We start from the raw sequence: 55,098 nt of genomic DNA, 5'->3' as shown, positions 1-55,098 counted from the left end.
CGTCGGGCCGGTAGTGCTTGGTGATCTGCGCGGAGGATTTCTTGATGCCGATCGCGGGGCCGAGATCGATCCGTAGCTTGATCGCCGGCTTGCGGGCCTCGGGATAGGGCTCGGCGGCCACGATCGTGCCGATGCGGATATCGACCTTGTCGAAATCGGCAAAGCCGATCTCGGGCTTGCGCTCGGTCTCCTGGCTCATGGTCGCGATCCGCTTCTTCAAACAGCGCCAGGCAGGCGCGTCAGGCGTTGCCCTGGGTCTCGAACAGAGTGCCCGACAGCGCGTCGCGCGCCGAAACCCCCGACCAGACGACGAACTGGAAGGCCTGGAAATAGCACTCGCAGGCCTCGAGCGCGCTCGCCAGCAGCATCTCGACCTGCTGCGCGGTCGGCTCGGCACCGCCGGCCAGCAGCAGCGCCTGGCGGAACATGATCGCCCCCTCCTGCTCCCACAGATCGAAATGGCCGATCAGCATCTGTTCGTTGATCAGCGCCAACAGCCGCATGACCTCCATCACCCGGGCATCGGTGACCTTGATGTCGAAGGCGCAGGCCAGATGCAGCGCCTCGTATTCCTCCATCCACGAAAAGGAGATGTGATAGTCGGTCCAGTTGCCGGCGACCGAAATCGCGATCTCGTCGTCTCCGGCGCGTTCGAAGGCCCAGTCATTCGCGTGCGCGACCTGCTCGATGACATCGACGGGATGCGCGGTACGCGCGATGTCGAGTTCCAGAAGGCTCATCAAAAATTCCCTGTGATTGTGGGCGCGCCCCCGCGCGCTCCGCCTAAAATGCCTACGCGCGACAAACCGAACTGCCAGGTTACGAAATGCCGGCCAAATGGCTCCTGGCCGGAACACCCCCTCCCCGGCGCATGACCCAAAAACGAATCATGCAGTAAATTCAGTGTATTGATGCAGAGTCCGAGTTCCAGCGCTTTTTTCCCGCATGCGGCACCGGCATGTGGATAGATTATTTGCCGGCTGCGGCCCGCACCGCGTAAGGGATTCTGCGTGAAGCTTTTTTCGCGACAGGGGGCTGTGGACAAGCGCCCGAAAAAAATCCCGACCTAGGAGTCGGAGCCGGTCTTTTTGGGCGTTTTCTTGCCGGACTGGGCCAAGCTGGCCTCGATCTCGGCCAGCCGCGCGGCAAGCGCCTTGTTTTCCGCCCGCGCCTTGATCGCCATCTCGCGAACCGCCTCGAACTCCTCGCGCTGGACCACGTCCATCGAGTTCAAGATACGTTCGGCCTGAGCGCGGAACGCCGTTTCGACCTCATTGCGCACGCCCTGCGCGGCCCCGGCCGCATCGGTGAGCAACTTGGCGAAATCGTCGAGAATGCGGTTCGGTCCGTTGCTCATGGGCGCTGCCTCGCAAACTTCGGCGCGCCGGCCCGAAAGCTGGCCGCCGACACGCGCAAACCGCAATTAGGGGCCCCGCGAAGCGATTGCAAGGGCGTTGGTCCAATCGGCGCGCGCATGCGTCGACTTGACCTTGCCGCGGCGCGCGCCCATTTTCGCGCCGACTCGCCCCGTTAAAGCGGATTTCGCCGTGCCAGACCTGCTGATCCTGCCTCTCGCGGCGCTGCCCTTTCCGCAGATCGATCCGGTATTGATCGAAATCGGTCCGCTGGCGATCCGCTGGTACGGGCTGGGCTACGTCATCGGCATCCTGTTTGCCTGGTGGTACGGCAAGCGCCTCATCGCCAATCAGCGTCTTTGGGGCTCCGACGGGCCGCCGATGCGGGCCGCGGATCTCGATGATTTCGTGGTCTGGGCGGCGGCCGGCGTCGTCCTCGGCGGGCGCATCGGTTATATTCTCTTCTACGATTTCGCCCGCTATCTCGACAATCCGCTGGCGATCCTGGCCGTCTGGCAGGGCGGCATGTCGTTTCACGGCGGGTTTTTGGGCACCACGCTGGCGATGATCCTGTTCGCGCGCTCGCGCGGCATCGCCCCATGGCGGCTTTTCGACGTGATCTCGGCCGGCGTCCCGGTGGGGCTCGGCCTGGTCAGGGTCACCAATTTCATCAATTCCGAATTGTGGGGCCGCACCAGCGACGTCCCCTGGGCCTTCGTGTTTCCCAATGGCGGGCCGGAGCCGCGCCATCCGAGCCAGCTCTACGAGGCCGCGCTCGAGGGGCTGATCCTGTTTTTTGTCCTGCGCGTGCTCACCCACCGTTTCGGCGCGCTGCGCGCGCCGGGCCGGGTCGCCGGCGCTTTCGTCGCGGGCTACGGCGTCTCGCGCATCATCGTCGAATTCTTCCGCGAGCCGGACGCCCATATCGGCTATCTCGCCGGCGGCTGGCTGACCATGGGCATGGTCTTGTCCGTACCGATGGTGCTGGTGGGGCTTTGGGTCTTTGCCCGCGCGCGGCCGCGGGTGCCCGATAAAGAGGCGGCATGAACCGGCTGGCCGAAACCATCGCCGGACTGATCCGTCAGACCGGACCGATCAGCGTGTCCGACTATATGGCGCTGTGCCTGTTCGATCCCGAGCACGGTTATTACACGAGCCGCGAACCGTTCGGCGCCAAGGGCGACTTCATCACCGCCCCGGAGATCAGCCAGATGTTCGGCGAACTCGTTGCGGTCTGGCTCTATTCGGCCTGGTGCGCGAGCGGCATGGACAAGCCCGCCACCTTCGCCGAGATCGGCCCCGGTCGCGGCACGCTTGCCGCCGACATCGCCCGCACGCTGGGCAAGCTCGATCCGCAATGCGCCACCGCCTGCGACCTAGCCCTGATCGAGGCGAGCCCCAGGCTGGCGCAGGTGCAGCAGCAGGCGCTGGCCGAGGCCGGCATGCAAACAGCCTGGCCGGCTTCCGTCGAAGCCTTGCCCGACCGGCCGGTGTTCTTCATCGGCAACGAGATTTTCGACGCGATCCCGACACGCCAGTTCGTCAAGTCGGGCAATGCCTGGCGCGAACGCGTCGTCTCGCTCGACGAGAGCGGCGGCTTTCGCTTCGCGGCCGGGGTCGACACGCTCGACGAAGCGCTTTTGCCGCACGGGGCCGACAGGGCCGCCGACGGCGTCGTGTTCGAGATCGCGCCGGCGCGCACCGCCCTGCTCGACACCGTCGCCGACCGGATCGCCCGCCATGGCGGGGCGGCGCTGTTTTTCGATTACGGCCATCTGGAACCGGGCCTCGGCGACACGCTGCAGGCCGTGCGCGGCCACGCCCCCCATGACGTCTTCGACACGCCGGGCGAGGCCGACCTGACCAGCCATGTCGACTTCGCCGCGCTGGCAGCCGCCGCGCGGGCGCACGGCCTGGCGGCCCACACGATGACGCAGGGCGCCTTCCTCCGCGCCATGGGTCTTGGCGAACGGGCCGGGCAGCTTGGCGCAAGCGGCAACGCGGCGCTGCGCGACACGCTCGCCGATCAGGTCGAGAGGCTCGCCGGCGCCGAGCAGATGGGCGAACTGTTTAAGGTGTTGGCGCTGTTGCCCCACCACCTGGAGGTGTATCCGTTCCCGGACGGCGGATTGACTTGACCATGTCCCTGCCCCACGATCCGCGCCGCCGCGGCAACCAATGGCAAGATGCACGATGCTGAACGAATCGAGGCCGGAGCCTCTGCGATCCCCGGCGCTTGACGGGCTCGAAGGAGTCCGCCACGGTTTTTTCACGCGCGCGGGCGGCGCCTCGAAAGGGCTCTATCGGGGTCTGAATGTCGGGCTCGGCTCGCAGGACGACCGCCAGACCGTGCTCGAAAACCGTAGCCGGGTGACGGCGTGGCTTGGCGTGCCGGCCGCGAATCTGTGCACGCCGCATCAAATCCACTCGCCCGACATCGTGGTTGCCGACGCATCGTTCGGCGCGCAGCGGCCGCGCGCCGACGGCGTGGTCACGGCCCGGCCGGGCCTGGCGATCGGCATCCTGACGGCCGATTGCGGCCCCGTGCTTTTCGCCGACCGCGACGCCGGCGTGATCGGCGCCGCCCATGCCGGCTGGCAGGGCGCGTTGAACGGCGTGCTGGAAGCCACGATTGCGGCGATGGTGGAGCTTGGCGCGCGCGCCGAACGCATCGTCGCGGTGCTGGGGCCGGCGATCAGCCAGGCCAATTACGAGGTCGGTCCCGAATTCGTTGCGCGTTTCGCGCTTGCCGATCCGGCCAACGCCCGGTATTTCACCGCGTCCGCGCGTCCCGATCATGCCATGTTCGATCTCAACGCCTACACGCTCGACCGGATCGGCATGACCGGCGCACAGGCATCGCAGCTGACACGCTGCACCTATGCGGAGGAGGATCTTTTCTTCTCCTACCGCCGCACCACGCATCGCCAAGAAGCCGATTACGGCCGCCAGATCTCGGCAATCGTCCTGGAGGAGAAGTGATGGCATTGCATTTCGAGCGCTCGGAGTTCGACGCGCGCAAAGACCGCCTGTTGATCGAGATGGCCGATCGCAAGCTCGACGCCATGCTGCTCTTCGCTCAGGAGAGCATGTACTGGCTGACCGGCTACGACACGTTCGGCTTCTGCTTCTTCCAGTGCCTGGTGGTGAAGGCGGACGGGCAGATGGTGCTTCTGACCCGCTCGGCCGATTTGCGCCAGGCGCGCCACACCTCGATCCTCGAGGATGTGCGCGTGTGGACGGATCGCGACGGCGCCGACCCGACCGTCGATCTGCGCAACCTGTTGAACGACCTCGACCTGCTGGGGTGCCAGATCGGTGTCGAATACGACACGCACGGCCTGACCGCCTTCGAGGGCCGGCGGCTGGACGAGCAATTGCGCACATTCGGCAAGATCTCGGACGCGTCCGGCCTTGTCGGCCGCCTGCGCCTGTTCAAGAGCCCGGCCGAGATCGTCAAGGCGACCAAGGCCGCCCAGCTTGCCGACGACGCTCTCGACGCGGCCCTGCCGCTGATCAAGCAGGGCGGCGACGAAGGCAAGATCCTGGCCGCCATGCAGGGCGCGATCTTTGCCGGCGGCGGCGACTACCCGGCCAACGAGTTCATCATCGGTTCGGGACCGGACGCGCTTTTGTGCCGCTACAAGGCCGGCCGGCGCAAGCTGCGCAAGAACGACCAGCTCACCCTGGAATGGGCCGGCGTTTTCCATCATTACCACGCCGCGATGATGCGCACGGTCGTGCTCGGCAAGGTCTCCAAGCGCCAGCAGGAATTGTTCGAGGCCGCGCGCGCGGCCATGACCGCCGTCGAGGAAGCGATGGTCCCCGGCAAGACTTTCGGCGACGTGTTCGACGCGCATGCGCGGGTGATGGAAAGCCACGGCCTGACCCGCCACAGGCTCAATGCCTGCGGCTATTCGCTCGGTGCGCGCTTCACGCCGTCGTGGATGGACAAACCGATGTTCTACGCCGCCAATCCCGAACCGATCGCCCCCGACATGACGCTGTTTGCCCACATGATCATCATGGATTCCGACACCGAAACCGCGATGACCCTGGGCCGGACCTATCTGACCACCGACGGCGCGCCCAGCTCGCTGTCACGCCACGATCTCGACTTGATCGTGCGTTGAATGCGGCCTGTGGCCGGCCGCTTTCGCTGTTCAATCGAACCGCGAAAGCCGTTAGACTTGCAACGAAGCCAACAGCACGGGGAGAGCCGGGGAAATGCGCCAGACGACGCCGCGCGTTGGATGCAGCCTGCTTCTGTGCGCCGTCCTGGCCGCCTGCAACAGCACCGAGGCAACGCTCGACCCGGCCTCGGTCGGGACGGACAAGCGCGCCAGCACGGTGAGCGCGCTCGCCCCGCAGGAGACGGCCAACGGTGTCGCCGCGCCGGGCGCGGCCGGCGCCATCCCGCCGCAGACCGCCAATCTGACGCAGGCCGACGTGCGGCTGCAATTCGCCCCGGTTGTCGGGGCGACCGTTCAGGCGGCGACGCCGCTGGCGCAGCGTATTTCCGCGCGGGCCAGCCAGCGCGGCCTGGCGATCACCGCCGGCGGCGCCAACCCGCCCACCCATCTGGTAAAGGGCTATTTCTCCGCCATCACCGAAGGGCGCGAAACCATGGTCATCTTCGTGTGGGACGTGCTCGATCCGGCCGGCAACCGCCTGCATCGCATCCAGGGTCAGGAAACGGTCGGCTCGGTGGCGCCCGATCCCTGGTCGGCCGTTCCGGCGGCGACGATGGAAACCATCGCAGAGCGCACGATCGACGAATTGTCGGGCTGGCTTTCGAGCCGCAGCGGGTAGCCTCGTTCCGGCGCGCGCACCGCGCATGGAAACCCTTTCTTTGGATTAGCCCGAGAATCCTGCCGCGCGCGCTTGCAATAGCGCGGCTGATCGCTAAAAGCCGCCTACATACCTTGCCGACCGCCGGGGACGCTGCATGAAACTTTTCGCGGGCAATTCCAATCGGGTGCTGGCCGAGGCCGTCGCCCGGTACCTGAACACGCCGCTGGGAAAAGCAAGCGTCAGGCGCTTCGCGGATCAGGAAATCTTCGTCGAGATTCAGGAAAACGTGCGCGGCGAGGATGTCTTCGCGCTGCAATCGACCTCCTATCCGGCCAACGATCACCTGATGGAAATGCTGATCATGATCGATGCGTTCCGCCGCTCCTCGGCGCGACGCATAACGGCAGTAATTCCCTATTTCGGCTATGCCAGGCAGGACCGTCGCGCGTCGGGCCGCACGCCGATCTCAGCCAAGCTGGTCGCCAATCTCATCACCCAGGCCGGTGCCGACAGGGTGCTGACCCTCGACCTGCATGCCGGCCAGATCCAGGGTTTTTTCGACATTCCGACCGACAACCTGTTCGCCGTGCCGGTGCTGGCGCGTGACGTGAAGGCGCATTACGACCTTGCCAACGTCATGGTGGTGTCGCCCGATGTCGGCGGCGTGGTGCGCGCCCGGGCACTGGCCAAGCGCATCGACGCGCCGCTTGCCATCGTCGACAAGCGCCGCGAGCGGCCCGGCGAATCGGAAGTGATGAACGTGATCGGCGACGTGCGCGGCAAGGACTGCCTGCTGATCGACGACATCGTCGATTCGGGCGGCACCTTGTGCAACGCCGCCGACGCGCTGTTGGGCAACGGCGCCACCAGCGTCACCGCCTACATCACCCATGGCGTGCTTTCGGGCGGGGCGGTGGCGCGCATCGCCGGCTCCAGGCTCAAGGAGCTGGTGATTACCGATTCGATCCAGCCCACCTCCGGCGTCCAGGCGGCGCACAATGTCCGCGTCGTGACGATCGCCGACCTGATCGGCGAAGCGATCTCGCGCACGGCCAGCGAGGAATCGGTCTCCAGCCTGTTCGACTGAACAAGCTCATGCGCTAACCGGCAACAAGCCGAACCGCCATCCCCGCCAGCGCGGCCAATCCCAGAACGACGACCATGTTGGCCTTGAGCCCGATCAGCGCCAGGGCAGCGGCAAGCGCGATCGCGGCCGCCATGGGGTCGAAACTCGCCGGATCGGGCACCGGCCATTCGAACGGACCGAACCGCGCCTGCCCGACCGTGGCGAACACCACGTGCAGCGAAAACCACAGCGCGAGATTGGCGATGACGCCGACCACGGCGGCCGTCACCGCCTCGAGCGCCCGTGCCAGCCAACGCACGGCGCGGACCCTTTCCACATAGGGCGCACCGGCGAATATCCACAAGAAGCACGGCACGAAGGTGAACCACAGCGTTACCAGCGCACCGCCGAGCCCGCCCACCAGCGGCTCCACCCCCGCAAGCCGCGCCCCGCCGAGAAAACCGACGAAGACCAGCACCAGGATCAACGGTCCCGGCGTGGTTTCGGCCAGGCCGAGACCGGTCAGCATTTCGTCCGGCCGCAGCCAGCCATGCACCTCGACCGCCTGCTGGGCGACATAGGCAAGCACGGCATAGGCGCCGCCGAACGTGACCGTGGCCATCTTGGAAAAGAAACCGGCCTCCTGGGCATAGACATGCCCACCGCCGGCCACGGCCGCGATCGCAAGCAGCGGGCCGAACCAGATCGCCAGCCAGGTGACGGTCGTGACGAGGAAGCGGCGCGCGCTCGGCCGCGCCCAGTCCGGAACGGAAGCGGCCGGCGCCGGCGAAACTGCCATGCCGTGGCCGCCGCCCCGGTCGCCGAGCCGATGCAGGAGCACCCCGGCCACCGCGGCAAGGGCGATGATCAGCGGGAACGGGATCTTCAAGAATGCGATCCCGACGAAGGCGGCGAGCGCGATCAGCGCCATAAGCGGCCCCTTGACGGCGCGTCTCGACACTTTGATCAGCGCTTCCAAAACCACGGCGAGCACCGCCGCCTTGAGGCCGAACAGCAATCCCTGGACGAGCGGCACGTCGCCGGCGACCAAATAGGCCGCCGACAAGCCGGTGATGACCAGCGCACCGGGCAGAACGAACAACAGCCCGGCGATCAGCCCGCCGCGCACCCCGTGCCCAAGCCAGCCGGCATAGGTGGCAAGCTGCATGGCCTCCGGCCCCGGCAGCAGCATGCAATAGTTGAGCGCGTGCAGGAACCGCGCCTCGTCGAGCCATTTCTTCTCCTCGACCAGGATGCGATGCATCAGCGCGATCTGGCCTGCCGGCCCGCCGAAGGACAACAGGCCGATGCGCGCGAAGGTCGCGGCCGCCTCCGGCAAAGACGGCGCATCGGCCGGGCTTTTCGCGGTCTGCGTGGTCATGCCGAGGTCGCCGGCCGATGGCGAGGTTCGGCACCGGCATGGCGACACCGGCCGCCAAGCGCATCGTAGGGGATCATGCTCTTTTCCACTCGCGAATGCTCATCGCCCTCGAGCGCCGAAAGGCCGGACGGCAGGGGCGCCCCGCACAATGGCCGCGGGGTGTGACAGAGCCAAGTCATCGATCGGGAAAATCCGCAACCGGAACGAGCGGCACGCCAGCCCCGCCGGGCGGATGAGGTGCCGGGCTGCGGTCCGAAACACGTCAGAAGACCGGCTCCACATCCCGGAACGCCTCGCGCACCGCATCCACCATGCCGTCGACCACCGCCCCGTTGGAGCGCGGATTGCGGTAAAGCACAACGCGCGACGTATCGATGTCGCCGAACCCCTCGGCGGGAGCGAGTTCGCGGCATCCCTGCGGAATGTTGCTGCGCGAGATCGGCGCGATGGCCAGCCCGGAGGCGACGGCGAGTTTCAGCCCGCCGCTGGTGTCGCTGCGATAGGCGATGCGATAGTCGCACCGCTGTTGCTGGAGCGAGCGCATGGCGAATTCGGTGCACCAGCCGGTCGTCTCGTAAAGCGCGATCGGCAGCGGCCGTTCCAGATGCTGGTTGTGTTCGTCCGACGTCACCCACACCGTCGGATCGATGCGCAACGTCTCGCCGCTCGGATTGTCCTCCCATTCGAAAACGATGGCGAGATCGAGCTGATTGGTCTTGAGCGCGGTCAGATGACGCACGGACGGTCCGTAGTGGGCGGTGATGTCGACCTTCGGGTGGAAGCGCGCAAAATTTCCAAGTGCCTGCGACAGCACCGAATATCCGTACTCTTCCGGGACGCCGATACGCACCCGCCCGCTCAGCGACGGTGCGCGGAACGAGGCCTCGGTCTCCTCCAGCAAGGCGACGACACGGCGCGCATAGGACAGAAGCTGCTCGCCCTTGCGGGTCATCGTGACACCGCGCGAGCCGCGTTCGAACAATTGCTCGCCGAGCGTGTCTTCGAGCCGTTTGACCTGCATGCTCACCGCCGACTGGGTGCGGCCGATACGGTCGGCCGCGTAAGTGAAATTGCCGGCCTCGGCCACGGCCACGAATGTGCGCAACTGATCGCTGTCGAGTTGAATCGGCCCGCCTCCCCCATCAGATTTTCTAATGCCAGACATCACTGCAATTCGTTTGAAACATGTCAAGGCTGGACCTATCTCATGGACAATCCAATGCATGAGGTGGTCGCCATGGCCCTCGCACTCGACTTTCAGACAGGAACCGGCTGGTTCGCCCGGCTGAGGAAAACCGCGGCCGCCCCGGCCAAGCCCGAGCTCGACGCGCCCACGCGCGATCTTTTGGCAAAACGCGACGATCGGCTGCTGCGCGATATCGGCATCAGCCGCGCCGCGCTGCAGGGCCGCGACGCGGTCGTGTTCGAGGATCTGGCACGGCAGCGCCGGCTCTGGCAGCTTTGAGACCCGTCCGACAGAAGCCGGTACCGGCGCTCGGACAGGATCAAGCCGCGGCGTAAGCCGAAGGCTCGAGCCGGCCCGACGCAGAGCCGGCGGGGTCCCGCCCCAGGACAGTTTCAGGAGACCTCACTCTCCTCACTCCCGCCGGTCTTCGGACCGGCGTTTTTTTTGTCCGCTCACGGATCGTAGTCGGCATCGGCCACCGGCTCCTGCCAGGCCACCGTCTCGCCATCGAGCGCTTCCTGCATGGCGATATGCGTCATGCCGGTACGCGGAGAGGCGCCATGCCAATGCCGCTCGCCGGGCGGAATCCACAACGTGTCGCCGGGCCGCAGCTCCACCATCGGGCCGCCCTGGCTCTGCGCGCGCCCGAACCCCGACACGACGTAGAGCGTCTGGCCGAGCGGATGGGTGTGCCAGTTGGTGCGCGCCCCGGGCTCGAAATGCACGACAAGCGCGCGCAGGCGCGCGGGCGCGTCCGCCTCCACGATCGGATCCTGCCACACCGTGCCGGTGAACCAGTCGCCGGGGGCGCGTCGTGACGGCCGCGTGCCGCCGGAAAAATGTTTCATCGCCGCTCTCTTTCTCATCGCGTTCGGTTCCGTCGGATTTGGACCCTCAAGCACGGTGCGCGTCAAGCCGCGCCGTCTCCGCGAGGGCCCGGCCGGTCGAGACCGCGCCGGACGACGTCCTGCGACGGCTGCGGGCTTCTTGCCTTTTCCGGCATGTTCGCCTATAGCACCGCCACCCGCGTAGACACCCTTGGAGGCAACGCGGCGGAAGGCCGCCCGACTGGCGGCTTTCGACGTTTACGGGACTGGCCCAGCCAGCCGTGAACGCTCCAGCAACGCGAAAGGAAAAGCCATGAGCGAGAGCTACGAGCTCACGGCCGAGGCGCGCGAACGGGTCGGTAAGGGGTCCGCCCGCGAAATTCGGCGCAACGGTAAAATTCCCGCCGTCATCTACGGCGAAAAGCAGCCCCCGCTGCCCATCATCCTGCCCTATAAGGACGTGCATCTGCGCATCACCGCCGGCGGGTTCATGACCACGCTGGTCACGATCAATGTCGACGGCAAGAAGATCCAGGTCCTGCCAAAAGACTACCAGCTCGACCCGGTGCGCGATTTCACCATGCATGTCGACTTCCTGCGCGTCGGCAAGGGCACGATCGTCACCGTCAACATTCCCGTTCACTTCGAGAACGAGGACGAGTGCCCGGGCATCCGCCGCGGCGGCGTGCTCAACATCGTGCGGCACGACATCGAGTTCACCTGCCCGGCGAACGCGATCCCCGACGCCATCACCGTCGACCTGACCGGCCTCGATCTCGGCGATTCGGTCCACATTTCGGCCGTCGCCCTGCCGGACGGCGTTAAGCCGACGATCACCGATCGCGATTTCACCATCGCCACGATCGCGGCTCCGGCCGGCCTGAAGTCGGAAGAGGACGCCGAAGCGCCCGAGGCGCCGGAGACCGAGATCGTCGGCGAAGAGAGCACCGACGGCGAAGGCGAGAACGAGGCGGAATAGGCCCGGCCTGCCGGGAGTGTGCGAGCAGTGCTGATCTTTGCTGGTCTCGGCAATCCCGGCCCGAAATACGAGAACCAACGGCACAATGTCGGGTTCATGGCGGCGGACGCGATCGCCCGCCGCCATTCCTTTTCGCCCTGGTCGAAGAAGTTCAAGGCCGAGATCGCCGAGGGCCGGCTGGCCGGCGAAAAGGTGCTGCTGGTCAAGCCGCAGACCTTCATGAACCTGTCGGGACAGGCGATCGGCGACGCGCTGCGCTTCTACAAGCTTTCGACCGCCGATCTGGTCGTGTTTTACGACGAGCTCGATCTCGCCCCCGGCAAGGTCAGGATCAAGACCGGCGGCGGCTCCGGCGGCCATAATGGCATCAAGTCGATCGACGCCCATTGCGGCAAGGACTACCGGCGCGTGCGCATCGGCATCGGCCACCCCGGCGACAAGGCGCTGGTCCACAATCACGTGCTCGGCGATTTCGCAAAGGCCGACCGGACCTGGCTCGAGCCGCTGCTCGACGCCACCGCCGACAGCGCCGTCCTGCTCGCCAAGGGCGACGACAACGGCTTCATGAACAAGCTGAGCCTGGCGGTGCCCGGCGCGGCGAAACCGGGCCGCCCGGCGGCCGCGACGGACACCAAGCCCCCGGCCAAGGGCCAAAGCCATATCCGCCAGGCCCGTCCCCAGGCCCCGTCTGTGCCGGTGCCCGAAAGCGGGCCAATGGCGGCGATGCTGAAAAAACTGCTCGGAAAATAGACCGGCCGGCGCGCAGCCGGCGCAGGGGCGGTTCCGCCCCGCCGGCGGATGGCGGCGCGCCAGGCGGAAAGACCTTGACGATCATCAATCCTTTCGCCCATACGCCGGGGCGATTTCTTGCATAGGACCTCTGCATCATGGGTTTCAAATGCGGCATTGTCGGCCTGCCCAACGTGGGCAAGTCGACGCTTTTCAACGCCCTGACCAAGACCGCGGCCGCGCAGGCGGCGAACTATCCGTTCTGCACGATCGAGCCGAACACCGGCGAGGTTGCGGTGCCCGATCCGCGCATGGCCCCGATCGCCCGCGTGGCCGGTTCCAAGGAACTGATCCCGACCCGGATCTCCTTCGTCGACATTGCCGGCCTGGTGCGCGGCGCGTCGAAGGGCGAAGGGCTCGGCAACCAGTTTCTGGCCAATATTCGCGAGGTCGACGCCATCGTCCACGTGCTGCGCTGCTTCGAGGATGACGACATCACCCATGTCGAGGGCCGTATCGATCCCGTCGCCGATGCCGAGACGGTCGAAACGGAACTGATGCTTGCCGACCTGGACAGCCTGGAGCGGCGTATCGTCCAGACCCGCAAACGCGCCACCGGCAAGGAAAAGGAGGCCGTCGCGGCCTTGCCGATGATGGAAAAGGCGCTTGCGCTCTTGCAGGACGGCAAGCCGGCGCGGCTGCTCTTGTCGGGCATCGCGGCGGAGGATCTGCGCAATCTGCAGGCGCTGAACCTCCTGACCTCGAAACCCGTTCTATATGTGTGCAACGTCGCCGAGGCCGACGCGGCGACCGGCAACGCGGCCAGCGCGGCGGTCGAGGCGATGGCGGCGGCGCAGGGCGCCCGCACCGTCGTCATCTCGGCTGCGATCGAGGCCGAAGTCGCCCAGTTGCCGGACGAGGAGGCGGCGGAATATCTCCAGGCGATGGGGCTCGAGGAACCCGGCCTCGACCGCCTGATCCGCGAGGGTTACGCCCTGCTCGACCTGATCACCTTCTTCACCGCCGGCCCGAAGGAAACCCGAGCCTGGACCGTGATGAAGGGCGCGAAGGCGCCGCAGGCCGCAGGCGTCATCCACACCGATTTCGAGCGCGGTTTCATCCGCGCCCAGACAATCGCCTATGACGACTATGTCGGCCTCGGCGGCGAGACCGCCGCCAAGGAAGCCGGCAAGGCCCGCGACGAGGGCAAGGAGTATGTCGTCCAGGACGGCGACGTGATGCTGTTCAAATTCAACACGTAAGCGGTCGCACACTTTACGGCGCCCGGCCGCCGGTTCACTTTGACCGGCCATGAACACCCAGTCCCACGTCCTGATGGGCGCCGCCTTTTTCGGCCGCCCCCTGCCGCGCCTGGCCTGGGCGGGGGCCGCCGGCGGCATCCTGCCCGACCTGCCGATGTACACGATCGTCGCCGCGCTCGGCCTGCTCGGCTATTCCGTCTCCGACATTTTCGATCGCCTTTATTGGGAACCGTGGTGGCAGATCGCCAATGCGATCGGCCACAATTTCCTGCTCTGGGGCACGCTCACGATCGTCGCCGCACTTGCGATCGCCCGGTCGCGGACCGGCCCGCCCCAGGCGTCCTCTCCCGCGCCCGGTAGCGAAACGGCTGGCGTCGCGGCGCTCGTCTTCGCGTTTTCGGCCTCCGCCCTGCTGCATTCGCTGATCGATTTCCTCACCCATCGCGCCGACGCGCACATGCATTTCTGGCCGCTGTCGGACTGGCGCTTCCGCTCGCCGGTGTCGTATTGGGATCCGGACCATTACGGCAACTGGTTCGGCCTGTTCGAGGCCGCGCTCGGCATTGCGCTGATCCTCGTGCTTTTCCGCCGCTACCGCGCGCTGCCGCTGCGCGCCGGTCTTCTGGTCGCGCTCGGACTTTACGTCGCCGTGCCGGCCTTCTTCTTCTTCACCCACCACGGATGACGCCGGCGCCGACCCTGGCCCCACCAAAGGCGCAGCGATAGCGCTTGCGCAGCGGCCGCAAACCGGCGAAAACCCGTTCGCACTTGAACAGGTTATGCGATGACGGACACAAAGATCGCCTATGAGGATTTCGAGGTCGGCGGCACGATCGAGTTCGGGCCGCGCGCCGTGCCTGCCGACGAGATGATCGATTTCGCCATGCGGTACGATCCCCAGCCCATGCATCTCGACCAGGCTGCCGGCGAGACAAGCCTGCTCGGCGGGCTCGCCGCGTCAGGCCTGTTCACCGCCTCGATCTTCATGCGCATGATGTGCGACGGCTACCTGCTCAATTCCACCTCGCAGGGGTCGCCGGGGCTCGACTACGTCAATTTTCGCCGCCCGCTGATGGCCGGCGACACGGTGCGCGGCCGCACGACGGTTCTGGCCAAGCGCGAATCGGCCTCCCGGCCCGGCCTGGGTTTCGTGTCCGTCAAACACGAGCTGTTCAACCAGAACGACGAGCTGGTCTGCGAGATGGCCAATACCGGCATGTTCTTGATGCGCAACGGCGGAGCGGCGGCATGACACTCGACGCGGCACTGGCCATCGGCGACACGGTCACGCTCGGCCGTCACACGTTCGAAGCCGACGAAATCAAGGCGTTCGCGTCGAAATACGACCCGCAGCGCTTTCACGTCGACGAGGAGGCGGCCAAGGCGAGCGTGTTCGGCAAATTATGCGCCTCGGGCTGGCATACGGCCGCCATGTGGATGAAACACAACGTCGCCTCCTTTCCGGCCACCGCCGAACGGGCACGGGCACGCGGCGCCACCCTCACCTTCGGTCCGGCCGCCGGCCTGCGCGACCTGAAATGGCTGAAGCCGGTCTATGTCGGCGACACCATCTCCTTTACCCGTACCGCCGAAAGCCACCGCGCGCTGGTGTCGAGACCCGGCTGGCGGCTGCTGTCGAGCCGCTGCGAGGCGCACAACCAGAACGGCGAGCCGGTGATGCGTTTCGTGTCGCTGACGCTGGTGAAGGCCGAGTAGGCTCAGCCCCCGTCGACGCGGCGGCGCGTTTCGGCGTCGACCAGGGCGCGCAACCGGCTGAGCAGCGGATCGCGGCTGGTCTGCGCCACGCCGTAATCGAGATTGAACGCGTAATCGAAATCCGGCGCGTTGCGACCGATCACATGCTGCAGCATGGTTTCCAGCTTGTCGAAGCCCTTGGCCAAGACCGCCTCCGGCGTGAGGGCGGCATTGTATTCGTCCCAAAGCGCCAGCATCTCGGCGCGCAGATCGTCCGGCAGCGGCGCGCACAACGTTTCCAGATCGGCGCGTTCGCGCTCGGCCCGACCGTCGTCGCCGGCCTGGTGGATGGCCGGCACGTCACCGGAAATCGCCTCGCCGAGATCGTGGACGATGCACAGCTTGAGCAGCCGCAGCAGGTCGCGACCGGCCAGCTCGCGCTCGAACAGAAGTGCCAGCAGGCACAGCCGCCAACTGTGCTCTGCCGTGCTTTCGGCACGCCCCTTGCTGGTGACGCCGCTGCGCAGCGTATCCTTCAGCCGCTCCGCCGCCTGGACGAAGGCGATGATCCCGGCAAGGCGTTCGGTGTCGGCGGGCGCAGGTGATTCCATCGCTTCAGGCTAAAACCGTTCGCCGCGGAAGGAAATCGCCGGCTCGCGAGAAGATGTCGTGGTTCGGCTGCCAATGCAGGCGCTGGGCGCGGCTACCGGTTCAATGCCCTTCGTACGAAATCAACGTGCGGACGGGAACGTCGAGCGACTCGAGCTTGGCCCGGCCGCCGAGTTCCGGCAGGTCGATGACGAAGCAGGCCGCCACGATGTCCGCCCCCATCTGCCGCAACAGCTTGGTCGCGCCCTCGGCCGTGCCGCCGGTCGCGATCAGGTCGTCGACCAGGATCACCTTTTCCCCCGCCTCGACCGCGTCGCGATGCATCTCCATCTCGTCGATGCCGTATTCGAGGCTGTAGGCGACCCGCACGGTCTCGTGCGGCAGCTTGCCCTTCTTGCGGATTGGAATGAAGCCGGCCGAAAGCTGGTGCGCGATCGCGCCGCCGAGGATGAACCCCCGCGCCTCGATGCCGGCGATCTTGTCGATCTTCGTGCCGGCATAGGGATGGACGAGTTCGTCGACGGCGCGGCGGAAGGCGCGCGCATTGCCGAGCAGTGTGGTGATGTCGCGAAACTTGATGCCCGGCTTCGGATAATCGGGAATCGTGCGGATCGCGTCGCGAAGCGTATTTTCCAAACTGGTCTTCATGGCCCCTGCCCCGTTGCAGGACAGTTTTGACCGCAGCGGCGGCAAAAGAAAAGGGCGCACGCGGCGCCCTTTTCTGAAATCAACGGATAAGTCGCCCGCTCAATGCTCGATCTGCGACCAGATCTTGCGCTTGGTGAGATAGACCAGGCCGGCGAACAAGAGCAGAAAGACCATCACCCGGAAGCCGGTCTTCTTGCGCTCCTCCATATGCGGCTCGGCCGCCCACATCAGGAAAGCCGATACGTCCTTGGCATACTGATCGACGGTCTGCGGCGAGCCGTCGTCATAGGTCACCATGTCGTCGAACAGCGGCTGCGCCATGGCCAGCGACGCACCGCCGAGGAAATAGGGATTGTAGTAGGTGCCTTCCGCCACGTTCAAACCCTCCGGCGGGGTCTCTTCGTAACCGATCAGCAGGGCATGGATATAGTCAGGGCCGGCCTCGGCGTACTGGGTGAAGACGTCGAACACGAAGGTCGGGAAACCGCGTTCCACAGCCCGCGCCTTGGCGATCAGCGAAAAGTCGGGCGGGGCCGCCCCGCCATTGGAGGCCGCGGCGGCTTCCGCGTTCGGGAACGGCGCGGGAAAATAATCGGCGGGAATGGCCGGGCGGTCGAACATATCGCCGTTTGAATCCGGGCCGGCCTGTACGGTGTACTCGGCCGCGAAAGCCTTCACCTGCGCTTCGGAATAACCGAGATCTTGCAGCGTGCGGAACGAGACCAGATCAAGCGAATGACAGGCCGCGCAGACTTCCTTGTAGACTTTCAGGCCGCGCTGGAGCTGCGCCTTGTCGTAGGTGCCGAACGGGCCGGCAAACGACCAGTCGAGCTCTTTCGGCTTCTTGATCGGGTAATGGGCCGGCTCCGCCTCGTTGCCGGCGTCCTCGGCCGCGAACGTCGGCCCGGCCAGTCCGGCGAAGACGAAGGCGAGCGCCGCGAAACCGCTCAGGATGGTCTTCATGCGGGAATTCCTTTCAAGCTTCACGGTCCTCGCCTCAGGCATTCTTGTCCGGCGCCGCATTGGCGCCTTCCGGCAGCGCGGCCGCGCTTCCGGCATTGCGCGCCAGTACGGCCTCGGTGATCGATCCGGGCAGCTTGCGCGGCGTTTCAAGCAGGCCGAGCACCGGCATGATGACGATGAAGAAGGCGAAGTAGTAGAGCGTCGCCAACTGCGCCATCACGACATAGGCCCCTTCGGCCGGACGCGAGCCGAGCCAGCCCAGGAAGATCGAGTCGAGCACGAACACCCAGAAAAACAGCCGGTACCAGGGCCGGTAAGCGGCCGAACGCACCTTCGAGGTATCGAGCCACGGCACCACGAACAAGACCGCGATCGCGCCGAACATGGCCAGCACGCCACCGAGCTTGGAATCGATCGGGCCGATATTGAAGGTGATCGCCCTGAGGATGGCGTAGAACGGCAGGAAATACCATTCCGGCACGATATGGGCCGGCGTCTTCAGCGGGTCGGCCTGGATGTAGTTGTCCGGATGGCCCAGGAAGTTGGGAATGTAGAAGACGAAATAGGCGAACACGATGAAGAACACCACCATCGCGAACGAATCCTTGATGGTCGCGTAGGGCGTGAAGGCCACCGTGTCCGTCTTCGACTTGACCTCGATGCCGGTCGGGTTGGTCTGGCCGGTCACGTGCAGAGCCCACACATGCAAAACGACCACGCCGGCGATCATGAAGGGCAGCAGGTAATGCAGCGAGAAGAAGCGGTTGAGCGTCGGGTTGTCGACCGCGAAACCGCCCAGCAGAAGCTGCTGGATCCACTCGCCGACCAGCGGGATGGCGGTGAAGAAGCCGGTGATGACGGTCGCGCCCCAGAAGCTCATCTGGCCCCACGGCAGCACGTAGCCCATGAAGGCGGTCGCCATCATCAAGAGATAGATGATGCAGCCCAGGATCCACAGCAACTCGCGCGGCGCCTTGTAGGAGCCGTAATAGAGCCCGCGGAAAATATGGATATAGACGGCGACGAAGAACATCGACGCGCCGTTGGCGTGCAGATAGCGCAAGAGCCAGCCGGAATTGACGTCGCGCATGATCTTCTCGACCGACTCGAAGGCGAGCCCGGTGTCCGACGCATAGTGCATGGCCAGCACGACGCCGGTCAGGATCTGCGCGACCAGCATGATCGAGAGAATGCCGCCAAACGTGTAGGCGTAATTCAGGTTGCGCGGCACCGGATAGGCGACGAAGGAATCGTACATCAGCCGCGGCAGCGGCAGACGCTTGTCGATCCAGCGTTCGAATGCGGTGTTGGGTTTGTAGGTGGAATGTCCGCCGGCCATAATGCTCTTCCCCAGGTCCTCAGCCGATCCGAATGGTGGTGTCGGAAATGAATTCGAAGATCGGCACGGCCAGGTTTTCCGGCGCCGGGCCTTTGCGGATACGTCCGGCCGTATCGTAGTGCGACCCGTGGCACGGGCAGAACCAGCCCCCGAACTCGCCGGCCTGGCCGAGCGGCACGCAGCCGAGATGGGTGCACACGCCGACCATGACGATCCAGTTCTCCTTGCCCTCGCCGGCGGAGCGGTCGATATCCGTCGCCGGCGCGTCAGCCGAGATGTTTGCGTTGCGGGCGACGGGATCCTTGAGATCCTCAAGCGCAACGCCCCTGGCGGCCTCGACCTCTTCGGCCGTGCGGTTGCGGATGAAGACCGGCCTGCCGCGCCATTTGGCGGCAACCGACATGCCCGGCTCGATCGCCGACACGTCGACCTCAATCGTCGACAGGGCAAGGGTGGAGGCGTCCGGACGCATCTGGTCGATAAACGGCCAGGCCACGGCACCGGCGCCGATCACGGCCGCCGTTCCGGTCGCCACATAAAGAAAATCCCTGCGATTGGGATCGTGGGTTTCGTTGACGCTCACAGGTCCTGTTCCTCTCGCGATTGTGAGCCGCACCCCGCACCCCGGCATCCCGGATCGGGGTTGCCCGTGCGCATGCGCACGGACGGGCTGGAATCCCGGCAATTGGCGATGGTTTCTAGGCGCGATGGTTTCGCTTGTCCATATGATTGCCGAACAGGTGGGCAGTTTGTCGCGGGCTTTTTTGGCGCAAGCCGAACGATCGCCGGCGTGACGCCGGACCGCGCGCGCCCGCGCGGCTTTTTCCACAGCGGCAACCGGCTATCGCGCACCAAGTCGCGCCAGCACCTCGCGCGGAATGGCGTATTCGCGGATCACGTCCTCATGCCGGCGCAGGCCGCACAATTCGCGCTGGATGAAATAGCCGTGGACGGCATCGGCCGCCGCCTTCAAGGCCTGCCGGCGCTCGGGCGCCGTCCCGCCGACGCCGCGCAGCCTTTCGAGCGCCTTTTCCACCTTGTCGCCGGCTCGACCGAGCGCGGAGGCCTTTTCGGCCAGAATATCGACGTCGAGCGCAAGCAGCGGCGTCACGCCGGCGACCAGGTGGCCATCGGGGGAGCGCCAAACCAAGCCCGCCTACTCCGCCGCGATACGGCCGGGCAGGAAGCCGCCCGACTGGCGTTTCCACAACTGCGCGTAAAGGCCGCCTTTATCGACGAGTTCGGCATGGCTGCCGTCTTCCACGATGCGGCCCTCGTCGAGCACGACCAGCCGGTCGAGCGTGGCGATGGTCGACAGCCGGTGCGCGACCGCGATCACCGTCTTGCCCTCCATCATGCGCTCCAGATTGTCCTGGATCGCCGCCTCGACCTCCGAATCGAGCGCCGACGTCGCCTCGTCGAGGATCAGGATCGGCGCGTCCTTCAACATCATCCGCGCGATCGCGATTCGCTGGCGCTGGCCGCCCGACAGCTTCACCCCGCGCTCGCCGACATGGGCGTCGTAGCCCGTGCGCCCCTTCTGGTCGGCGACCTCGACGATGAAGTCGTGCGCGGCAGCGCGTTTGGCCGCCTCGACGATCTCGGCCTCGCTGGCGCCCGGCCGGCCATAGGCGATGTTGTCGCGGATCGAGCGGTGCATCAGCATCGGCTCCTGGCTGACCACCCCGAACTGGGCCCTGAGCGAACCCTGGGTCAGCATGCGTATGTCCTGGCCGTCGAGCAGGATGCGCCCGCCCTCGACGTCGAACAGCCGCAGCATCAAATTGACGATGGTCGTCTTGCCCGCGCCCGACGGCCCGACCAGCGCCATGCGCTCGCCCGGCCTGACATGCAGATTGAAGCCGTCGATCACGCCCGCGCCCTTGCCGTAGTGGAAAGTGACGTTTTCGAAGCGGATATCGCCCTTTGCGCGCGCCATCGTCGCCGCGTCGTCGGCGTCGCGGATCGCCGGCAGCACGGAAATCGTGCCGGTCGCGTCCTGGATGGTGGCGTAGGAGCGGATCAGGCCGTTGATGTTGAACATCATCCAGCCCGACATGTTGTTGAGCCGGAAGACGAGCCCGAGCGCCGCGGCGATCGCGCCGGTCGAGATCGTGCCTTGGGTCCAGTTCCAGACCGCGATCGTGCCGACCGAGGCCATCATCGCGCCGTTGAGGAAATTCACCGCGGCGCGCACCGTGGTGATGGCGCGGGTGAGCCGCACCACCGCATTGAAGAACCCCTCCAGCCCGTCGCGCACGAAGGCGTGCTCGCGTCGTCCCGAATCGAACAGCTTGACCGCCACGATGTTGGTGAAGGCGTCGACCAGCCTGCCGTTGAAGATCGAGCGCTGGTCGGCCGTCGCCCGTCCGGCGCGCCGCAACCGGGGCAGCAGATAGCGGATGATCAGCAGATAGCCGCAAAACCACAGCGCCACCACCAGCCCCATCAGCGGATCGAGCGCGACCAGCAGCGACGTGGCCAGGATGACGAAGGTGAGGAACGACCAGATCGACTGCAGCACCGACACGATGAAGTCGCCGACCGCCTCGCCGCCCTGCATGATCTTGGTGGCGATGCGGCCGGCGAAATCGTTCTGGTAGAACTCGTAGGGCTGCTCGATCACGCGGCGGAAGGCCTGCCAGCGGACCATGGCGAAAAAACCGGGAACGATGATTTGCTGTTCCACGAGTGCTGCGCCGACCATCACCGAGGCGCGAATGACGAAGACGAGCACAAGCAGCCCGACCAGTTCGGGCCAATGCTCGGCGAACAATGTGGCCGGCTCCGCCCTGTCGAGCAGGTCGACGAGCCAGCCGATCGACCAGTAGAGCCCGGCATCGACCGCGCCGACCAGCCCGCCGGTGATCAAAAGCAGCACGAACGGCCCCTTCGCCTGGCGGGCGAAATACAGGATGAAGCGCCAGGCATCCTTGGGCAGGACCTCCTGCTCGGTGTCGTGGAACGGATCGATAACGCCTTCGATCCGACGCCAGAAGCGGTCGGGCTTGTCGTCCCGCGCAGTCGAATGCCTATCCGTCGATACCGTCATGACCCGTGTCTATCCGATTTCATCTCCGTCCGTCCCCACCTGGCGAGGCGGCAACGGACGGTTTTCAAGCATGCCTACTCCGCGGCCTGCGCGGCTTCCAGGTCGAGGAAACCGCCGGACTGCCGTTCCCACAATTGGGCGTAGAGCCCGCCCCGCGCAAGCAGCTCCTCATGCGTGCCCTCCTCGATCACCCGCCCCTTGTCCATCACCACCAGACGGTCCATGGCCGCGATGGTGGAAAGCCTGTGGGCGATCGCGATCACCGTCTTGCCCTCCATCAGCCGATAGAGGTTTTCCTGGATCGCGGCCTCGACCTCCGAATCGAGCGCCGAGGTCGCCTCGTCGAGAATCAGGATCGGCGCGTCCTTCAGCATGACGCGCGCGATCGCGATGCGCTGGCGCTGGCCGCCCGACAGTTTCACGCCGCGCTCGCCGACATGGGCGTCGAAGCCTTTGCGCCCTTTCGGGTCGGTCAGCTCGGCGACGAAGGACAGCGTCTCCGCCTTCGCCGCCGCGTCCAGCATCATTTCCTCGGTCGCGTCCGGCCGGCCGTAAAGGATGTTGTCGCGCACCGAGCGGTGCAGCAGCGAGGTGTCCTGCGTGACCATACCGATATTGGCCCTGAGCGAATCCTGGGTGACCTCGGCGATATCCTGGCCGTCGATCAGGATACGGCCGGCCTCGATGTCGTAGAAACGCAGCACGAGATTGACCAGGGTCGACTTGCCCGCGCCCGAGCGACCGACCACGCCGACCTTCTCGCCGGGTCGGATCGTCAGCGACAACTGCTCGATGACGCCCTTTTCCTTGCCGTAATGGAAGCGGACATTGTCGAACACGATGCCGCCCTGCGAAACCTCGAGCGGGCCGGCATCCGGCTTGTCCTCCACCAGCCGCGGCAGCGAGATCGAGTTGATGCCGTCGCGCACCGTGCCGATATTTTCAAACAGCGCCGACAATTCCCACATGATCCATTGCGACATGCCCCACAGCCTGAGCACCAGGCCGAGCGCCACGGCGATCGCGCCGACCGTCACCGCCTCGGCGAGCCACAGCCAGATGCCGAGCGCGCCGACCGCAAACAGGCACAGCGAGTTCAAAACGTAGAGCACGCCGTAAAGCCCGGTCACCAGCCGCATCTGCCGATAGACCGCATCGAGGAAACTGGCCATGCCGTCGCGGGCGTAACGCGCCTCGCGGTTGGCGTGCGAAAACAGTTTTACCGTCTGGATATTGGTGTAGCTGTCGACGACCCGGCCGGTCATCAGCGAACGCGCATCGGCCTGCACCTCCGCGACGCGACCGAGCCGCGGCACGAAATAGCGCATCAGGAAAATATAGGCCACCAGCCACGCCGCGATCGGCGTCGCCAGCCGCCAGTCCGCCGCGGCCACGATGAACAGCATGCCGGCGAAATAGACCGTGACATAGTTCATCACGTCGAACAGCTTGATCACGCATTCGCGCACGGCGAGCGCGGTCTGCATCAGCTTGGTCGCGATACGGCCGGCAAATTCGTCCTGGTAGAAGGTCATCGACTGCTTGAGCAGATAGCGATGGACCTGCCAGCGGATGCGCATGGGATAGTTGCCCATCAGCGTTTGCTGGCTGACGAGCGAATGAAACCACACCATGATCGGCAGGGCGAACAGCACGACGGCGCCCATGCCGGCGAGCTTCAGGCCTTCTTCCTCGAGAAAGGTGGCGCGGTCCCTCTCCGCCAGCCAGTCGACGATGTTGCCGAGAAAGGAAAACAGCCACACCTCGACGATCGCGATCAGCGCCATCAGGATGGCGGCCGGCACGAGAGACGGCCAGGCGCCGCGCGTATAATGCAGACAGAACGCCAGCAGCGTGCGCGGCGGCTCTTCCGGCTCGTCGGGCGGAAACGGGTTCAGTCTTTGTTCAAACCAGTGAAACATGAGTGGCCTCGAAAACATCAATATAGGTCAAAGGAGCGCGGACAGGAGTAAGCGACGGGCCGGTGCTGCCAGCCCGTGTCAGCAGACCCATCGCCGCATGCGGCAAGCCGTGTTCTTGCGATGGCGTCCGGCGCGGGAGAGTGCGGGGCAAGAGCCGCGGTCAGCACCGCGATCGCTGCTAGCCCCAGAGCGACGACAATGCCCGACGTCAGGCAGGTGTCGGGATGTTCAGGGCGCGCTCGCGCAGCGGGGTAAGGGCAAAACAGACAGAGCACGGTTCGAATCCTCGGCTATCGGGTCAAAAGGCCCGGCGGAATTCGAAACGGAAATGCCTGTCAAAAGAGGAAGCGTCGAGCCGAATACCGCCGTCAGGAACGGGGTCTGCCGATGAGGCAGAAGGATGATGCGAACATCATGATTGTCATGTCTGCCTCCGCGGTTCGGGTTGACGAGGGCCGTTATATAGCCTCTTGGCGGCGGTGAGGCCAGCCCGCGCACTTTAGCGGAGGCTGATCTTGCAGCGACTGTGGCCGATGGGCCACGCCAATTGGGGAGCTACTTCGTGAACGAACGTCCGCGCCTGGCGCTCTACCAGCCCGACATTCCCGGCAATACCGGCGCGATCCTGCGGCTCGGCGCCTGCATGGGCATGACCGTCGACGTGATCGGCCCGGTCGGCTTCGACCTCTCCGACCGGGCTTTGAAGCGCGCCGGCATGGACTATCTGGCCACGGCCGCCCTTGCCCGGCACGCCGATTGGGCGGCGTTCGCGGCCTGGCGCGAGGCCGAGGGCCGGCGCCTGGTGCTGTTCACCACCCGCGCCACCCTGCCCTATACCGAATTGGCGTTTCGACCCGACGATATCGTGCTGTTCGGGCGCGAATCGGCCGGCGTGCCCGACACCGTGCACGAGGCCGCCGACGAGCGCGTGCTTGTTCCCATGCCCGGCGGCGGCCGCAGCCTCAACCTGGCCATGACGGCGGCGATGGCGGCGGGCGAGGTCATGCGGCAACTGACGGCAGGCTAAAAAAAACGGAACGCGCCGCCTGGCGATCGCGACGCTAATCCGCCGTCGGCAGGCGGCGCATGGTGAACTCGATCACGTCGCGCGGACGCTCGCACCAGCTTTCGATCGCGGTCCAGTAGGCCTGTTTCGGCCAGCGGTCGAACCATTCGCGCGCTTTGGCCCGCGCATCCGCGCGCGGCAGCACGAAGGTCTCGCGCAAAAACCCGTCGCGCGGCAGGCGTTCGCCCTGGCTGCGATGTCTGTCGAGCCTCTTCTTAAGCCCGTCGAGGGGCGGTCTCGGCGGTGTCCGCACGCAAAGCCTCTCCCAAGATCGGCCTCAAGACTAGGATCGAATCGGCGCCAAGGCGAGTCTTTTGTGCCGCCGGGCACATGCGGCGATCGGCGGGCTGGCCTCCGGGCGCGCTTGGCTCTAAGGGCTTGGGAGGATCGAGCAGCAGCGAGGACGCGCCATGCAACGCCCGGACATTCCCGCCGACATGCCCGCCGGCATCGAAGACAAGAAGGAGACGGCCAGAAACTGGTTCGAAAGCCTGCGCGACCGTATCTGCGCCGATTTCGAGGCGCTGGAGGACGCGCTGACGGGTCCGCTTCGCGAGCGCCCGGCCGGCCGTTTCGAACGCAAGCCCTGGCATCGCGACGGCGGCAAGGGCGGCGGCGGCGTGATGTCGATGATGCACGGGCGTGTCTTCGAAAAGGTCGGCGTGCACACCTCGACCGTCCATGGCGAGTTCTCGCCGGAATTCCGCAAGCAGATCCCCGGAAGCGAGGAGGATCCGCGCTTCTGGGCCTCCGGCATTTCGCTGATCGCGCATCCGCACAATCCCAACGTGCCGGCCGTGCACATGAACACCCGCATGGTGGTGACGGCCCGGCAATGGTTCGGCGGCGGCGCCGACCTGACCCCGGTGCTCGACCGGCGCCGCAACCAGGAAGATGCCGACGCGCGCGATTTCCACGCGGCCATGCAGGCCGCCTGCGCCCGCCACGAGGTCGCGGACTATCCACGCTACAAGAAATGGTGCGACGACTATTTCTTCCTGCCGCATCGCGACGAGCCGCGCGGCATCGGCGGGATTTTTTTCGACTGGCTGCATTCCTCCAGCCAGGCCGGCGGCTGGGAGGCCGATTTCGCCTTCACCCGCGAGGTCGGTTCCGCCTTCGCGACGATCTATCCCAAGCTCGTGGCGCGCAATGTCGACACGCCCTGGAGCGAGGCCGACCGCGAGGAACAGCTTGTCCGGCGCGGCCGCTATGTCGAGTTCAACCTGCTTTACGACCGCGGCACCACGTTCGGCCTGAAGACCGGCGGCAATGTGGAGTCGATCCTGTCCTCCATGCCGCCACTGGTGAAATGGCCCTGAGATCGGCGTTCGCCGCCAATCGTGATCGCGTCGGGGGCAACGATTTGCCCGATTTCGTGTTATCCTGGACGAACCCGCAAGCAGAACGGATCCAGGAGGAAAGACCATGAAGGAATATCACTGCGGATCGCTCGTTCCGGGCTGCGAATGGCATACCAGGCACGAGGACGAGGCCGAGATCATGCGCCGCGTCGTCGAGCATATGCGGCTCGACCATGGCGAGGACGTCATTCGCGAATCGATGGTCGAGGCCATCCGCTCGCGCATCGAAAAGACGCGCAACGCCGCCTGACGGCAGCCGCGTCCTCCGCCGCGCCCGGCAACACCGTCGCCGGGCGCCGGCCGGAAAACATCAAAACCGCCAAGTCTTTCAGGGCAGGCAAGTCTGTCAGGACAGGATGGTTCGCTTCAGCTCTTCCGCGCGGGCGAGCAGGGCATCGCGTTCCAGCACAAAGCCCGAATCGATCCAGATTTCCTCAAGATCGCGCAGCGCATTGCCCATTTTCGGGCCGGCGGGAATGCCGATCGCGATCAGATCGGCGCCGCCGATCGGAAATTCCGGCATCGTCCAGCCGTCGAGGAATTTTTTCAGCCGGTAGTAGCCGCCGGCCTCGATCATCGCCGTGTCGTCGGCGACGGCGCGCGCCCGCGCCGAGGCCAGCGCCAGCCGCAGCCGATCATCGAACCCGGCGCGACCGGTCCTGTAGGCGAGTCGCGCCAGCTCGGTTTCGCTCGCCGTGGGGCCGATTTGCGGCGTCGCCGCCCAGGCAACCAGCCTGTCGCGCTCGGCGTTGGCGAGTTTCAGCCGCCGCGCCAGGGCGGCAATGCGCGGGGCGTCCGGCGGAACGATCGCGGCGAGCCGCACAAGCGGATCGGGCGGCCAGTCAAGGTCGCGTTCGGCCCGCACGAGGCCGTGAATGGCGTCGATGCCCCATTTCTCGCTCTCGGGAAGGATGGCGGTCAGCACACCCGCCTGGCGCATCCACAACAGCGCGCGGGACGGATCGTCGGCCGCAAGCAGCCGCTTGAGCTCCGACCACACCCGCTCGGCCGACAGCGTGTCGAGGCCGCGTTTGAGCCGCGCGCAAGCCTTGAGCCCGGCCGCGTCGGGCCGGCCCGAGCCGTAACGGGCGAAAAAGCGGAAAAACCGCAGGATGCGCAGATAGTCCTCACGGATGCGGGCCTCTGCATCGCCGATGAAGCGCACCGTGCGGCTGTCGATGTCGGTGAGCCCGCCGACCAGGTCGACGACGCGACCGGCCGCGTCGGCGTAAAGCGCGTTGATGGTGAAATCGCGCCGCTCGGCATCGGCCTGCCAGTCGCGCCCGAAGCGCACCTTGGCGCGCCGCCCGTCGGTCTCGATGTCGGCCCGGAGCGTGGTGACCTCGTAGGCGACGCCGTCGGCGATGACGGTGATCGTGCCGTGTTCGTAACCGGTCGGCACGGCCTTGAAACCGCCGCGCTCGGCGCGCGCGACGGTTTCGTCGGGCAGGCAGGTGGTGGCGATGTCGATATCGCCGGCCGCCTCGCCCAAAAGCGTGTTGCGGATCGCGCCGCCGGCAATCCGCCCCTCCTCGCCGTCCTCCGACAACAGGGCCAAAAGACGCTGCAGCGCCGGCGCGGCAAGCCAGGGCGCCCTGTCCGCGATCGAAACCGGCGTCACGCGTAGAGCCTTTCGTAAACGGTACGGATGATGCCGGCGGTGATGCCCCAGATATACCGCTCGCCATGCGGCATGGTGTAGAAAAACCGTTCGCGGCCGTTCCACAACCGGCTTTCGCGGCGATGATTGGCCGGGTCCATCAGGAAGCGCAGCGGCACCTCGAAGGCGTCGTCGACCTCGGCGGGATTGATGGTCATGTCGAAGCCGGGGCTGACCGTGGCCAGCACCGGCGCGATCCGGTAGCCGCTGCCGGTGACGTAGTCGGGCAGACGCCCGACAATGTCGACATGGCCGGGATCCAGGCCGATCTCCTCGCGCGCCTCGCGCAGGGCGGCAAACTCCGCCGTCGCGTCATCGGGATCGATGCGGCCGCCCGGAAAGGCGATCTGGCCCGAATGGTTGCGCAGCGCGGCCGTGCGCGTGGTCAACAGCAATGTCGCCTCCGCGCCGCGATCGACCACCGGCACCAGAACCGCCGCATCGCGCAGCCTGTTGCCCAGGATCAGCTCCTTCAGCGACGGGTTGAGCACGTGATCGCCCAGCTCGACCGCGTGCGGCGCCTTCTCGCGAACCGCGCGCCGGCCGAATTCGGCCGCCGTGTATGCGGTGGGGTGGCACAGCTCCATCTACGCGCTCAGCCGTTCGAGCTCGGCCGCCGGCATGATGGGGAAGACGACGCCACCGGAACGCACCGCAAACATCGTCTCGCCGTCGAGCTCGATGTTCTCGCCGAGCTCCACCAGTTCGTACATCACCGCCCGCGCCACCAGCGCTTCCAGCCGCCCGCGCACCAGAAGATAGGGTTTCAGCCCTTCGGTCTCGTCTTCCAGCACGAAACGCAGCGGGTGGGCGTCGCCGGCCTCCACGACATCGCCGACATTGGTGCGGAAGGTGAGCGTGCGGTCGTCGCCAGTGCCCGACACGGCCAGCTCGACCGCCAGGAACGGCGCGTCCTCGACCCTGATCTCGACCTTTTCCACCGGGGTGACGAGATAGGTCTTGCCGTCTTCGTCCTTGCGCAGAACGGTGGAAAAGAGCTGCACCAGCGGCATGCGGCCGATCGGCGTGCCCATATAGAACCAGGTGCCGTCGGCGCGGATCTCCATGTCGATGTCGCCGCAATGGTCCGGATTCCAGCGCTCGACCGGCGCCGCGCCCTTTCCGGCCCGCGTGGCGCGCGACACCAGCGCGGCGAGCGACGCGGCGTCGCCGGCTTCGTTCAAGCCCTTGCCTTTTGTCTCGGATTGATCGGTCATGGTCACGAAATAGTCACTGTCGTTCCGCTTGTCAGCCACTTTGGGCGTTTTAAGTTTAAGGTGCATATACCGGAATGGCGCGAATCGGGGGATCATGTCGCCGGTGGCGGTCGATCAGCGAAGGAAAAACGGCATGGGCGTCACGGTGAAGCAACAGGCGGTCGACGAAAAACAGATGATCGCCGCGGCCGAAGGCGCGCTGGCCGACATCTCGCGCACCCGCGAGGCGGTCGGCAAGGTGGTTTTCGGCCAGGAAGCGGTGGTCGAGCGCACCATGGTCGCCATCCTGGCGGGCGGACACGCCCTGCTCGTCGGCGTGCCCGGGCTTGCAAAGACCAAGCTGGTCGACACGCTGGGCACGGTGCTGGGGCTCGATTCCCGCCGCATCCAGTTCACTCCCGACCTGATGCCGTCCGACATTCTCGGCTCCGAGGTGATGGAGCAGGACGACAACGGCAAACGTTATTTCCGCTTCCTCCCCGGCCCGGTCTTCTCCCAGCTCCTGATGGCCGACGAGATCAACCGCGCCAGCCCGCGCACCCAGTCGGCGCTGTTGCAGTCGATGCAGGAATATCACGTCACCGTGGCCGGCGCGCGTCACGACCTGCCGGCCCCGTTCCACGTGCTCGCGACCCAGAACCCGCTCGAGCAGGAAGGCACCTACCCGCTTCCCGAAGCCCAGCTCGACCGTTTCCTGATGCAGGTCGACATTCTCTATCCCGATATCGAGGCCGAACGCCGCATTCTGCTGGAAACCACCGGCGCCGAGGAGGCGAAGGCCGAAAACGTGCTGTCGTCGCAGCGTTTGCGCGAGATCCAGGCGCTCATCCGACGCATGCCGGTGCCCGAAAGCGTCGTCGAGGCGATTCTCGATCTGGTGCGCTCCGCGCGCCCCGGCAACGGCAATGCCGAGACCGACAAGCATGTCGCCTGGGGGCCCGGGCCGCGCGCCAGCCAGGCACTGACCTTGTGCGCGCGGGCGCGCGCGCTCTACGACGGACGTCTGGCCCCGTCGGTCGACGACGTGCATGCGCTGGCCGAACCGGTGCTGCAGCACCGCATGGCGCTGACCTTCTCGGCCCGCGCCGAGGGCATGAACGTGCGCGACGTGATCGCGAGGCTGGTGAAAGAAGGCGGTTGATGGTGGCGCCGATAGGCCAGGCGGCCACCCCGGTCGCACCGAGCGATGCCCTGGCCAGGGGACGGTCGCGCGCCGCCTTGATCCCGGATCTGCTGGTCGATGCGCGCCGTATCGTCAACACGGTGATCGCCGGCTGGCACGGACGGCGCCGGCGCGGCATCGGCGAAAATTTCTGGCAGTTCCGGCCTTATGTGGAGGGCGAGGCGACCGCCCGCATCGACTGGCGCCGCTCGGCGCGCGACGATCAGCACATCTTCGTGCGCGACCGCGAATGGGAAGCCGCCCATACGGTGTGGCTGTGGGCCGATCCCTCGCCCTCGATGCTCTACCGCTCCGCCAATGCCTCGGTGTCGAAGGAATCGCGCGCGCTGGTCCTGGTGCTGGCGCTGGCCGAATTGCTGTCGCGCGGCGGCGAGCGCATCGCCTGGCCCGGCCTGTCCGATCCGTTCGTGGCCCGAAACGGCGCCGAGCGTCTGGCCTCGAGCCTGCTACAGGCCAAAACCGTGCCCGACCAGCCCGAACTGGCCGCGATCCGCCGCTTTTCCGACATCGTCATCGTCAGCGATTTCCTCGATCCCGTCGAGGAGACCATGGCCTGGCTCGACGTGCTGGCGCGCCACGGCGTACGCGCCCATCTGATCGAGATTGCCGATCCGGCCGAGGAAAGCTTTCCTTATGCCGGCCGCACCGAGTTTCGCGATCCCGAAACCGGCGCGAAACTGACCGCCGGCCGGGCCGAAACCCTGGCTGAGGATTATCGCCAGGCCTATCTGGCGCGCCGCGAGGCGCTGGCCGCCTGGTGCAAGCGCCTGTCGTGGAGCTACACGGTCAATCACACCGACAGGCTGGCCTCGGAGGCGCTGGTGCAGGTCCACCTGGCGCTGAGCGCCGCTTTCGCCCGCACGGCGGGAGGGCCGCGATGAGTTTCCTGGCTTTCGGCCAGCCTCTGGTGCTGCTCGGCCTGCTCGCGCTGCCCGTCATCTGGTGGCTGCTGCGGCTGACGCCGCCCAAGCCCCAGTCCGAGCTGTTTCCGCCGCTGCGCATCCTGGCGCGCGTGCTGAAAAAGGAGGAAACGCCGCATCAAAGCCCGTGGTGGCTAACCTTGTTGCGGCTCGTGATGGCCGCGCTGGTGATCCTCGCGCTCGCCGAGCCGATCTTCCGCCCGCGCGAAAAGCTCCAGACGGCCGGCGAGGCGCTGGCGCTGGTCATCGACAATGGCTGGGCGGCGGCGACGGACTGGGACCTGCGCGTCGCCACCGCCGAACGGCTGATTGCCGACGCCGCCGAAAGCGGCGCGCCGGTCGTGCTGGCGCTGACGGCCGAGAAGCCGAATGCCGAGATCGGTCCCTTCGATGCCGAGGAAGCCCGCAACCGCTTGCGCGCGGCCGAACCGCGGCCTGTCCCGGTCGACCGCGCCGCGATATTCGGCCGCGTGGCCGGCGCTCTCGACGCCCTGCCGACGGCGACGGTCGCCGTGCTGTCCGACGGGCTGGCCAGCGCCGGCGACGAGGCTGCCTTCGCGCAATTGCTGGGCGGAACGGCCGGCGAAGTCGTCTGGATCACGCCGGAGCGGCTGGCCATGATCGGCCTGACCGCCACGGAAAACCGCCCCGACCATTTCGCGGTCACCGCGATACGGGCGGCGGCCGATACCGGTCCGCGCCAGGTAACGGCCGGCGCCTTCGACGATCGCGGACGCCGCATCGCCGACACCGTGTTCGCTTTCGCTCCGGGCGAGACCGCGGCAACGGCGGAATTGCGGGTACCGTTCGAGCTGCGCAACGACTTCGCCACCATCCGCGTCGACGGCGAGAACCAGGCTGCCGCCGTCAGGGTTCTGGACGAAAACGCCAAACGCCGCCGCGTCGGTCTGGTCTCGCAAGCCGAGGGCGACCAGGCTCAACCGCTGCTGTCGCCGCTCTATTATATCGAGCGCGCGCTGGCGCCGTTCGCCGACCTGGTCGAGGCGCCGACCTTCGACCTCGCCGAGGCGATCCCCGACCTGCTCGATCAAAAGCCGGCGCTGATCGTCATGGCCGATGTCGGCACATTGCCGGACACCGCCCGCCAGGCACTGATCGAATGGGTCGAGGGCGGCGGCACGCTGGTGCGTTTTGCCGGATCGCGGCTGGCCGCGGCCGACAATGACGACGCGTTGCTTCCGGTGCGTCTGCGGCTCGGCGAACGTGCGCTCGGCGGCTCGTTGACGTGGACCGAACCGCAGCCGGTGGCCGAGTTTCCGCCCACCGGTCCCTTCGCCGACCTGACGCCGCCGCGCGACGTCACCGTCACGCGCCAGGTGCTGGCCGAGCCGACGCCGGATCTTTTCGAGCGGACCTGGGCCAACCTCGCCGATGGCACGCCGCTGGTTACCGGCGCGGCGCGCGGCGAGGGAACGATCGTGCTGTTTCACGTTACCCCCGAGGCGACCTGGTCCAGCCTGCCGATCTCCGGCAGCTTCGTCGACGTGCTGCGGCGGCTGGTGCAGATGTCGCGCAACCAAGGCGCGATCGAGGCCGTTGCCAGCGGCAATCTCCAGACGCTGGCGCCGTTTCGCATGATCGCCGCCAACGGCATGCTGGCACCGCCGTCCCCCGACGCCAGGCCGCTTGCCACCGGCGGCCCGCAAACGGTGACGATCGAAAACCCGCCCGGCCTCTACGGCACCGAGGAAGGGCTTGTGGCTCACAATCTGCTCGGTGCCGAGGCCACGCTCGCCACCATCGAGCGCCCGGCGACCGACTTGCCGGTTTCCACGGCCGCCTATGCGCTCGACCAGTCGCGCGACCTGCGCGGCCCGCTGATCGGGCTGGCCCTGGCGCTGATGGTGCTGGACACGCTGGCCGTGTTCTGGATCGGCGGCGTGTTTGCCCGCAGACGCCGCGCCGCGCCCAGGGCGGCGGGTGCCGCATTTGTGGCCATTGCGCTCGGCGCGGGACTTTTGGCCGGCGGCGTCAACGAGGCCGCCGGCCAGGACACCAAGCCGGGCGACGCCGAGGCAATCGCCGCGATCGCGACCACCCGCATCGCCTACGTGCTGACCGGCGACGCTTCGATCGACGCCGTCAGCCGTGCCGGCATCGCCGGGCTCACCCGCTTCCTGATCGACAAGACCGCGCTCGAGCCGGGTCCGCCGGCCGGCGTCGACATCGCCAATGACGAGTTGGCGTTTTATCCGCTGATCTACTGGCCGGTCGATCCGGCAGCGCCCATGCCCTCGCAGGCCGCCATCGCCCGCGTCGACGCCTATATGCGCCAGGGCGGTTCGGTTCTGTTCGACACGCGCGACCAATATGCGACCGGCTTCGACCTGTCGGGCGCCGCAAGCCCGGCCACGCGGCGGCTGCGCGATATTCTTTCCGACCTGAACGTGCCGCCGCTCGAGCCGGTGCCGGAGGACCACGTGCTGACCAAGTCCTTCTACATCCTACGCGATTTCCCCGGTCGCTACGCCGGCGGCCCGTTGTGGGTGGAGGCCGCGCTCAACGCGCAAAGCAGCGACGGCCGGCCGGTGAGGACCGGCGACGGCGTCTCGCCGATCATGATCACCGCCAACGATCTCGCCGGCGCCTGGGCGATCGACGCCAACGGCGATCCGCTGTTGCCGACGGTGCCGGCCGATCCGATGCAGCGCATCTACGCGCTTCGCACCGGCGTCAACATCATGATGTACATGCTGACGGGCAACTACAAATCGGACCAGGTGCACGTGCCGGTCCTGCTCGAACGGCTCGGGCAATAGGAGCGGCTGATGAACTGGTCGCTCGCCTTCGAACCGCTCCTGTCCTGGCCGCTTATGGCGGCCCTCGCCGTGCCGATGGCACTGCTTGCTCTTGCCGCGCTCTATTTTCGCCAGCGCGGCGCGCTGTTGCGCGTCGCCGCCTTTGCCGCCCTGGCGCTCGCGCTCCTCAATCCGGTCCTGCTCGACGAGGAACGCGACCCGCTGCAAAGCGTGGTCGCCGTCGTCGTCGACCGCAGCCAGAGCCAGGATATCGGCGCGCGCCAGGCCACGACCGAGCAGGCGGTCGAGGAGCTGAAGGCCCGCCTCGGCCGCTTCAACCAGTTCGACGTGCGCGTGGTCGAGGCCGGTCGCGCCAGCGACACCGACGATCGCACCCAGACCCGCTTGTTCGCGGCGCTGGAAAGCGTGTTCCGCGACGTGCCGCCCTCGCGTATCGGCGGCGCGGTGATGGTCACCGACGGCCAGGTCCACGACATGCCGGCCGTCTTCGACGGTCTGCCGGGCCCACTGCATGCGCTGGTCACCGGCGACGACGGCGAGCGCGACCGCCGCGTGCGCTTCGTCAACGCGCCGCGTTTCGGCATTGTCGGCAAGCCGCTGTCGATGTCCTACCGCGTCATCGGCACCGGCGAGGAAGGCCGGCCCGTCGACGTGCGGGTGTCGATCAACGGCGAACAGGTCGCCCTTGAGCGCGCCATCTTCGGCTCGGAAATGCCGCTCGAGATCACCGTGCCGGGCGCCGGACGCAACATCGTGGAATTGTCGGTCAAACGCGCCGAGGGCGAGATCACCGACACCAACAACCGCGCGATCGCGATCGTCGACGGCATTCGCGAAAATTTGCGCGTGCTGCTGGTATCGGGCGAACCGCATGCCGGCGAGCGCACCTGGCGCAACCTTTTGAAATCGGACGCGGCGGTGGATCTGGTGCACTTCACCATTCTGCGCCCCCCCGAAAAACAGGATGGCACGCCGATCAACGACCTGTCGCTGATCGCCTTTCCCACCCGCGAACTGTTCGTGGAGAAGATCAACGATTTCGACCTGATCATCTTCGACCGCTACCAGCACCGCGACGTGCTGCCGATCCTGTATTACGACTACATCGCCGAATATGTCGAACGCGGCGGCGCGCTTTTGATCGCCGCCGGCCCCGAATATGCGGGCGAGCAGTCGATCTCGCGCACGCCGCTGATGTCGGCCCTGCCGGCCCTGCCGACGGGGACCGTGATCGAGGAGGCGTTTTACCCGCGCCTGACGGAAACCGGCGCCCGCCACCCGGTGACGCGCGGGCTGGAAGGATCCGGACAGGAACCGCCGAACTGGAGCCGCTGGTTCCGTCTGGTGGGCATTTCGCGGCCCCTGGGCGACGTTGTCATGAAGGGGCCCGGCGAGGAACCGCTGCTTCTGCTCAACCGCAACGGCGAGGGCCGGGTCGGCATGTTCCTGTCCGACCAGGGCTGGCTGTGGGCGCGCGGCTTCGAGGGCGGCGGGCCGCATGTCTCGCTCTACCGCCGCATCGCCCACTGGCTGATGAAGGAACCGGAACTCGAGGAAGAGCGCCTGACGGCCTCCGGCCGCGGCATGACGCTCGAAGTCAGCCGGCAGACGATGAGCGAGGAGGCAGGCCCGGCGCGGATCATCACCCCGTCCGGCGCGACGATGGATCTGCCGCTGGTCGCCGGCAAGCCGGGGCTTTTCTCCGGCAGCGCCACGGTCGAGGAAATCGGCCTTTACCAGGTCGCCAATGGCGATCTGACCGCGCTCGCCCATGTCGGCCCGGTCAACGCGCCGGAATTCGCCGAGACCGTATCGACCCTGGACGTGCTGCGTCCGGCGGCCGAGGCGACCGGCGGCAGCGTCCGTCGCCTCGCCGGCCTGGGCGGGGGGCTGGCGATGCCCGGCATCGTGCCCGTGCGCGCCGCCGGCACCGAAGCGTCGGGGCGCGACTGGATCGGCCTGCGCACGACCCGCGACAGCGTGCTCAAATCGGTCAATCGGGTGCCGTTGTTCGCCGGCTTTTTCGGCCTGGCGCTGCTGCTGTTCGCCTTTTGCGCCATGTGGTATCGCGAGGGGCGCTGAGCCCACGACACCGGATCAGCCCCGGCGCGGATCGCGCCCAGACACGCTACGCCGGAACCGCGTGATCGGCGTGAACCATCACGCCCTGCAGCGCATCGAGCGCGCCCTCGGAAATCTCGTGGATCAAAAGCCGGTTCGGATCGACCGGACGCGGCATGACGATGCGCCGGGCCGGAATGCGCCGGAAACCGAGCGGACCGTAATAAGGTTCGTCACCGACCAGAATCACCGCCGGTGCGCCCGCCGCGCGGGCCGCCTCGATGGCGACGCGCACGAGCGCGCGCCCGATCCCCCTGTCCTTGAAGGCCGGCTTCACGGCCAGCGGACCGAGCAGCAGCGCCCGCCCCGAACCGGCCGCCACCCGGGTCAGCCGAACGGTGGCAACCACCTGGCCGTCGTGCATGGCAACGAAGGACAGCGCGCGCTCATGCGGGCCGCCTTCGCGGATCTTGTAGGCCGCGCGGGCATAGCGGCCGGGCCCGAAGGCTTCCGCGTTGATGTCTTCGATGGCGTGATCGTGTTCGGCCGTCTCGGCCAGATAGGCAATGTCGAGCATGATAATCCGTATCGCAAAGCGGTGACGACAGCCGCCCGTGGGCGGAAGGCGAACGCGGCTAGCCGCGCGGGCGTGGTCGTCGTCGCTGGATACGGTTCATGGCTGATTTTTGCCCCCTTGGAAAAATCCAGCTAGCACCAATTCGCCCACCCGTCCACGCGAAAATCGGCCCGTTGCGGGCGACGTCGCCGCTGCGGTGACGATCCGTTCAAGCCCGAACGGGCTGTGAAATCCGGAACCGATGCCTAAATTGGTCTCCAACAAGGGAGTTGCGACATGGGTTTGCTCGTCGACGGACAATGGTTCGACAAGGGATACGACACCAAGAAATCGGGCGGACGGTTCGTGCGTTCCCAATCCCGGTTTCGCGACTGGGTGACGCCGGATGGCGCACCGGCCGAGGGACGCGAGCGCGGTTTCAAGGCCGAGGCGGGACGCTACCATCTCTACGTGTCGCTGGCCTGCCCCTGGGCGCACCGCACCTTGATCGTGCGCGCGCTCAAGAAGCTCGACGACGTGATCTCGGTCGCCGTCGTCGACCACTTCATGGGCGAGAACGGCTGGACCTTCCGCGAGCGCGACGGCGCCACCGGCGATCCGCTTTACGGCGCAAATTTCCTGCACCAGATCTACACCAGGGCCGATCCCGCCTATTCGGGGCGGGTGACCGTTCCGGTGTTGTGGGACCGGAAGGAAGAGACCATCGTCTCGAACGAATCCTCCGAGATCATCCGCATGCTCAACGCCGCCTTCGACGCTTGGGGCGACGCCAGCGTCGATCTCTACCCGGCCCGACTGCGCGCCGAAATCGACCGGTGGAACGAACGCATTTACGAGCCGGTCAACAATGGCGTCTATCGCTGCGGCTTCGCGACCACGCAGAAAGCCTACGAAGAAGCCTTCGCCGAGCTTTTTTCAGCACTCGACGAGATCGAGGCGCATCTGCAGCACCATCGCTACCTGGCCGGCGAGCGCCTGACCGAGGCCGACTGGCGGCTTTTCACCACGCTGGTGCGGTTCGACCCGGTCTATGTGGGGCACTTCAAGTGCAATCTGCGGCGGATCGCCGACTATCCCAACCTGTCGAACTATCTGCGCGAACTCTACCAATTGCCGGGCATTGCCGACACGGTCGATCTCTTCCATATCAAGCAGCATTATTATTCCAGCCACGAGAGCGTGAACCCGACCCGCATCGTGCCGGTCGGCCCCGCGCTCGACTACGAGGCCCCGCACGACCGCGCCCGGCTGCGCGCCGCCGCCTGAGTGCCCCTGCGGCCGCTACCAGTAGGGCGAAATGGGCGCATCGCCGAAAATTTCCCCGATCCGCCGGCGCGTGGCCGGCGTCGTGGCCGCCGGCAGCGCATCGAGGCCGAAAAAGCGCGCTTCGACGATCTCGCGGTCGGGCGCCTTGTCCGCCGTCTGGCGAAAAGCGGTGACGAGATAAAGCGCGACGTGATCGCGCCGGCTGGCGTTGCGGTTGAAATAGACCGCCTTCAACGCCGGCGGCGCGTCGAGTTCGACATTGGCCTCCTCGCGCAATTCGCGCGTCAGGGCTTCCTCCAGCGCCTCGCCCGGCTCGACGCCGCCGCCGGGAAGCTGCCAGCCCGGGACGTAGCTGTGCCGGACCAGCAGCACCGAGCGGTCCGGGTCGCGAAAGACGATCGCGCGGGCGCCGAGCGTCATCGGCCGGCCGAGCAGAAAGACGACATGCATCAACCGGGTGCGCAGCCGCGACCAGCCCGCCGATGACGCGCCGACCGCACTCACGGGCGCACCGACACCGAGCGGCAAACGAACGCAGGCCGTTTCATTCGCAGCCGAACCACTTTAGGTTCGGCCCCACAACAGCAGCTTCAGAACGAACCGCATGTTTCGCCTCGCGCATATTTCCGACATCCATCTCGGCCCCCTGCCCGATCTATCCTACCGCGAGCTCGCCTCCAAGCGCATCACCGGCTACGTCAACTGGAAACGCAACCGCAAGCACCTGCTGAACCCGGGCGTGACCGAGGCGCTGATGGCCGGCCTCGCCCAGGCCGAGGCCGATCATCTGGCGGTGACCGGCGACCTGGTCAACCTGGCGCTCGACGCCGAGATCGAACTGGCGCGCGAATGGCTGACAGCCCTGGGCCGGCCGGACGACGTCTCGGTCGTGCCGGGCAATCACGACGCCTATGTGCCGGGCGCGCTCGTCAAGAGCTGCCGGGCCTGGCGCCCCTGGATCACCGGCGAGAAAACCGGGGTGGGGCTATCCGAATACGGTTTTCCCTATCTGCGGGTGCGCGGCGACGTGGCGCTGATCGGCGTGTCGTCGGCCCGCGCCACCGGCCCGTTCATGGCGCTCGGCCATTTCGGCGCGACCCAGGCCGCGCGCCTCGGCCATCTGCTGCGCCTTGCCGAACAGCGCGGCCTGTTCCGGGTGATCATGATCCATCACCCGCCCGTGCGCGGGGCAACGTCCGCCCACAAGCGGCTCTACGGCATCGGCCTGTTCCAGCGCATCGTGCGCCGGCACGGCGTCGAACTGGTGCTGCACGGCCATACCCACCTGCCGACGCTCCATCACATTCCCGCGCGCGACGGTCCCGCCCCGGTGGTGGGCGTCACCTCGGCCAGTCAGGGTCTGGGCGGCAAGAAGCCCGCGGCCCAGTTCAACCTGTTCGAAATCGGCGGCCGGCCGGGCGCCTGGACGCTCGACCTGACGCGCAAGGGCGTCACGGGCGCGGCCCTGGCGCTGCGCGAGATCGAACGGACCGCGCTGCTCAAGCCGCTTCAGCCGGCGGCGAAATAGGCCGCCAGACGCTCCCAGTAGATCGCCGCGGCGATCGCGAAGGCGACCGCCGCCCCGGCAAGCACAATCACCAGCCCAGACAGGAACGCCCTGAGACCCTGGCCGGCCTTGCGCGCCCGGCGGGCCCGTGCCTCTCCATTGGCCAAAGACGGCGCCTCGGCGGGCTCGTCGACGCCATCATCCCCGGCCTCCCGGCCGGTGGCCACGGCGGTTTCAGCGCTTGCCGGCCGCAGAGGCTCGACCGTGCCGTCGAGCCAGCGCTGTCGCTCGATCATACGCTCGGCGATATAACGGGTGACCTGGTCGGCCACCGGCTTGATCTCGGTCGATTCGGCAAGCACCGTGCGCCCCAGCCGGGTGTCGCGGACAAATCGATAGGTGCGCCGGTCGCGTCCGAGCGCGACATGGGTGACGGCGTCGATCCAGAGCCGCGGCTGGACGCCGGAGGAGATGGCAAAGTCGAACTGGATCTCCTCGGGCGGCACGTCGGCGAAAACCGGCTCCAGCTCCTGCGCTAGAAGCTCGAGGCGCATGCGCGCCGCCTCGCGCAGTTCCACCACCACGTCCTCGCGTTCGGCCGATGCCGTCCTGACTTCGCGCAGCGCCTGCGCGAGTTTGCCCTGCGACTGTTCCGCCGCGATCTTCTGTCCGTCGTTCATGACCGATCCCCGTGCCGATCGTGTGGGTTAACACTTCTTTAACACAGTGTTCGTCCCGGTCACAAAGAGTATCGGCCCGAATGCGGCGGGCGCACCGGCGGAAATCGCGCCGCCCTTTGGTAATCCCCGTCCGGTCAATTATGTGTGGGACGCTAGATTCGCGCGGGATGAACGACATGGCGGTTGCGGAACGGTTCGGATCGACAATGCGGAACCGCTCCCGGCGCAAGCCGAGATCGTTTCCAACGCTTCTCAACGAGACATTCGACCGGCACGAGCGCGAGGGGCGGCGACTGCAGTTGCGCGGGCGCGTCGCGGCGCTGGTGGCAATCTATATCCTGGTCGCCGTCATCGCGCCTTATCCCGAATCCTTCTATTATCAGTCGCTCGTCATCGTCTTTCTGCTGACGGGCTTCATTCCGGCAATGATCGACCGGTTGGGCTGGCTCCGGAACTGGCATCTTTACGTATTCGTCACGCTCGATTTCGCGCTGATCACGGTGATGATGCTGTATCCGAATCCGTTTTCGCCCGCCGACTATCCGCCGCAACTGGCATTGCGGTTCGAGACTTTCGGTTATTTCTTCGTGCTGATCGCCGGCCTTGCCTTTTCCGACCAGCCCAGGCTGGTGTTGTGGGGCGGGTTTGTCGGCATCGTCAGCTGGGTTGTCGGCCTGACCTGGCTCGCCTCCTTGCCGGACAGCGTCATCTATTCCCCCTTCGCGCCGGGATCGTCGTCGCTGGACCTGTCGGAGCGCATCACCCTGATCGCGAATCCGGCTCTGATCGACCTGTCGGTCGAGGCGCAGAAGATCGTCGTGTTCGGCATCGTCGCCACGATCCTGGCCGGCGGCGTGGCGCGTTCGCGCCGGCTGGTGTGGCGCTACGCGGCGATCGAGCGCCAGCGGCTCAATCTCGCGCGCTATTTTCCGCCGGCAACGGTCGACGAACTGGCGCGCGACGACCTGCCCTTCGCCGAGATCCGTGAACTCGACGCCGCGATCCTGTTTGCCGACGTCGTCGGCTTCACCCGTTGGTCGGAGCGCCACACCCCGGTCGAAACCATCAGTCTGCTGCGCGAGGTGCACGGATTGCTGGAAGAAGCGATCTTCCGGCATGGCGGCACGCTCGACAAGTTCATCGGCGACGGCGTGATGGCCACGTTCGGCACGCCCGAGCCTGTGCCCCAGGATCCGCTGAACGGCGTCGCCTGCGTCAACGCGATCCTGACGGATGTCGCCGCGCTCAACGAGCGGCGCCGCGCCCGCGGCGCCGAGCCGGTCCAAATCGCCATCGGCCTGCATTACGGTCCGGTCGTGGTCGGCAATATCGGCACCGAAAGACGGCTCGAACTCGCCGTCATCGGCGACACGGTCAACGCGGCAAGCCGTCTGGAGGAACTGACCCGCCTGGTCGGCCGCGCCGCCGTCATCAGCGACGACGTCGTCGCCGACATCCGCCGGCGCGATCCCGAGGCCGCCGACAGGCTTCTGGCGGATTTCGAGTATCTCGGCGACAACCAGCTCGAGGGACGCCGCCAGGAACTTGCCGTCTGGGCGAGCCGGGCCACGCTCGCCGCGCACGAGAGCCGCCTCCCCAAGCGGCCGCTGCGCCCCTGAGCCCTCTGCGCGGCCGTCAGCGAATGTTCTGTCGGATCAGATGGATGACGTCGGCCGCGCACTCGTCGGCCAGCATATGGCCGGCGCCTGCGAAGGCGTGCAGCGCCATGCGCGGCGGCAGCCCCTCGGTGTGGGAGAACGGCAGGATACGGTCCTCGCGGCCCCACAGCACCTTGACCGGCATCGCCAGGCCGGCCCGCAAGGCGTAGGGAATCACACCCTGGCGCTCGCCGCGAAACAGCAAGGCGGCGATCTCGACCAGCCTGTCCGTCTGGCCCGGCCGGGCGACCGCCTCGGCGTAGGGCGCCACCAGGGCCGGCGCAAGCGCGAAATCCGGCCCGTACATGACACGAAGGGCCGCGCTGAGGGCCGCGGGCGTATCGGCCGCGGCGTAGCGGCGAAGATGCGCGGCATCGATGGTTTCGCCATAACCGCCGGGCGCCAGCGCCATCAGCGAAGCGACCCGCTCCGGGGCGCCGGCCGCGATCAGGGTCGCGATCGCCCCGCCCATCGAATGGCCGACGAGGTGAAACCGGCCGACCCCGCGCGCGTCGAGATCGGCGAGCACGGCCTTTGCCGCCACCTTGGGCGGGCCCGCCTCGGCGAAGGCCAGCGATCCGCCATGCCCGGGCAGGTCATAGGCGATGGTGGAACGGAACGCGGCGATGACGGGCTGAATGTCGCGCCAGACGAAATGTCCGGCGCCGAAACCGTGCAAAAACACCACCGGCTCGCCTCCGGTCCCGATTTCGTGGGCAAAAAGACTATCCGACACGCAACCTCCTCCGCTCCTGGCACCACATTCCGGTCAGGCAGGACCGGGATCATCCGCGGCGGGGCCGACCGGCCGCGGATGCGCCTTGCTCGGTTCCCGGCCGCCCTTACCGTCCCAAAATGCGGTTGGCCGCCGACACCACCGCCTCGAGCGAGGCGGCGACGATATTGGTGTTGATACCGACGCCGAACAGACGGCCTTTGGGGTATTCAACCTCGACATAGCTGATCGCCGCGGCGTTGGAGCCCTGCTGCAGGGAGTGCTCGGAATAGTCCAGCACCGACAACTCGACCCCGATATGGCGCGAAAGCGCGTCGACGAACCCGTCGATCGGCCCGGTCCCGGTACCCCGGATCGTTATTTCCTGGCCCTTGTCGAGGATCACCGCCTCCACCACGCGCCGGCCCTTGGCCTCGCTGTCGGGATAGGTGTGGTGATCGACATATTTGAGCCGCGCGTCCGGCTGATCGACATAGGTCTCCATAAAACTGTCGTGAATGCGCGTCGACGGCAGTTCCTTGCCTTCGGCATCGGTGATCTGCTGGACGTGGCGGGAGAACTCGACCTGCAGGTTGCGCGGCAGATTGATGCCGTAGTCGGCCTGCAAGACATAGGCGATGCCGCCCTTGCCGGACTGCGAGTTGATGCGGATGATCGCCTCGTAGGTGCGGCCGACATCGGCCGGGTCGATCGGCAGATAGGGCACTTCCCACAATTCTTTGTTGGCCTTCTTGATCGCCTTCATGCCCTTGTTGATGGCGTCCTGATGCGATCCGGAAAAGGCGGTGTAGACCAGCTCGCCGACATAGGGGTGGCGCTCGGGTATCTTCATCTGGTTCGAATATTCGAACACGTCGCGCATGCGCGTGATGTCGCGGCAGTCGAGCATCGGATCGACGCCCTGGGTATACATGTTGAGCGCCAGCGTGACGAGATCGACATTGCCGGTGCGCTCGCCATTGCCGAACAAGGTGCCCTCGACCCGGTCGGCGCCGGCCATCAGGCCGAGCTCGGTCGCCGCGATCCCGGTGCCGCGGTCGTTGTGGGGGTGCAGCGAAATGATGACGCTGTCGCGCCGGTCGATATTGCGGCACATCCATTCGATCTGATCGGCATGGATATTGGGCGTCGACATCTCCACCGTCGCCGGCAGGTTGATGATCAGACGATCCTGCGGCGTGGGATCGACGATCTCGATCACCGCGTTGCAGATCTCCAGCGCCACCTCGAGCTCGGTGCCGGTAAAACTTTCGGGCGAATACTGGAAGCGGTAGCCGCCGCCCGCCTTGGCCGCCATGTCGGTGATCATCTTGGCCGCGTCGGTGGCGATGCGCTTGATGCCGGCGACGTCCTTCTCGAACACCACCCGGCGCTGCAACTCGCTGGTCGAGTTGTAAAAATGCACGATCGGCGTGTGGGCGCCCTCGAGGGCCTCGAAGGTGCGGGCGATCAGTTCGGGCCGGCACTGCACCAGGACCTGCAGGTCGACGTCGTCGGGCACGCCGGCTTCCTCGATTGCCCAGCGGGCGAAGTCGAAATCGGTCTGCGAGGCCGACGGAAAGCCGATCTCGATTTCCTTGAACCCCATGTCGAGCAGGAGCCGGAACATGCGGGCCTTGCGCTCGTGGCCCATCGGGTCGACCAGCGCCTGGTTGCCGTCGCGCAGGTCGACCGAGCACCAGATCGGCGCTCGTTCGATCCGTTTTTCGGGCCAGGTCCGGTCGTGCAGCCCGACGGCGGGGTAAGGCTGATATTTCCTGGCCGCGTCCGGCATGCCGGCCGGCGTGGTCTTGATCGGGGATTGTTCGTTCATCGTCTTGTCTCCGGCGTCTCCACCAATCGGGCCCAGGCCCGAACGGGAACGCAATCGTCGCTATCACGGTATTGGTTGTGCGAGGAGCAGCAGGCCCGGTCAGGCATATCGACCGCCGGGCGCTCCTTCAGCGGACCCGGCGATCGCCGATAAGACCGAGCAGAAGACGGGTCGAGGAAAGCGCACGCGCGGCTGCCGGCGCGCAGAACGGGCGCAAGGCTGAACGCGTATATGGGCGTGCGATCGACATAGTCGTCCTATACCGGCCTTGCCGCGCCCTGGCAAGCATGCTTCGCCCGGCGCCGCTATCTGCTTGCACCATACCGGCAAAGCGCTTGCATTCGGGGCCCAAGAATCCGATTCAGGCCCAATTGACCGGTTGAAAAACGCGCAACATACTCGGTAGTATGTCGCGGAGATGGAGAGGAGACCGCATGGCGTTCGTCCGTGCCAACGGCATTGTTCTGCATTACGAGGACCGGGGCGACCCGGCCAAACCCACGCTGGTTTTCGCCAATTCGCTCGGCACCGATTTCCGCATCTGGGATGCGGTGATGGCGCGCCTGGGAGACGGCTTTCGCTTTATCCGCTACGACAAGCGCGGCCACGGCCTGTCCGAGGCACCGCCGCCGCCCTACCGGCTCGACGATCATATCGGCGATCTGGAGGCGCTGCTTGCCCATTGCGGCGTCGGATCGTGCGCCCTTGTCGGCCTGTCGGTCGGCGGCATGATCGCGCAGGGCCTGGCGGCCAGACGGCCGGATCTGGCCGAGGCGCTGGTGCTGATGGACACCGCCCACAAGATCGGCACCGCCGAGATGTGGAACCAACGCATCGACGGCGTGACTAAAAACGGCATCGCCTCGCTGGCCGACGCGATCATGGAACGCTGGTTCACCCCGGCCTATCGCAGCCCCGACAATCCCGACTATGCCGGCTATGTCGCCATGCTCACGCGCACCCCGGCGGACGGCTACGCCGGCACCTGCGCCGCACTCCGCGACGCCGACCTGACCGCCGGCACAGCGGCGCTGACACTGCCCACCCTGTGCGTGGTCGGCGACCAGGACGGCTCGACGCCGCCCGATCTGGTGCGGTCGACGGCGGCTCTGATCGCCGGCGCCCGTTTCGAGATCGTCCGGGACGCCGGACATCTGCCGTGCATCGAACAACCGGACGCAGTCGCAGCGCTGCTTTCCGATTTCCTGAAACAGGCCCGCCTGCCATAATTGCGCGATAGTGGTGCCGCGTGATCGGCGCCCGCCAAGGGAGAGAATTGATGACAGAAGCCGTGACCGTCACCCGAGACGGCGACATTGCGATCGTGACGCTCGACAATCCGCCCGTCAACGCGCTCAGCCTGCATTTGCGCAAGCCGTTGCACGAGGCGCTCGAGGCCCTGCGCGACGACGATGGCGTACGCGGCCTGGTGCTGGCCTGCGCCGGCCGCACCTTCGTCTCCGGCGCCGACATCACGGAATTCGGCACCCCGAAGGCGCTGGAGCGCCCCAACCTTCCCGACCTGATCGCCGCGCTGGAATCGTTTGCCAAGCCGACCGTGGCCGCCATTCACGGCACCGCGCTCGGCGGCGGGCTTGAGCTGGCGATGGGCTGTCACTTCCGCGTCGCGGATGCCGGCGCCAGATTCGGCCTGCCCGAGGTCAAGCTCGGCATCCTGCCCGGCGCCGGCGGCACGCAGCGGCTGCCGAGGCTGATCGGCCCCATGCAGGCGCTGACCTTGATCGTATCGGGCAATCCGATCGGCTCCGGCGATGCGCTTGCCGCCGGGCTGGTCGAGGCGGTCCACGATGACGCGCTGCTTGCCAACGCGATCGCCTTCGCACGCGCCAGGGCCGACGAGGGTGCGGCCCTCGTGCCGGTGAGCCGGCGCGAGGACAAGCTGGCGGAGGCCAAGAACGATCTCGACGGCTTCGACGCCGCCGTCGCCGCTCTTTTGAAGAAGAAGCGCGGCCTCGACGCGCCGGTACGTTGCGCGCAATCGGTCCGCAACAGCCTGACGATGCCGTTCGAGGACGCGCTCGCCGCCGAACGGAATTATTTCGTCGAGCTCGTTCAGGGCGAGCAGTCGCGCGCCCAGCGCCATTTGTTCTTCGCCGAACGCGAGGCGACCAAAATCGACGGCGTCGGCAAGGATGTCGCCCCGCGCGCCGTCAAGCGCGTCGGCGTGATCGGCGCGGGCACGATGGGCGGCGGCATCGCCATGTCCTTCCTCAATGGCGGCGTTCCCGTCACGATCCTGGAATTGAGCCGGGAGGCGCTCGATCGCGGCCTCGCCACCATCGGCAAGAACTACGATATTTCGGTCAAGCGCGGCTCGCTGACCGAGGAGGCCCGCGACGCGCGCCTGGAACGTCTCGGCGGCACCACCGACTATGCCGACCTCGCCGAATGCGACCTGATCATCGAAGCCGTCTTCGAGGAGATGGCGATCAAGAAGGAGGTGTTCGCCAAGATCGAGGCGGTCGCCCGGCCGGGCACGGTGCTCGCCTCCAACACCTCCTATCTCGACATCGACGAGATCGCCGCCGCCACCGGCCGCCCGCAGGACGTGGTCGGGCTGCATTTCTTCTCGCCCGCCAACATCATGCGGCTGCTGGAGATCGTACGCGGCGCCAAGACGGCGCCCGACGTGCTCGCCACCGCCGTGTCGCTGGCGCGCCGGATCGGCAAGGTGCCGGTCGTGGTCGGGGTCTGCCACGGCTTCGTCGGCAACCGCATGCTCGCCGCCCGTTCGGCCGAGCTCGAGGACCTGCTGCTGGAGGGCGCCACCCCGCAGCAGGTCGACAAGGTTTTCACCGATTTCGGCTGGCCGATGGGACCGTTCGCGATGGGCGACCTCGCCGGCCTCGACATCGGCTGGCGCAACCGCAAGGCACTCGGCAAGACCGCCGCGATCGCCGACGCGCTGTGCGAACAGGGCCGCTTCGGCCAAAAGACCGGCAAGGGGTTTTACATCTACGAGGCCGGTGCGCGCACGCCCACGCCCGACCCCGAGGTCGAGGCCCTGATCGCGGAAAAGGCGGCCGAGCGCGGCATCGAACGCCGGGACATTCCGGCCGACGAAATCACCGAACGCACGCTCTACCCGCTGATCAACGAGGGCGCGAAGATCCTGCAGGAAGGCATCGCCGCCCGGGCCTCCGACATCGACCTGGTCTGGGTCAACGGCTACGGCTTTCCGGTCGGCAAGGGCGGGCCGATGTTCTGGGCCGAAAGCCACGGCGTGGGCGGCATCGTCGAGCGCCTGGAGTTCTGGCACGCGCGCACCGGCAAGGACGTGTTCGAACCCGCCGCCCTTTTGAAGGAGGCGGCGGCCTCCGGCACCCGGCTCGCCGCACTGCGCAAGGGCAAGGCGGCCTGACCATGGATCTCGCCTCCGCTCCCTGGAAGGCGATCTATCCGCCGGGCCTGGCGCCCGACACGACACTTGCAGCCTGGCCGGTCCACACCATCGTCGACCGCGCCGCCGCGCGCTGGCCCGACAAGCAGGCGGTGTGTTTTCGCAACGCGCGGCTGAGCTTCTCGGCGCTCAGCCGCGAGACCGATCGGGCCGCACGCGCCTTCCGGGCCGCCGGCGCCGGCCCGGGCGTCAAGATTGCACTGCTGCTGCCCAACACGATCTACCATCTGCTGGCCTTTTTCGGTGCGCTCAAGGCCGGCGCCACCGTGGTGCATCTCAGCCCCCTCGACAGCCGGCGCGTTCTTTGCCACAAGCTCGCCGACTCGGGCGCACGGCTGCTCGTGACCACCAATATCGGCGAGCTGGCGGCACGCGCCGGCGAACTCGTCGCAGACGGTCTGGTCGATCTCCTCGTCATCGGCGAGGACGCGAAATTCGGCCCCTCCCCGCTCACGGGACCGCTGCCGGAAACGAACGATTTCAAGACGTTCGACGAATTTCTGGACTCAGGTCGGCAACATGCTGACTCAAGTTCTGAAGGCGTTGAATCACTGCCCGAAGTCGAACTCGGCGACCTGGCGCTGGTGCAATATACCGGCGGCACGACGGGCATGCCCAAGGGCGCACTGCTGACGCATGAAAATCTGTCGACGGCGGTCGAAAGCTACGATCTGTGGTTCGACGCCTGGGGACTGATGCGCCCCGCCCAGGAGCGGGTGCTGCTGTTCCTGCCGCTGTTTCACATCTACGCGCTGACCGCGGTGATGCTGCGCAGCGTGAAGAACGGCCACACGCTGCTCGTTCACACCCGTTTCGACCCGCTGACCGCGCTCGACGAAATCGAGGCCGGCGCGACCAGCTTTCCCGGCGTGCCGACGATGTGGATCGCGATCTGCTCCACCCCCGGCTTCGAAAGGCGCGACTTCTCCTCGCTGCATTACTGCGCCTCCGGCGGCGCGCCGCTGCCGGTCGAAATCGCGCGGCGGCTGAAGGTCGCGACCGGGCACGACCTGCTCGGCGGCTGGGGCATGACCGAGACCGCACCGGCCGGCACCAACATCCCCCTCGACCGGCCGGACAAGGTCGGCACGATCGGCGTGCCGCTGCCGGGCATCTGGATGGACGTGGTCGCGCTCGACGAGCCCGAACGCGTGTTGCGCCCCGGCGAGACCGGCGAGTTGCGCATTTTCGGGCCGAACGTGACCGCCGGCTACCTCAACCGCCCCGAAGAGACGGCGGCCGCCTTCGCCGGCGGCGGCTTCCTGACCGGCGATATCGGCTTCATGGACGCGGACGGTTTCTTCACCATCGTCGACCGCAAGAAGGACATGATCCTGTCCGGCGGTTACAACGTCTACCCGCAACTGATCGAGCAGATGATCTACGAGCACCCGGATGTCGAGGAGGTGCTGGTGATCGGTGTGGCAGACGCCTATCGCGGCGAGGCCGCCAAGGCCTTCGTCAAGCTGCGGCCCGGCGCGCCCGTGCTGACGCTGGAGGACTTGCGCACCTTCCTCAAGACCCGGCTCGGCCGGCACGAAATGCCAAGCGCGCTCGAACTGCGCGACGCGCTGCCGCGCACGCCGGTCGGCAAGCTGTCGAAACTGGAACTCAAGCACGAAGAGGCTGCGCGGCGCGAGACCGCCCACGCCTCGTAGGAACAGGTTCAAGGAGAACTGCCATGGCCGAAGCCGTCATCGTTTCCACCGCGCGCACGCCGATCGGCAAGGCCTATCGCGGCGCGCTCAACGACACGCCCGGTGCCACGCTCGGCGGCCACGCCATCGAGCACGCGCTCAAGCGCTCCGGGCTGGAGGGCGGCGAGATCGAGGATGTGGTCATGGGCTGCGCCATGCAGGAGGGCGCGACCGGCCTCAACGTTGCCCGGCGGGCGCTGTTGACGGCGGGCCTGCCGGTCTCAGTCGCCGGCACCACGATCGACCGGCAATGCTCGTCCGGCCTGCAGTCGATGGCGCTTCTGGCCAACGCCATCCGCAATGACGGGGTGAAGGCCGGGATCGCCGGCGGGCTGGAATCGATCAGCCTGGTGCAGAACGACCATCGCAACACGTTCCGGCTGATGGACGACAAGCTGATGGCGATCAAGCCGGAGGTCTACCTGCCGATGATCGACACCGCCGAGATCGTCGCCAAACGCTACGACATCTCGCGCGAGCGCCAGGACGCATACGGGCTGGAATCGCAACAACGCGTCGCGGCGGCGCGCGAGGCCGGCCGCTTCGACGCCGAGATCGCACCGATCGCCGTGCGCATGGCGGTCGTCGACAAGCAGACCAAGGAGGTCTCGCACAAACAGGTCACGCTGGAACATGACGAGGGGCCGCGCCCCGATACGTCCGCCGAGGGGCTGGCGGGGCTGAAGCCGGTGCGCGAGAACGGCGTCATCACCGCCGGCAACGCCAGCCAGCTCTCAGACGGGGCGGCGGCCTGCGTGATGATGGAGGCCAAGGAAGCCGAGCGGCGCGGCCTTGCCCCGCTCGGGATCTTCCGCGGCTTCGCCGTCGCCGGCTGCGAGCCCGACGAAATGGGCATCGGCCCGGTCTTCGCCGTGCCCCGCCTGCTCGAACGGCACGGGCTCAAGGTCGACGACATCGGTTTGTGGGAACTGAACGAGGCCTTCGCCGTGCAGGTGATTTATTGCCGCGACAGGCTCGGCATCGATCCCGAAAAGCTCAATGTCGACGGCGGCGCGATCGCGGTCGGCCACCCCTACGGCATGTCGGGCACCCGGCTCGCCGGCCACGCCCTGATCGAGGGCAAGCGCCGCGGCGTCAAATACGCCGTCGTCACCATGTGCATCGGCGGCGGCATGGGCGCGGCGGGATTGCTGGAAATCAACTGAACACGGCCCGCGCCGGTTCGCTCGCCAGCAGCCTGCCCGGCCTCGGGCAAGACGGCGGCCAGGCGGCCGGGGCGGCGCCATCGAGCAGGGAGCTTCACATGGACCTTCGCTACACCGATGAGGAACTCGCCTTTCGCGAAGAGGTACGCGCCTTCTTCCGCGACACGCTGCCCGCCGACATCCGCGAAAAGATGGTCGACGCCGAACATGTCGGCAAGGACGACTTCGTGCGCTGGACCCGCATCCTCAACGAAAAGGGGTGGGCGGTGCCGCACTGGCCGGTCGAGCACGGCGGCACCGGCTGGGGACCGATGAAGCAATATATCTTTCTGGAGGAGCTGCAGAAATTCCCGGCCCCGCAGCCGCTCGCCTTCGGCGTCAACATGGTCGGGCCGGTGATCTATACGTTCGGCAACGACGACCAGAAGGCCCGCTTCCTGCCGCGCATCGCCAATCTCGACGACTGGTGGTGCCAGGGTTTTTCCGAACCCGGCTCCGGCTCCGATCTCGCCTCGCTGAAGACCCGCGCCGTGCGCGAGGGCGATCATTACGTCGTCAACGGTCAGAAGACCTGGACGACGCTGGCCCAATATGCCGACTGGATCTTCTGTCTGGTGCGCACCGACCCGGCGGCGAAGAAGCAGCAGGGCATCTCCTTCCTGCTGATCGACATGACGTCGCCCGGCATCGAGGTCCGCCCGATCGTCACCATCGACGGCGGCCGCGAGATCAACGAGGTGTTTTTGACCGACGTCAAGGTGCCGGTCGAGAATCTGGTCGGCGAGGAAAACAAGGGCTGGGACTACGCGAAATTCCTGCTCGGCAACGAGCGCACCAACATCGCGCGCATCGGCGTCTCCAAGCAGCGCGTGGCGCGCATTCGCGAGCTGGCGGCCAAGCAAATGTCGTCGGGACGGCCGTTGATCGAGGACGAGCGCTTCCGCGAGAAGCTGGCCTCGATCGAGATCGACCTGAAGGCACTGGAGATGACGCAGCTGCGCGTGGTCGCCGCCGACGCCAAACGCGGCAGCACCGGCCGCCCCGACCCCGCCTCCTCGATCCTGAAGATCAAGGGATCGGAGATCCAGCAGGCGACGACCCATCTGCTGATGGAGGTCATGGGGCCCTACGCCGCGCCCTACCTGCCCGAGGGCGACGATCGCTGGAACGAACCCTCCAACGTGCCCGACTACGCGCACTTCGCCGCGCCGTCCTATTTCAACAACCGCAAGGTGTCGATTTACGGCGGCTCGAACGAGATCCAGAAAAACATCATCGCCAAGGCGGTACTGGGGTTGTGATGTCAAGGGTAAGCAATGACAGCGGTTTCTAGAAATACCTACTGCAAATGGGTCGTGAATGCGCTTCGAGCACTCGGTCCCTCGCGTCCCGAAAACGTCTACCGATGGATCAAAGCCAACGAGCCTGTTCCGGCCTCCGAACTGAACGGTACGACTAGTGACGGTGAGAACCTTTTCAAGAAGAACGTGAGGTGGGCGCGGTTCACGCTCTACAAGGATGGCACCGTCACCAGTCCCTCGCGTGGCGTTTGGGCACTCAAATAGAGGAACTCTATGGACTTTGACCTTTCCGAGGAACAATCGATCCTGAAGGACTCGCTCGACCGGCTTCTGGCCGACAAATACGGGTTCGAGGAGCGCAACCGCATCCTGAAGTCGGACGCGGGCTGGAGCACGGCCATGTGGGGCCACTATGCCGAGATGGGCCTGATGGCGCTGCCGTTTGCCGAGGAAGACGGCGGCATTGGCGGCGGGGCCGTCGAGACGATGATCGTGATGGAAGCGCTCGGCCGGGTGCTGGCGCTGGAACCCTATTTCGCCACCGTCATTCTGGGCGGCGGCTTCCTGCGGCTCGGCGCCTCGGCCGAGCAGCGCGCCGAATGGGTGCCGCAGGTCGCCGAGGGAGCGCTCAAGCTCGCCTTCGCCCACACCGAGCGCGATGCGCGTTTCGATCTCAACCATGTCGAGACGACGGCCCGCAAGGACGGCGGCTCATACGTGCTTTCGGGCGCAAAGAGCGTCGTGCTGCACGGCGATTGCGCCGATCGCCTCGTGGTCACCGCCCGCACGGCCGGCGGCCCGCGCGAGGAAGGCGGCGTCGGCGTCTTTCTGGTCGATGCCAACGCCGACGGCGTCTCACGCCGCGGCTATGCCACCCAGGACGGGCTGCGCGCGGCCGAAATCGCCCTCGACGGCGTGACGGTTCCGGTGGACGCCGTTCTGGGCGACCCCGAAAACGGCCTGCCGCTGGTGCGCCATGTCGTCGACCAGGCGATCGCCGCGCTGTGCGCGGAGGCGGTCGGCGTGATGGCGGCCATGCATGGGCTGACCGTGGACTACATGAAGGTCCGGAAACAGTTCGGCGTGCCGATCGGCTCCTTCCAGGCGCTGCAGCACAAGGCCGTCGACATGTTCGTGGCGCTGGAACAGGCACGCTCGATCACCATGTTCGCCACCATGATGGCGAACGAAACCGACGCCGCAGAGCGCGCCCGCGCCATGCACGCGGCCAAGGCCGAGATCGGGCGTGGCGGACGCTTGACCGGCGAGAACGCCGTCCAGATCCACGGCGGCGTCGGCATGACGATGGAATATGCGGTCGGACATTATTTCAAGCGCATGACCATGATCGACGTCGCCTGTGGCAATGCCGACCACCATCTGCGCCAACTCGCGCGCGCGGGCGGGCTGTTCGCCGACGCGGCCGCATAAGACGCGTCGCGACCGGGACCGGCTGGGCTTTCGGCGACGAACGCACAGACCGCGACGACAGATCAAGAAGGCCCGCCGCCGATCCGGGCGCCCTGTGGCGCCCGGATCACGCGCCGACGGCCACCGCGTTGTGGCCCGAGGCCTCCTGCATCGGCTCGCAATAGAGGCGGTAAAGCGTCGCCAACACTTCGGCGACCTGCGGCGAGGCGACCCGATAATAGACCTCCCGCCCGGCGCGGCGCGTGGCCACGAGATGCTGAAGGCGTAGTTTGGCGAGCTGCTGGGACAGCGCCGACTGGCTCATGCCGACGGCCTCGGCCAGGGGCTGGACCGCCATTTCGCCATTCAGCAGATTGCACAGGATCATGAGCCTGTTCTTGTTGGCGAGCGCGGACAGGAGTTCGGCCGCGCTCTCGGCGGAACGATCGAGCAGATCGATATCCATGCGCATATTTTTTTCCTTGAACATATGAATACGTAATCATATATGGCGAGAAACCAGCAACCGCAAGCCCAACCTCCAACCTCTCCGGTAACCTTCCCATGACAGAATTCACACCGTACCTTTCTTTGTTCGGCGGCGTCCTGATCGGACTGGCGGCCGTCGCGCTGATGGCCGTGCACGGCCGCGTGGCCGGCATGACCGGCATTCTGGCCGGCGTCATCCCTCCCCTGGCGACCGATTGGGCCTGGCGGGCTGCGTTTTTGGCCGGCGCGGTCGCGGCGCCGCTCGTTTTCCTCGCGGCGGGCGGCAGCGTTGCCTTTTCCGTGCCCGTGTCGACGGTCGCGCTCGTCGTCGGTGGCTTGATCGTCGGCTTCGGCGCCAGCTACGGCGCCGGCTGCACCAGCGGCCACGGCGTCTGCGGAATGGCCCGGCTGTCGCCGCGTTCGATTGTTGCCACCGTTGTTTTCATGATCGCGTCCTTCGTGACCGTTTATATTGTCCGTCATGTGATCGGAGCCTGAAGATGAAAATCGTTTCCGCCTTTCTGATCGGTGGCCTGTTCGGCATCGGCATCGCCCTTTCCGGCATGGCCAACCCGGCCAAGGTTCTGAACTTCTTCGACATCGCCGGCACTTGGGATCCCAGCCTGATCTTCGTCATGGGTGGCGCGCTCGTCACCACCGCGATCGGCTACCGCCTGGTCTTCGGCGCCCGCGAACGCCCGCTTTTCGACGCGCGGTACTCCTTGCCGACCACCCGCGACATCGACATGCCGCTTGTCAGCGGCTCGGCCTTGTTCGGCATCGGCTGGGGCATTGCGGGCTTCTGCCCGGGCGGCGCGGTTCCCGCACTCGGCCTCGGCCATCCGCAGACGCCGATCTTCCTCGCCGCGATGATCGCCGGCATTATCCTGGCGCGCTGGCTCAAGGCCCGCACGACCCGCGCCGCAATCGCCTGAACCCATGTTCGACAAAGGAGCGCAGACATGACGTCCCCCCTGCCCTTTACACCCGACCTGTCGGTCAAGCCGGAAATCACGGCGTTTTTCGACGAGGCCACCAACACCGTCACCTATGTGGTCAAAGATCCGAACTCGAAGGCCTGCGCGGTGGTCGATTCGGTGATGGATATCGATTACGCGGCCGGCCGCATCACCTATGATCACGCCGACCAGATCATCGACTTCATCCGCAAGAACGACCTGGCCCTGGAGTGGATCATCGAGACCCATGTCCATGCCGATCATCTGTCGGCCGCGCCCTATATCCAGGAGAAGCTCGGCGGCAAGCTCGGCATCGGCGACCGGATCACCATCGTGCAGGACACGTTCGGCAAGGTCTTC

At 66.6% G+C, this 55,098-nt stretch carries 57 protein-coding genes (2 of these 57 only partly in view); 33 read left to right on the top strand and 24 right to left on the bottom strand.

Going from position 1 to position 55,098, the window contains the following annotated elements; genetic code table 11:
• The 3 genes from EP380_RS16895 to EP380_RS16885 all read right to left on the bottom strand — a co-directional run.
• A protein-coding gene (locus EP380_RS16895) for a tRNA-binding protein (protein WP_106570931.1) crosses the window boundary here: on the bottom strand, positions 1–199 show its 5' portion. 161 nt of this gene lie to the left of the window's left edge; only the first 199 of its 360 coding nucleotides appear in the window; it begins with the start codon at positions 197–199; the stop codon falls past the left edge of the window.
• Between the two features lie 40 nt (positions 200–239).
• Entirely contained in the window at positions 240–740 is a 501-nt protein-coding gene (locus tag EP380_RS16890; RefSeq protein WP_106570595.1) for a type III secretion system chaperone family protein, read from the bottom strand.
• 326 nt (positions 741–1,066) lie between these two features.
• Positions 1,067–1,357, bottom strand: a complete 291-nt coding sequence (locus EP380_RS16885; protein ID WP_106570932.1) for an accessory factor UbiK family protein — start codon at positions 1,355–1,357, stop codon at positions 1,067–1,069.
• Positions 1,358–1,556: 199 nt separating this feature from the next.
• On the opposite strand from EP380_RS16885, the gene lgt reads away from it, so the two are divergent.
• The 6 genes from lgt to EP380_RS16855 all read left to right on the top strand — a co-directional run bounded on the left by lgt (position 1,557) and on the right by EP380_RS16855 (position 7,236).
• Positions 1,557–2,402, top strand: a complete 846-nt coding sequence (gene lgt, locus EP380_RS16880) for a prolipoprotein diacylglyceryl transferase (protein WP_164749897.1) — start codon at positions 1,557–1,559, stop codon at positions 2,400–2,402.
• The gene (locus EP380_RS16875) at positions 2,399–3,493 is read left to right on the top strand and encodes a class I SAM-dependent methyltransferase (protein WP_127599484.1); all 1,095 of its coding nucleotides are present in this window, start codon (positions 2,399–2,401) and stop codon (positions 3,491–3,493) included. The genes lgt and EP380_RS16875 overlap by 4 nt, the downstream gene beginning before the upstream one ends.
• A gap of 55 nt (positions 3,494–3,548) precedes the next feature.
• Positions 3,549–4,337 (top strand): peptidoglycan editing factor PgeF, encoded by a 789-nt coding sequence (gene pgeF, locus EP380_RS16870; protein WP_127599482.1) that lies wholly within the window; start codon positions 3,549–3,551, stop codon positions 4,335–4,337.
• The gene (locus EP380_RS16865; RefSeq protein ID WP_106570598.1) at positions 4,337–5,488 is read left to right on the top strand and encodes a M24 family metallopeptidase; all 1,152 of its coding nucleotides are present in this window, start codon (positions 4,337–4,339) and stop codon (positions 5,486–5,488) included. Before pgeF ends, EP380_RS16865 begins: the two co-directional genes overlap by 1 nt.
• Positions 5,489–5,582: 94 nt before the next feature.
• Positions 5,583–6,167, top strand: coding sequence for a hypothetical protein (locus EP380_RS16860; protein WP_127599480.1), 585 nt, complete (start codon positions 5,583–5,585; stop codon positions 6,165–6,167).
• Positions 6,168–6,303: 136 nt separating this feature from the next.
• Positions 6,304–7,236, top strand: a complete 933-nt coding sequence (locus tag EP380_RS16855; protein ID WP_106570600.1) for a ribose-phosphate pyrophosphokinase — start codon at positions 6,304–6,306, stop codon at positions 7,234–7,236.
• Between the two features lie 13 nt (positions 7,237–7,249).
• On the opposite strand, the gene chrA is transcribed toward EP380_RS16855, so the two are convergent.
• Together chrA and EP380_RS16845 are read right to left on the bottom strand one after the other, a co-directional pair.
• Complete coding sequence (gene chrA, locus EP380_RS16850) at positions 7,250–8,596, bottom strand: chromate efflux transporter (protein WP_127599478.1); 1,347 nt, start codon at positions 8,594–8,596, stop codon at positions 7,250–7,252.
• Between the two features lie 262 nt (positions 8,597–8,858).
• Positions 8,859–9,761, bottom strand: a complete 903-nt coding sequence (locus EP380_RS16845) for a LysR family transcriptional regulator (RefSeq protein ID WP_106570602.1) — start codon at positions 9,759–9,761, stop codon at positions 8,859–8,861.
• A 42-nt stretch (positions 9,762–9,803) separates the two neighbouring features.
• Between EP380_RS16845 and EP380_RS16840 the strand changes: the two genes are divergently transcribed.
• Entirely contained in the window at positions 9,804–10,061 is a 258-nt protein-coding gene (locus tag EP380_RS16840; RefSeq protein WP_127599476.1) for a YjiS-like domain-containing protein, read from the top strand.
• A gap of 173 nt (positions 10,062–10,234) precedes the next feature.
• Here EP380_RS16840 and EP380_RS16835 read toward each other — a convergent pair whose 3' ends face one another.
• Positions 10,235–10,630 (bottom strand): (R)-mandelonitrile lyase, encoded by a 396-nt coding sequence (locus EP380_RS16835; RefSeq protein ID WP_127599474.1) that lies wholly within the window; start codon positions 10,628–10,630, stop codon positions 10,235–10,237.
• A gap of 292 nt (positions 10,631–10,922) precedes the next feature.
• Between EP380_RS16835 and EP380_RS16830 the strand changes: the two genes are divergently transcribed.
• The 6 genes from EP380_RS16830 (at position 10,923) to EP380_RS16805 (ending at position 15,295) form a co-directional block, all read left to right on the top strand.
• Complete coding sequence (locus EP380_RS16830; RefSeq protein ID WP_106570605.1) at positions 10,923–11,588, top strand: 50S ribosomal protein L25/general stress protein Ctc; 666 nt, start codon at positions 10,923–10,925, stop codon at positions 11,586–11,588.
• Positions 11,589–11,615: 27 nt separating this feature from the next.
• Positions 11,616–12,338 carry an aminoacyl-tRNA hydrolase gene (gene pth / locus EP380_RS16825; RefSeq protein ID WP_106570606.1) on the top strand — a complete coding sequence of 241 codons (723 nt, stop codon included), beginning with the start codon at positions 11,616–11,618 and terminating at the stop codon, positions 12,336–12,338.
• A 137-nt stretch (positions 12,339–12,475) separates the two neighbouring features.
• Positions 12,476–13,579 carry a redox-regulated ATPase YchF gene (gene ychF / locus EP380_RS16820; RefSeq protein WP_127599472.1) on the top strand — a complete coding sequence of 368 codons (1,104 nt, stop codon included), beginning with the start codon at positions 12,476–12,478 and terminating at the stop codon, positions 13,577–13,579.
• Positions 13,580–13,628: 49 nt separating this feature from the next.
• Positions 13,629–14,264, top strand: coding sequence for a hypothetical protein (locus tag EP380_RS16815; RefSeq protein WP_127599470.1), 636 nt, complete (start codon positions 13,629–13,631; stop codon positions 14,262–14,264).
• Positions 14,265–14,363: 99 nt separating this feature from the next.
• On the top strand, positions 14,364–14,831 hold the full coding sequence (locus EP380_RS16810; protein WP_127599468.1) for a MaoC family dehydratase: 468 nt from the start codon (positions 14,364–14,366) through the stop codon (positions 14,829–14,831).
• On the top strand, positions 14,828–15,295 hold the full coding sequence (locus tag EP380_RS16805) for a MaoC family dehydratase (protein WP_106570610.1): 468 nt from the start codon (positions 14,828–14,830) through the stop codon (positions 15,293–15,295). The genes EP380_RS16810 and EP380_RS16805 overlap by 4 nt, the downstream gene beginning before the upstream one ends.
• Before the next feature lie 2 nt (positions 15,296–15,297).
• Here EP380_RS16805 and EP380_RS16800 read toward each other — a convergent pair whose 3' ends face one another.
• From EP380_RS16800 to EP380_RS16765, 8 genes are all read right to left on the bottom strand, one after another.
• A complete protein-coding gene (locus EP380_RS16800) occupies positions 15,298–15,885 on the bottom strand; it encodes an HD domain-containing protein (RefSeq protein WP_127599466.1) in 588 nt (195 codons plus the stop codon).
• 100 nt (positions 15,886–15,985) lie between these two features.
• The gene (locus EP380_RS16795) at positions 15,986–16,531 is read right to left on the bottom strand and encodes an adenine phosphoribosyltransferase (protein WP_106570612.1); all 546 of its coding nucleotides are present in this window, start codon (positions 16,529–16,531) and stop codon (positions 15,986–15,988) included.
• Positions 16,532–16,630: 99 nt separating this feature from the next.
• A complete protein-coding gene (locus tag EP380_RS16790) occupies positions 16,631–17,494 on the bottom strand; it encodes a cytochrome c1 (protein WP_106570613.1) in 864 nt (287 codons plus the stop codon).
• Positions 17,495–17,528: 34 nt separating this feature from the next.
• Complete coding sequence (locus EP380_RS16785; protein WP_106570614.1) at positions 17,529–18,833, bottom strand: cytochrome b; 1,305 nt, start codon at positions 18,831–18,833, stop codon at positions 17,529–17,531.
• A 19-nt stretch (positions 18,834–18,852) separates the two neighbouring features.
• A complete protein-coding gene (gene petA / locus EP380_RS16780) occupies positions 18,853–19,416 on the bottom strand; it encodes a ubiquinol-cytochrome c reductase iron-sulfur subunit (protein ID WP_164749890.1) in 564 nt (187 codons plus the stop codon).
• Between the two features lie 258 nt (positions 19,417–19,674).
• On the bottom strand, positions 19,675–19,983 hold the full coding sequence (locus EP380_RS16775) for a DUF6665 family protein (RefSeq protein WP_127599464.1): 309 nt from the start codon (positions 19,981–19,983) through the stop codon (positions 19,675–19,677).
• A 6-nt stretch (positions 19,984–19,989) separates the two neighbouring features.
• On the bottom strand, positions 19,990–21,885 hold the full coding sequence (locus EP380_RS16770) for an ABC transporter ATP-binding protein (protein WP_127599462.1): 1,896 nt from the start codon (positions 21,883–21,885) through the stop codon (positions 19,990–19,992).
• Positions 21,886–21,959: 74 nt separating this feature from the next.
• Positions 21,960–23,807 (bottom strand): ABC transporter ATP-binding protein, encoded by a 1,848-nt coding sequence (locus EP380_RS16765; protein WP_127599460.1) that lies wholly within the window; start codon positions 23,805–23,807, stop codon positions 21,960–21,962.
• A gap of 562 nt (positions 23,808–24,369) precedes the next feature.
• On the opposite strand from EP380_RS16765, the gene EP380_RS16760 reads away from it, so the two are divergent.
• Complete coding sequence (locus EP380_RS16760; RefSeq protein ID WP_127599458.1) at positions 24,370–24,834, top strand: tRNA (cytidine(34)-2'-O)-methyltransferase; 465 nt, start codon at positions 24,370–24,372, stop codon at positions 24,832–24,834.
• Between the two features lie 34 nt (positions 24,835–24,868).
• On the opposite strand, the gene EP380_RS16755 is transcribed toward EP380_RS16760, so the two are convergent.
• The gene (locus EP380_RS16755) at positions 24,869–25,126 is read right to left on the bottom strand and encodes a hypothetical protein (RefSeq protein WP_106570619.1); all 258 of its coding nucleotides are present in this window, start codon (positions 25,124–25,126) and stop codon (positions 24,869–24,871) included.
• Positions 25,127–25,283: 157 nt separating this feature from the next.
• Between EP380_RS16755 and hemF the strand changes: the two genes are divergently transcribed.
• Together hemF and EP380_RS16745 are read left to right on the top strand one after the other, a co-directional pair.
• Positions 25,284–26,195 carry an oxygen-dependent coproporphyrinogen oxidase gene (hemF, locus tag EP380_RS16750; RefSeq protein ID WP_127599455.1) on the top strand — a complete coding sequence of 304 codons (912 nt, stop codon included), beginning with the start codon at positions 25,284–25,286 and terminating at the stop codon, positions 26,193–26,195.
• Positions 26,196–26,301: 106 nt separating this feature from the next.
• Complete coding sequence (locus EP380_RS16745) at positions 26,302–26,487, top strand: DUF1059 domain-containing protein (protein WP_106570621.1); 186 nt, start codon at positions 26,302–26,304, stop codon at positions 26,485–26,487.
• Positions 26,488–26,583: 96 nt separating this feature from the next.
• Here EP380_RS16745 and EP380_RS16740 read toward each other — a convergent pair whose 3' ends face one another.
• The 3 genes from EP380_RS16740 to EP380_RS16730 are packed head-to-tail and all read right to left on the bottom strand — an operon-like array spanning position 26,584 to position 29,114.
• Positions 26,584–27,858 carry a CCA tRNA nucleotidyltransferase gene (locus tag EP380_RS16740; protein WP_106570622.1) on the bottom strand — a complete coding sequence of 425 codons (1,275 nt, stop codon included), beginning with the start codon at positions 27,856–27,858 and terminating at the stop codon, positions 26,584–26,586.
• Positions 27,855–28,484: a CoA pyrophosphatase gene (locus EP380_RS16735; protein WP_106570623.1), complete on the bottom strand. Its 630-nt coding sequence runs from the start codon at positions 28,482–28,484 to the stop codon at positions 27,855–27,857. The genes EP380_RS16740 and EP380_RS16735 overlap by 4 nt, the downstream gene beginning before the upstream one ends.
• Positions 28,485–29,114 (bottom strand): DUF1285 domain-containing protein, encoded by a 630-nt coding sequence (locus EP380_RS16730; RefSeq protein ID WP_127599569.1) that lies wholly within the window; start codon positions 29,112–29,114, stop codon positions 28,485–28,487.
• A gap of 133 nt (positions 29,115–29,247) precedes the next feature.
• Between EP380_RS16730 and EP380_RS16725 the strand changes: the two genes are divergently transcribed.
• The 4 genes from EP380_RS16725 to EP380_RS16710 are packed head-to-tail and all read left to right on the top strand — an operon-like array spanning position 29,248 to position 36,079.
• A complete protein-coding gene (locus EP380_RS16725) occupies positions 29,248–30,255 on the top strand; it encodes an AAA family ATPase (RefSeq protein ID WP_127599453.1) in 1,008 nt (335 codons plus the stop codon).
• Complete coding sequence (locus EP380_RS16720; protein ID WP_127599451.1) at positions 30,255–31,178, top strand: DUF58 domain-containing protein; 924 nt, start codon at positions 30,255–30,257, stop codon at positions 31,176–31,178. The genes EP380_RS16725 and EP380_RS16720 overlap by 1 nt, the downstream gene beginning before the upstream one ends.
• Positions 31,175–33,997, top strand: a complete 2,823-nt coding sequence (locus EP380_RS16715) for a DUF4159 domain-containing protein (RefSeq protein WP_127599449.1) — start codon at positions 31,175–31,177, stop codon at positions 33,995–33,997. The genes EP380_RS16720 and EP380_RS16715 overlap by 4 nt, the downstream gene beginning before the upstream one ends.
• A gap of 9 nt (positions 33,998–34,006) precedes the next feature.
• Entirely contained in the window at positions 34,007–36,079 is a 2,073-nt protein-coding gene (locus tag EP380_RS16710; protein WP_127599447.1) for a hypothetical protein, read from the top strand.
• A gap of 46 nt (positions 36,080–36,125) precedes the next feature.
• Here the strand turns inward: EP380_RS16710 and EP380_RS16705 are convergent, their stop codons facing one another.
• Positions 36,126–36,641 carry a GNAT family N-acetyltransferase gene (locus EP380_RS16705; protein WP_164749896.1) on the bottom strand — a complete coding sequence of 172 codons (516 nt, stop codon included), beginning with the start codon at positions 36,639–36,641 and terminating at the stop codon, positions 36,126–36,128.
• A gap of 270 nt (positions 36,642–36,911) precedes the next feature.
• Here EP380_RS16705 and EP380_RS16700 point away from each other — a divergent pair, with 270 nt between their 5' ends.
• Complete coding sequence (locus EP380_RS16700) at positions 36,912–37,901, top strand: glutathione S-transferase family protein (protein WP_127599445.1); 990 nt, start codon at positions 36,912–36,914, stop codon at positions 37,899–37,901.
• A gap of 15 nt (positions 37,902–37,916) precedes the next feature.
• On the opposite strand, the gene EP380_RS16695 is transcribed toward EP380_RS16700, so the two are convergent.
• Positions 37,917–38,351 (bottom strand): NUDIX domain-containing protein, encoded by a 435-nt coding sequence (locus EP380_RS16695; RefSeq protein WP_127599567.1) that lies wholly within the window; start codon positions 38,349–38,351, stop codon positions 37,917–37,919.
• 154 nt (positions 38,352–38,505) lie between these two features.
• Between EP380_RS16695 and EP380_RS16690 the strand changes: the two genes are divergently transcribed.
• Entirely contained in the window at positions 38,506–39,429 is a 924-nt protein-coding gene (locus EP380_RS16690; protein WP_127599443.1) for a metallophosphoesterase family protein, read from the top strand.
• Here EP380_RS16690 and EP380_RS16685 read toward each other — a convergent pair.
• Positions 39,411–40,088 carry a hypothetical protein gene (locus tag EP380_RS16685; RefSeq protein ID WP_127599441.1) on the bottom strand — a complete coding sequence of 226 codons (678 nt, stop codon included), beginning with the start codon at positions 40,086–40,088 and terminating at the stop codon, positions 39,411–39,413. The genes EP380_RS16690 and EP380_RS16685 overlap by 19 nt on opposite strands.
• Positions 40,089–40,294: 206 nt before the next feature.
• Here EP380_RS16685 and EP380_RS16680 point away from each other — a divergent pair, with 206 nt between their 5' ends.
• Positions 40,295–41,707, top strand: coding sequence for an adenylate/guanylate cyclase domain-containing protein (locus tag EP380_RS16680; protein WP_158264323.1), 1,413 nt, complete (start codon positions 40,295–40,297; stop codon positions 41,705–41,707).
• Between the two features lie 16 nt (positions 41,708–41,723).
• On the opposite strand, the gene EP380_RS16675 is transcribed toward EP380_RS16680, so the two are convergent.
• Both EP380_RS16675 and leuA read right to left on the bottom strand, forming a co-directional pair.
• Positions 41,724–42,482 carry an alpha/beta fold hydrolase gene (locus tag EP380_RS16675; RefSeq protein WP_127599439.1) on the bottom strand — a complete coding sequence of 253 codons (759 nt, stop codon included), beginning with the start codon at positions 42,480–42,482 and terminating at the stop codon, positions 41,724–41,726.
• Between the two features lie 106 nt (positions 42,483–42,588).
• On the bottom strand, positions 42,589–44,256 hold the full coding sequence (gene leuA, locus EP380_RS16670) for a 2-isopropylmalate synthase (protein WP_164749895.1): 1,668 nt from the start codon (positions 44,254–44,256) through the stop codon (positions 42,589–42,591).
• Between the two features lie 473 nt (positions 44,257–44,729).
• Here leuA and pcaD point away from each other — a divergent pair, with 473 nt between their 5' ends.
• The 7 genes from pcaD to EP380_RS16635 all read left to right on the top strand — a co-directional run bounded on the left by pcaD (position 44,730) and on the right by EP380_RS16635 (position 53,311).
• On the top strand, positions 44,730–45,524 hold the full coding sequence (pcaD, locus tag EP380_RS16665) for a 3-oxoadipate enol-lactonase (protein ID WP_127599435.1): 795 nt from the start codon (positions 44,730–44,732) through the stop codon (positions 45,522–45,524).
• Between the two features lie 50 nt (positions 45,525–45,574).
• Complete coding sequence (locus EP380_RS16660) at positions 45,575–47,677, top strand: 3-hydroxyacyl-CoA dehydrogenase NAD-binding domain-containing protein (protein WP_127599433.1); 2,103 nt, start codon at positions 45,575–45,577, stop codon at positions 47,675–47,677.
• 2 nt (positions 47,678–47,679) lie between these two features.
• Positions 47,680–49,374, top strand: a complete 1,695-nt coding sequence (locus EP380_RS16655; RefSeq protein ID WP_127599431.1) for an AMP-binding protein — start codon at positions 47,680–47,682, stop codon at positions 49,372–49,374.
• 23 nt (positions 49,375–49,397) lie between these two features.
• A complete protein-coding gene (locus EP380_RS16650; RefSeq protein ID WP_127599429.1) occupies positions 49,398–50,579 on the top strand; it encodes an acetyl-CoA C-acyltransferase in 1,182 nt (393 codons plus the stop codon).
• Positions 50,580–50,677: 98 nt separating this feature from the next.
• On the top strand, positions 50,678–51,880 hold the full coding sequence (gene pimC, locus EP380_RS16645) for a pimeloyl-CoA dehydrogenase large subunit (RefSeq protein WP_106570640.1): 1,203 nt from the start codon (positions 50,678–50,680) through the stop codon (positions 51,878–51,880).
• A 15-nt stretch (positions 51,881–51,895) separates the two neighbouring features.
• Positions 51,896–52,144: a winged helix-turn-helix domain-containing protein gene (locus tag EP380_RS24010; protein ID WP_127599427.1), complete on the top strand. Its 249-nt coding sequence runs from the start codon at positions 51,896–51,898 to the stop codon at positions 52,142–52,144.
• Positions 52,145–52,153: 9 nt separating this feature from the next.
• Entirely contained in the window at positions 52,154–53,311 is a 1,158-nt protein-coding gene (locus EP380_RS16635; RefSeq protein WP_127599425.1) for an acyl-CoA dehydrogenase family protein, read from the top strand.
• A gap of 106 nt (positions 53,312–53,417) precedes the next feature.
• Here EP380_RS16635 and EP380_RS16630 read toward each other — a convergent pair whose 3' ends face one another.
• Positions 53,418–53,762: an ArsR/SmtB family transcription factor gene (locus tag EP380_RS16630; RefSeq protein ID WP_127599423.1), complete on the bottom strand. Its 345-nt coding sequence runs from the start codon at positions 53,760–53,762 to the stop codon at positions 53,418–53,420.
• Between the two features lie 92 nt (positions 53,763–53,854).
• On the opposite strand from EP380_RS16630, the gene EP380_RS16625 reads away from it, so the two are divergent.
• The 3 genes in view from EP380_RS16625 to EP380_RS16615 are tightly spaced (at most 27 nt apart) and all read left to right on the top strand, a layout consistent with a single transcriptional unit that may run on beyond the window.
• Positions 53,855–54,277, top strand: a complete 423-nt coding sequence (locus EP380_RS16625) for a YeeE/YedE family protein (RefSeq protein WP_127599420.1) — start codon at positions 53,855–53,857, stop codon at positions 54,275–54,277.
• A gap of 2 nt (positions 54,278–54,279) precedes the next feature.
• Positions 54,280–54,714 (top strand): YeeE/YedE family protein, encoded by a 435-nt coding sequence (locus EP380_RS16620; protein WP_106570643.1) that lies wholly within the window; start codon positions 54,280–54,282, stop codon positions 54,712–54,714.
• Between the two features lie 27 nt (positions 54,715–54,741).
• A protein-coding gene (locus tag EP380_RS16615; protein ID WP_127599418.1) for an MBL fold metallo-hydrolase crosses the window boundary here: on the top strand, positions 54,742–55,098 show its 5' end (the start). It continues 540 nt past the right edge of the window; only the first 357 of its 897 coding nucleotides appear in the window; the start codon lies at positions 54,742–54,744; its stop codon lies beyond the right edge, outside the window.

This window comes from Nitratireductor alexandrii (assembly GCF_004000215.1).
Taxonomy (GTDB): domain Bacteria; phylum Pseudomonadota; class Alphaproteobacteria; order Rhizobiales; family Rhizobiaceae; genus Mangrovimarina; species Mangrovimarina alexandrii.
The sequence above is the reverse complement of the archived record's forward strand: the minus strand, read 5'-3'. Positions and strand labels throughout refer to the sequence as shown.

Excerpts from the sequence above, each read along its gene's own strand:
- EP380_RS16890 (WP_106570595.1), bottom strand. The coding sequence starts at position 740 with ATGAGCCTTCTGGAACTCGACATCGCGCGTACCGCGCATCCCGTCGAT.
- EP380_RS16885 (WP_106570932.1), bottom strand. The coding sequence starts at position 1,357 with ATGAGCAACGGACCGAACCGCATTCTCGACGATTTCGCCAAGTTGCTC.
- EP380_RS16875 (WP_127599484.1), top strand. The coding sequence starts at position 2,399 with ATGAACCGGCTGGCCGAAACCATCGCCGGACTGATCCGTCAGACCGGA.
- pgeF (WP_127599482.1), top strand. The coding sequence starts at position 3,549 with ATGCTGAACGAATCGAGGCCGGAGCCTCTGCGATCCCCGGCGCTTGAC.
- EP380_RS16865 (WP_106570598.1), top strand. The coding sequence starts at position 4,337 with ATGGCATTGCATTTCGAGCGCTCGGAGTTCGACGCGCGCAAAGACCGC.
- EP380_RS16860 (WP_127599480.1), top strand. The coding sequence starts at position 5,583 with ATGCGCCAGACGACGCCGCGCGTTGGATGCAGCCTGCTTCTGTGCGCC.
- EP380_RS16855 (WP_106570600.1), top strand. The coding sequence starts at position 6,304 with ATGAAACTTTTCGCGGGCAATTCCAATCGGGTGCTGGCCGAGGCCGTC.
- chrA (WP_127599478.1), bottom strand. The coding sequence starts at position 8,596 with ATGACCACGCAGACCGCGAAAAGCCCGGCCGATGCGCCGTCTTTGCCG.
- EP380_RS16845 (WP_106570602.1), bottom strand. The coding sequence starts at position 9,761 with ATGTCTGGCATTAGAAAATCTGATGGGGGAGGCGGGCCGATTCAACTC.
- EP380_RS16840 (WP_127599476.1), top strand. The coding sequence starts at position 9,804 with ATGGACAATCCAATGCATGAGGTGGTCGCCATGGCCCTCGCACTCGAC.
- EP380_RS16835 (WP_127599474.1), bottom strand. The coding sequence starts at position 10,630 with ATGAAACATTTTTCCGGCGGCACGCGGCCGTCACGACGCGCCCCCGGC.
- EP380_RS16830 (WP_106570605.1), top strand. The coding sequence starts at position 10,923 with ATGAGCGAGAGCTACGAGCTCACGGCCGAGGCGCGCGAACGGGTCGGT.
- ychF (WP_127599472.1), top strand. The coding sequence starts at position 12,476 with ATGGGTTTCAAATGCGGCATTGTCGGCCTGCCCAACGTGGGCAAGTCG.
- EP380_RS16815 (WP_127599470.1), top strand. The coding sequence starts at position 13,629 with ATGAACACCCAGTCCCACGTCCTGATGGGCGCCGCCTTTTTCGGCCGC.
- EP380_RS16810 (WP_127599468.1), top strand. The coding sequence starts at position 14,364 with ATGACGGACACAAAGATCGCCTATGAGGATTTCGAGGTCGGCGGCACG.
- EP380_RS16805 (WP_106570610.1), top strand. The coding sequence starts at position 14,828 with ATGACACTCGACGCGGCACTGGCCATCGGCGACACGGTCACGCTCGGC.
- EP380_RS16800 (WP_127599466.1), bottom strand. The coding sequence starts at position 15,885 with ATGGAATCACCTGCGCCCGCCGACACCGAACGCCTTGCCGGGATCATC.
- EP380_RS16795 (WP_106570612.1), bottom strand. The coding sequence starts at position 16,531 with ATGAAGACCAGTTTGGAAAATACGCTTCGCGACGCGATCCGCACGATT.
- EP380_RS16790 (WP_106570613.1), bottom strand. The coding sequence starts at position 17,494 with ATGAAGACCATCCTGAGCGGTTTCGCGGCGCTCGCCTTCGTCTTCGCC.
- EP380_RS16785 (WP_106570614.1), bottom strand. The coding sequence starts at position 18,833 with ATGGCCGGCGGACATTCCACCTACAAACCCAACACCGCATTCGAACGC.
- EP380_RS16770 (WP_127599462.1), bottom strand. The coding sequence starts at position 21,885 with ATGACGGTATCGACGGATAGGCATTCGACTGCGCGGGACGACAAGCCC.
- EP380_RS16765 (WP_127599460.1), bottom strand. The coding sequence starts at position 23,807 with ATGTTTCACTGGTTTGAACAAAGACTGAACCCGTTTCCGCCCGACGAG.
- hemF (WP_127599455.1), top strand. The coding sequence starts at position 25,284 with ATGCAACGCCCGGACATTCCCGCCGACATGCCCGCCGGCATCGAAGAC.
- EP380_RS16745 (WP_106570621.1), top strand. The coding sequence starts at position 26,302 with ATGAAGGAATATCACTGCGGATCGCTCGTTCCGGGCTGCGAATGGCAT.
- EP380_RS16735 (WP_106570623.1), bottom strand. The coding sequence starts at position 28,484 with ATGGAGCTGTGCCACCCCACCGCATACACGGCGGCCGAATTCGGCCGG.
- EP380_RS16730 (WP_127599569.1), bottom strand. The coding sequence starts at position 29,114 with ATGACCGATCAATCCGAGACAAAAGGCAAGGGCTTGAACGAAGCCGGC.
- EP380_RS16725 (WP_127599453.1), top strand. The coding sequence starts at position 29,248 with ATGGGCGTCACGGTGAAGCAACAGGCGGTCGACGAAAAACAGATGATC.
- EP380_RS16720 (WP_127599451.1), top strand. The coding sequence starts at position 30,255 with ATGGTGGCGCCGATAGGCCAGGCGGCCACCCCGGTCGCACCGAGCGAT.
- EP380_RS16715 (WP_127599449.1), top strand. The coding sequence starts at position 31,175 with ATGAGTTTCCTGGCTTTCGGCCAGCCTCTGGTGCTGCTCGGCCTGCTC.
- EP380_RS16710 (WP_127599447.1), top strand. The coding sequence starts at position 34,007 with ATGAACTGGTCGCTCGCCTTCGAACCGCTCCTGTCCTGGCCGCTTATG.
- EP380_RS16700 (WP_127599445.1), top strand. The coding sequence starts at position 36,912 with ATGGGTTTGCTCGTCGACGGACAATGGTTCGACAAGGGATACGACACC.
- EP380_RS16695 (WP_127599567.1), bottom strand. The coding sequence starts at position 38,351 with ATGCATGTCGTCTTTCTGCTCGGCCGGCCGATGACGCTCGGCGCCCGC.
- EP380_RS16690 (WP_127599443.1), top strand. The coding sequence starts at position 38,506 with ATGTTTCGCCTCGCGCATATTTCCGACATCCATCTCGGCCCCCTGCCC.
- EP380_RS16685 (WP_127599441.1), bottom strand. The coding sequence starts at position 40,088 with ATGAACGACGGACAGAAGATCGCGGCGGAACAGTCGCAGGGCAAACTC.
- EP380_RS16680 (WP_158264323.1), top strand. The coding sequence starts at position 40,295 with ATGCGGAACCGCTCCCGGCGCAAGCCGAGATCGTTTCCAACGCTTCTC.
- leuA (WP_164749895.1), bottom strand. The coding sequence starts at position 44,256 with ATGCCGGACGCGGCCAGGAAATATCAGCCTTACCCCGCCGTCGGGCTG.
- pcaD (WP_127599435.1), top strand. The coding sequence starts at position 44,730 with ATGGCGTTCGTCCGTGCCAACGGCATTGTTCTGCATTACGAGGACCGG.
- EP380_RS16660 (WP_127599433.1), top strand. The coding sequence starts at position 45,575 with ATGACAGAAGCCGTGACCGTCACCCGAGACGGCGACATTGCGATCGTG.
- EP380_RS16655 (WP_127599431.1), top strand. The coding sequence starts at position 47,680 with ATGGATCTCGCCTCCGCTCCCTGGAAGGCGATCTATCCGCCGGGCCTG.
- EP380_RS16650 (WP_127599429.1), top strand. The coding sequence starts at position 49,398 with ATGGCCGAAGCCGTCATCGTTTCCACCGCGCGCACGCCGATCGGCAAG.
- pimC (WP_106570640.1), top strand. The coding sequence starts at position 50,678 with ATGGACCTTCGCTACACCGATGAGGAACTCGCCTTTCGCGAAGAGGTA.
- EP380_RS24010 (WP_127599427.1), top strand. The coding sequence starts at position 51,896 with ATGACAGCGGTTTCTAGAAATACCTACTGCAAATGGGTCGTGAATGCG.
- EP380_RS16635 (WP_127599425.1), top strand. The coding sequence starts at position 52,154 with ATGGACTTTGACCTTTCCGAGGAACAATCGATCCTGAAGGACTCGCTC.
- EP380_RS16630 (WP_127599423.1), bottom strand. The coding sequence starts at position 53,762 with ATGCGCATGGATATCGATCTGCTCGATCGTTCCGCCGAGAGCGCGGCC.
- EP380_RS16625 (WP_127599420.1), top strand. The coding sequence starts at position 53,855 with ATGACAGAATTCACACCGTACCTTTCTTTGTTCGGCGGCGTCCTGATC.
- EP380_RS16620 (WP_106570643.1), top strand. The coding sequence starts at position 54,280 with ATGAAAATCGTTTCCGCCTTTCTGATCGGTGGCCTGTTCGGCATCGGC.